The sequence below is a fragment of the Lactobacillus rizhaonensis genome (assembly GCF_036246345.1).
Lineage (GTDB): Bacteria > Bacillota > Bacilli > Lactobacillales > Lactobacillaceae > Lactobacillus > Lactobacillus rizhaonensis.
Genome location: NZ_BTTV01000003.1, coordinates 173,015 through 230,685 on the forward strand (window position 1 = coordinate 173,015; position 57,671 = coordinate 230,685).

Below are 57,671 nucleotides of genomic sequence, written 5' to 3' on the forward strand. Positions count from 1 at the left end.
ATTTAACCATTGGTTTAGTGATTAAAATCTGGGCCTTTTTTCCGCTAGTTGCAACTTGGTGACCAACTTTCAGGTCGTAATTGATTCCTTCCGTTATTTGCGCAATTATAAGATATTTAGTTTTATTAGGGCCTTGGACATAGTCAACATCACAGTCCTTTAACGCTTTAAAATCTTTTAAGCCTTTAACTGATTTGATTTTTTTAATGTCGTTTTTGTCCATCATACCATCAGCGTTTTGACTGCTCTTCTTGGTATTATATTTTTGAGGTTCATTCGTATCTTGACTGGAACTCCCAGGCAAAATAGACATTTGCTCAGTTTTACCAACATTGCCGACTTGCTTTTTCAAATAATCATTAACACCATTATTAATACCCATAGTAATGGCAATAGTTAGGGAACCAATGAAAACAGCAATAATGGTTAGGAATGTCCTTCCTTTATTATGCCATAAGTTTGTAGCCGCCGAGTTAAGGATATCATGAAATCTCATTGCTGTGTTCCTCCTACCACTTGACCATCTTTAATCTGAATCTGACGTTCACACTTTTTGGCTAAATCCGGATCGTGGGTAACAATTATTAAAGTGATATTTTTTTCTTGATGTAATTTAAATAAAATATTTTCAATATTCTCGCTGGTAGCTGAATCCAAATTTCCTGTCGGCTCATCAGCAAAAATGATTTGGGGATCATTGACTAAAGCACGTGCAATACAGACCCGTTGCTTTTGTCCCCCTGATAAAGCACTGGCTTTATTTTTGACTTTGCTTTCTAATCCAACTGCCTTGATTGCTGCTAGAGCTTTTGTATGGCGCTCTCTGCCTGTGACTCCAGCTATTTTTAGAGGGAGCATGACATTTTCCAATACGCTGTCTTGAGCGTTTAAGAAAAACTGTTGAAAAACAAAACCAAATGTTTGATTGCGTAGCTTATTTAATGCTTTATTCTTAATTTTACTTGTGGGTTCATTATTTAAAAAGACGCTGCCAGTAGTGGGGTGGTCAAGAAGTGCCAGAATGTGCATTAAGGTAGACTTGCCCGAACCACTTTTGCCAATGATAGCCACCGAATCACCTTTGTTAATCTGTAAATTTATTCCTCGTAAGGCATCAAACTTAGTTGCACCTTTGCCATAGGTGCGAGTCACACCACGAGTTTCAAGTAAACTCATAGATTTTCCTTCTTTCTTTGTATCACTGTAATACATATATAATACACCATGACTAAAAAAAGGCAAATATTTTTTTAAAATAATTTCAGATTAGGCAAACCAGGGTTCCATAACTTTTATCTCTGGTTTTTCAAAATCAATTTGTGTTAGCGCGCCGTAGGGCAGAGCAGCACGGGGATAAGCATGTCCAATATTTACATTATATAAAATTGGTGTATTAAAGGTAGCAGTCTCTTCCAGTAAGACTTTTTTATACTCAGAAAAATATTTTTTATTCTGCGGTTTACCAACTAAAATAGCCCGCACATTGCCTAAAATACCCACTTCAGCCAGTTTAGCTACTTCTTTACGATAAAATTCAGGAGCTGGTTTTTCTTCGCATGTTTCTATAAATAATATTTTATCTTGAGCTTCTTCCTCTGTAAGCATGAGATGATATTGACTGACGATAGGCGGTTCGTCTTCATAACGATTAGGGACTAAGTTATCGTAAAGGCTATCAATACAACCACCCCATAGTCTTCCCAGAATTTTTCCGTGACCGCGTAGCACCTCATAACCAGTATCTTGGTGGTTTATCCTTTTTTTGCCAACTTGGCTGATTGAATAATCAGTTCTTTCTTCATACCAGGTTTCACTAGCAGGAATGATGGTTGCAGGAGAATTCTCAAAATAATGATTTAAAGTTTTTTTGGTGTAAGGTAAAAGTTCGTTTTCTAGCTCTGCAAAATCAGTTAAAAAGCTTGCATTCCTAACCTGTAAAACATTAAATGGTTATTCGTGGTATCAGAAAAACCACTAAACAACTTGGGATGCTCAAAAACAGCAGTTTTAAATACCTGATCTGCCATTAAATAAGGCAGTGTCTTGTAGGTATCATCCCCACCAATTGCGGCAATGATTCCTTTGATATCTGGTTCTAAAAATGCTGCTTTTAAATCGGCAGCGCGTTTAGCAGGATGACTTTTGATGTATTTAATACCGCTGAGAGCATGGGGCATAAAAACAGGCTGTAAACCAAGTTGCTTCATGTGCTTAATTCCTTGTTTAAGTTCATGAGAAGCAAAATTCTCTCCCAGAGTACCAGCTGATAAACTGACTATTGCTATCTTATCTCCAACCTGTAAATGTTGTGGTTTCATTAACATAGATTGAACCTCCATTATTAAAAATAGTTATTAGTTTTTAATCTTACTATAAAAACTTAGCCTAGAAAACCTTAGTGAATGTGTAAATTTAAGAAACAAGCAAAGGGATAAAGTTTCGCAAAATTTGAGAATGCAAAAATAATTCAGTGAAAGTTCCATTAATTGCTTGAAAGCATTTTGATTAAGCTTTACAATATTATATATAATATAATAATGGAGGAAATAATTATGACGATAGTAATTCCAAATCGTCTTCTGGATGGAGTTGTCTTAGCTTTTATTAAAGAAAACAGTGGTTATAGTCGTGGAATAACAAACTGGGCTAAAGCAACTTTTGGTATTTCTGAGTCTGCCATCTATCCTATCTTGAAAAGATTAAGGGAAAACAAATTCTTATTAGTTGGTACCAGGCTTTTTCAGGGAAGAAGCAGGAATTACTATCAAATTACTGCTTCAGGTAAAGCAGAATTAAAAACAATTAAAAAAGAGTGGTACAGTTTTAGCACTAAGATAAATCAAATTATGGGAGAAGAAAATGAATAAAGTTATTGATAATTATATTTTGCAGTTAAAGCAAAATCTTTTTAATTTGCCCAATTCTGATATGCAAGATGTTGTGGAATTTTATCAGGAGTTTTTACTTGACGGCAATTACCATAATGAATCAGAGATAATTGCTGAGTTAGGTACTCCCAAGCAATTAGCACGCAAAATTATGGCGGACTATTCAGTTTCAATACCTGAAAGAGAAGAGACACACAAAACCAGCTCCAAGTCTAACTTAAAAACCATTTGGGTTATTTTATTGGGAGTTCTGGCTGCACCCATCGGCATACCATTAGCATTAGCAGCAGTAATAGTTATGGTAGCAGTATTGATTGCATTGGCCGCAATCTTTATTGCTTTAGCTATCATTATTACCTCTTTATTCATCGCTGGTGCTTTTATATTGATTAGATCGTTTGGACTGCTTTTTGGTGGCTACTGGGCTTCAGGCTTTTTCTATGTTGGAGGAGGTTTAGTTTTAACATGTGTTAGCTTAATGCTATTCCCAGTAATTATGAAATTTATTCGCTTCCTAACTGCAGAATGTGCTGCTTTTTTTCAACACATTGGTCGGAAAATTTTCAAGCAGCGTTACTATAAAACCAATGTTTAGATGAGCGAGGAGGATTGGATTAATTATGAAAAAGTTTTATCGCATATGTGGATTGGCCATAATTGTTGGTATTGTTATGATGCTCGTTGGCTGGTCTAATAACGGTGTAAGACCAATAATTGCTAATCATAACCACTTTACTTTGACCGCTATTGATGATTCTAAGCTCACACGTACATATACTTCAAACCACAAATTTAATAAAGTTTTTATTCAAACTGATTCCTCTGATGTTTTTCTTCATTCGGGCAAAAAATACCAAGTTAATGTTACTGGAGTTAATCCAGATGCAGTACAAGTAAAATTAGCAAATAACCGTTTGGATATTTATGAGCCCAGACCTATTGCAATCAATTGGCGTAAAATTGGTTCCAGAATTGACGTAACTGTTCCTCAAAATGTTCACTATACTGAATTTGATAGCGACAGTGATCACGGAAACATCAGATTAAAAGACCTGAAAGCTAATGCAAATTTTGTGAGTTGTATGGATGGTTATTTAGATATTGATAATATTGACACGAAAAATACAAGTTTAATAACTGGTGGCAACCATAGATTAACACTCAATAACTCTGATCTGGGTAATTCAGAAGTTAAAATAGATGGAGGTTGGTGCAGACTTTTAAATTGTTGTTCAACAATGACTCTGGATGCTTCTAACGCTAATATTACAATTAACAATTCACAACTTAGCAATAGAAATTCTTTTACTTTACAAAGTAGCAATTTAGTAATTAAAAATACGCCTAACCTAAGTTACCAGTTGACAGCAGATGGCAAAGCAATTAGGTATAAGGGTTCAAAGCCCTATGAAAACTTCATCAAAAAGAACTCCAAGAAAAATTTTCTTTTGGTTGATTCAACAGAAGGAACTATTACTATTAAGTAAAAATTATAGTAGGCTCTTTTATCATCAAACTAAGTCCTGAAAGTCAAATAACTTTCAGGGCTATTTTTTTAGTTAAACTTTTAGAAAAAACTTAGATTATAAAACAGCTTGTATTAAACAAACCTAGTTAAACAGGATTATGACTACATTAAATATGATTTTTCCAATTTAAATGGAAAATACTGGTACTTACAAATTAATTATTAAAAGATAATATATTTATTGAAAAGGTTTTCAAACAAGAAAAGAAGTGAAGACATAAATGAAATTTTCTAACGAGGATGTTTTTTTAGACGTCAACGAGACTAGTGTAAATTCCTTTTTAAAGTATGCTGCAAAAGCGGCATATGATGCGGGCTATACCAATGACATAGAAAAATTAGATCAAAGTTTTTTGGCAAGAGAGCAAGAATTTTCAACAGGACTTGAAGATGGCTTTGCAATTCCGCATGCTAAAACAACAGCGGTCAAAAAACCGGGTTTTCTTTATTTTAGATTAAGTCAGCCTTTAAACTGGAAGACATATGATAAAAAGCCAGTCACTGATGTTTTTGCATTGATGGTCCCACCCGAAAATGCGGGTGACAAGCATTTACAGATGCTGGCGAATTTATCAACTGCACTGTTGGAAAAAGATTTTAAAGAAAAATTACGCAGCCTTTCTTCTAAAGAAATGATTGCACAATTTATTAATGAAAAGATTGGAGAATAAAAAATGAATGTAGTAGGAGTTTCTGCTTGTCCAGCAGGCTTGGCCCATACACCAATGGCAGCTAAGGCTTTAGAAAAAGCTGGTAAGGAATTAAATTGGAATGTCAAAATTGAGCAACAAGGAATGATGGGACCAGTTAACGCTATTTCTCAGAAAGAAGCAGATGCAGCTGATTTTGTATTAATTGCTTCTGATCAAAAAATTACTAGTATGGACAGATTTAAGGGCAAGCCAGTTATTCGAGTAGATATTAACACTTGCATTAAGGCACCTAAAGCTGTTTTGAAGAAATGTGCTGCTGCAATTAAGAAGGAGAATTAGTATGAAAAGAATTTTGAAAGAGTGGGAAGGAGCAATCATGAGTGGGATCTCATACATGATCCCAACTGTTATCGGTGGTGCACTTGTTGTTGGTGTACCGCAATTGATTGGTATGTGTTTTGGCTATGGTAATTTATCTAAGTTTGCTAAAACCGGCGGCTTTTTCCATATTCTTTATCAAATAAACTCAGTAGGTTGGATTGGCATTGGCTTAGTTAATTTGGTAATTGGTGGCTATATTGCTTACGCTCTCGGTGACAAACCGGCGTTAGGTGCTGGCTTTATCGGTGGTCAGTTAGCTACTAATAATCAGCTTGGCTTTATTGGAGCAATAGCGGCTGGACTCATTGCCGGCTATGTAGCACGCTGGTGCCGCAAGATTAAAGTTCCGGATAAGTGGAATTCAGCAATTGAACTTATCGTTATGCCGCTTTTAACTGTTGGTTCAGTGGCGCTCTTTGTAGGTGTCGTTTTAACGCCACCTCTAGCCTGGATTAATAATGGCTTAACATCCTGGGTTAAGTACATGGTCGAACAAAAGACTAATGCGGTTTTATTAGCCGCAATTATGGGCGGCATGATCGGTGTTGACCTGGGTGGACCTGTTAATAAAGCTGCCTGGGGAGTAGGAAACTTCTTCTTTATAGAAGGCATTTATCAGCCATGTTTGTATACCAACATTGCTATTTGTGCTATTCCGATGGGATATGCACTTATGAGTTTCATTTGGCCTAAAAAACGGTTTTCTCCAGAATTATTGGAAATGGGACACAATAACTTAATTATGGGAACTTTTGGTATTACTGAAGGTGCGATCCCGTTCATGATGAAGGCCCCACAACTGATAATTGTTAATGTACTTGGTGGAGCTCTAGGCTCGGCTACAGGTGCATTTTTGGGAGTGAAATCCCATATTCCTCCTTTAGGCGGGTTACCTGGGATTTTGACTGCAGATAATATTTTTGCTTATCTTGCTGGTATCTTTGTTTGTGCTTTATTTATAGCTATAGTTGCACCATTAATTGCCGACTTCACAGATAAAGATTCATCAGGCGAAGAATCAGTGAGTGACGACGACATCGAGTTAAATATTCAGTAGAAAATAAAAACTATGGTTTAAGAAAATATTGCTTTTAAGCTATAGTTTTTTATTTAGGAGATAGAATGATAAAAAAAGTTTTTGTAGTTCCGCATACTCACTGGGATAGAGAATGGTTTTTTACCTCAGATCGTGCTAAAGCATATTTAATTAAAGACGTAAAAGACGTAATTGATCATTTAGAAAAAAACGAAAAGTACGGTAGTTTTTTATTAGATGGTCAAACTTCTTTAATTGAAGATTATTTGTCTTGGCGTCCGCAAGATATTGATCGTGTAAAAAAATTAGTTAAAGAAAAAAAGCTTTTTCTAGGACCATGGTATACCCAAACTGATCAATTCATGGCATCTGGTGAAAGTATCATTAATAACCTCAGAATCGGGATAAGTTCGGCATCTGATTTAGGCAGATACATGAATGTAGCTTATGTACCAGACTCGTTTGGTCAAGAGTCAAGTTTGCCGCAAATATACTCTAGTTTTGGCATTAAAGATGCAGTTTTATATCGTGGCTTTTCAATCGCAGACACCAAAAACTCTGAATTTATTTGGCAGGGTGAAGATGGTTCCCGAATCAATGTGTTTCGCATGGCTTGTGGTTATTTTATCGGAGGCGTGATTGATGAAAATAAGTTGTCAGCATTAATGAAAACTGAACCCTTCAAAACTGTAGTCCAACAAGCAACAACAAATAACATTTTGTTTCCGAATGGTTCAGATATGGCTCCATTAAGAGATGACTTGCCAGATTTAATTACTAAGTTAAATGATGCTAATGAGAAAGAATACCAATTTAAGGTAGCATCGTTGCCAGAATATATTGACGCAGTGAAAAAAGATAAGCCTGACATGGCACTTGTTAAAGGTGAGCAGGATTGTGGCAAAGATATGCGTGTTCACAAGTCGATCTATTCTTCTCGAGCAGATATCAAAAAATTAAATACGGAATTACAAAATTATCTCACTAACGTTGTGCAGCCTGTTTTGTCTATGGGCAGTTATTTTGGTCTAGATTATCCTTTTGCAGCAATAAAAAGCTTGTGGCAAAAAATGGGTAAAAATGCGGCACACGATTCAATGGGTAATTGTGTATCTGATAGAGTTAACAATGCGATAAAAATGCGGTATCTGGAAGTGAAAGATACTGCTAAAAGCCTAGTTGATTCTACTTTACGCTTCATTTCTACACATATTAAAAGTAAAAAGCATCCGATTACTTTGACAGTATTTAATACATTGCCCTTTGTAAGAGATGAAGTAATTAATAAGACTCTGTATATTCCAAGTCGCAATTTTAAGATTGTCGATTATGAAAACAATGAGATAGCATACGAAATTAATTCCATCAAAGATAACACTAATTTGATAAAGGGTGCCACTATCCAACTAAATCCAGGAGAAAATATTTATATTCCGAAAAAAGTTTACCGTATCAACTTGAATATTGATTTTGGTGAAATTCCGCCTTATGGTTATAAGCAATTTTACCTAATACCACTTGTGGAAAAGGAAATAGAGTTAAACGAATTAGCAATTGCTGATACGAAAATTGAAAATGAGTATTATCAAATTTCTGTTAACACAGATGGCAGTTTGAATATTTTAGATAAACTGAATAAAAAACTTTATTCAAATCAAGCAATTTTAGAAGAAAACGGTGACGGGGGAGATTCATATAATTATTCACCTGCAAAAAAAGATTTAATAATCTATTCGACTAGTCAAAAACATCAGGTGCAGGTATCGCATGGCAAATTGCAAGATAAATTAATTATCTTGTTTAATTACATGGTTCCTAAAAATTTGGAAATGAGAAGTCAGGGAATAACCGACACTGAAATGCCTGTAAAAATGGTTGTTAAATTAACCAAGTCCGATAAAATGATTAAGTTTAAAGTTCAAGTTGATAATACTAAGCCGTTGAGTCACAGACTCTGCGTTGATTTTGCTAGTCAACTTGATACTAATTTTAGTATTGCGGATATTCAATTTGGCACAATCAAACGTCCTCTTGCAAAAAAGGAAGACTTAGCCGATTGGGAGCAAAATCAAGAAAAATGGCAAGAAAAACCAATTTCTATCAATACAATGCAAAGTTTTGTGTGTCTTTCAAATGCTAAAAGAAATATAGCTGTTATTCCTCAAGCAGTCAGAGAATATGAGTGTACTAGTAAAAAAGATTCTGTTATAAGGCTAACTCTTTTCCGCACTTTTAGTATGCTAGGCAAAAGTGATTTATTATATCGTCCTGGTCGCGCCTCTGGAGATGATACAGTCCCGACGCCTGACGCGCAATTAAATCATAAATTGGAATTTAAATTTGCACTGACTACAGGACAATCCAGTTATGATCAGTCAAATTTAGCTAATGAAGTTAAAGACTACGAAACTCCTTTGCAAGTCTATGAATATGCAGAATTTTTAAATGGTAGGTTAACTTTCCCGCTTAATCCCAGTAGGCAGTTTTTAAAACATGATTTTAGTTTATTTAAAACTGAAAATAAGTTGACAATAAGTACAATTGAAAGATCAAGGTCTGGTCTGGGATATTGTTTACGACTTTATAACCCCAAATTTCACCAAGTGAGTGAACAAATCACTTTTGTCAAACAGCCTAAGATAGTTCAACTAGTTGATTTAAGGGAGCATATTTTACAAGATTTAAAAATTAAGAATAAGCAAGTAATCATACCAAAAATTGGACACGCTAAGTTTATCACAATTTATTTTGAGTTTTAGGAGATATTATGGTTAAAGCATATTTTGTTAATCACACTCATTGGGATCGTGAATGGTACTTTACTACGCAAGATGCACAGGTATTGAGCGATCAATTATTTACAGAAGTATTGAACGAACTTGAAAAACATCCGGAGGCTAATTTTACTCTTGATGGTCAGATGTCTATTGTAGATGAATATGTTGAGATTCATCCTGAAGCCAAAAGTAGAATTCATAAATTAGTTAATCGTGGACAACTCTTCATTGGGCCTTGGTATACTCAAACAGACGCTCTTGTCCCTAACGCTGAATCTCTATTAAGAAATCTGATTATCGGAATTTTGGATGCCAGACAAAATTACGGTGAACCGATGCTATTAGGTTATTTACCAGATACCTTTGGCTTCAACGCTAATTTACCGATGATTTTAAATCAAGTGGGAATTCATGACTTTCTATCATGGCGCGGTACGAATTTTAAAAGACAAACTGAATCCGTCTATTTTAAATGGAAAGCGTTAGGTGGAAAAGCAGTATTTGCTGCCAACTTCCCTTTAGGTTATTTTACTGGGCAAATTGATCTGGAGTCAAAGCGCAATTTAAAGGATTTTGTCAAAAACCGGTTGGATAAAGGGATAGATTTTGAAGCATTGCACGGCAACAATTCTGAAGTCCTTGTACCTTCTGGCATAGATCAGATGAATATTATTCATGATATTTCTAAAACAATTGCTCAAGTAAATCAGTATTCTAAACATGATGTTTTAATTAGTTCATATCCAGAATTTATGCAAAAACTACGGCAGAGAACATTACCTGAATTTCAAGGAGAACTGAGATATCCAACTTATTCCAGAGTTCATAGAACCATTTGCTCTGTCAGATCTAGAAATAAACGTAAAAACTTTAAACTTGAACAAGTTATAACTCGGCGTTTGGAACCTTTAATGGTAATTGCCCAATATGCAGGTATTCCAATTTCAAATGGCATAGTTGTTAAGTTATGGAAATTGTTGTTCAAAGCGCAACCACACGATACGATGGGTGGCAGTGTTACTGATAACGTGGCGTTAGACATCAATGAGCGCTACAAACAGGCTTTTGAAATAGCAGATGGTTTAGAAAATTACATTAAGAAAAGGTTGGCTCAACGGCTTTCATTATCAGATCATGACGTTTTGGTTTTTAATACTGATCCTTATAGCTTTAAGGGACGGAAAGTCGTAGAAATTATTTCCAGTTCGTCTAATGTTAAGTTTCCAACTCAAAATAAAGCAGTCATTGTGGACTGTAAAGAAGTCAAGTCTAGACCTCATATTATGCAGTTAACTCCTAATGGTTATGAATTTAAAGATGAATCTGGCTATTTCAAATTAAAAGTTAGTTTATATATCGAAATGAAGGGATTAGGATATCAGGTTATTCATTTTGAGAATATTGAGAGCGTAGTGCCTAAGCTTAGGCTACAAAAGGGCAGTTCAATCGCAAATAAGGAAGCCACAGTTAATTATCTGGATGGCAAATTTAATTTGGTTACTAAAAATAAAACTTTTACGGATGTCATCAGTGTTTATGATCAAGCAAATGATGGTGACACATATGACTTTTCGCCACTGAAAAATGATCACGAAATGCGCCTTCCGTGGCAGGGAAAGATTCAGGTTGCTAAGGCAAAAGACATCGAGACACTGCAATTAAGTGGTTCCTGGTCAGTACCATACGATTTAGAAGACAGAACTAACAGTCAAAATGCGAAAAAAGTAGCGGTAAATTTCCAGCTAACTTTGACTATTTTTGCTAATTCTCCAGTGATATCAGCTAAGTTGATAGTTGATAATCAGGCTCTTTCTCACCGCTTAAGACTTAGATTGAAAACTGGTCTTGAAACAGAAAATGTTCATGCACAAATCCAGGGTGGATTCAGAAAAACAACTAATGAAAAAATTGCTGATAACTGGAACGATGAATTTGTTGAAAAACCGGTGAATATTTATATTTTTGATCGTTGTGTCGGTATGAATAATTCAAAGGTAGGATTGTACTTTTTAGGAAAAGGACAAAAAGAATATGAAAAAAAGGATGATTCACTTTTTATTACTTTAATGGCTACAACTGGTCAGTTGGGAAAACCAAACTTATTATGGCGACCAGGCAGAGCTTCAGGTGACACTACTTCCGTTGGTCATGTGATGATGCCTACTCCAATGGCACAAGAATTAGGTGTTAATGAGTTTAATTTTGGCTTATATGTTCCAAGTGGAAGTCAATTAAAAGAAGAAAAACTGTCTCAAGTTATTTCTAAATGGTATTCTCCTTCAGTCAGCTACCAATTGCAGAAACATAATCTGTTCGTAAATAGGCTAGATAACAAATTGTGGGATGTGGAATTTGTACAAAATTTGCCTCAACTTAAGAAAACCGAAAATTGGCTGAATATTAGTAGTGACATTGAAGTTTCTGCACTTTATTTGTCTTATACAATAAAGAAACATTTGGTACTGCGTCTGTCTAATATGACTAACACAGAAAAAGATGTTTCATATCTTAAAGATAAAAATTTTATTGAAGTTGATGGCTTAGAAAAAATTATTGCACAAAGTTTTAAAATTGCGCCTTATGACATGATTACTTTAGTAAAAAAGATTTAGGTTAAGCGCAAGTATTTACTGAAAGAAGTGCAAATGAAAATGAGGTGATAATTTGAAACTATCTTATAAACGATTAGGACAAATTCTTGAACTTTTGTTGAATGATTCTGCCAATCGCTACGTTTCAACCTCCTTTTTAGCACAAAAGTGTCATGTAAGCACTAGAACTATAAGATCCGATATTCAAGCTTTAAATAAAGAATTAACTATTTTTAAGGTGACTATCAAAAATAAACGAGGTGCTGGTTTTTATTTAACAAATATGGATACAGCAACTAGAGCTAAGTTACTCAAAGCTGCTAAAAGTGACTTGCCAGTTACTAGATCTGAGGAGCGTATCGCTGCAGTTGAGCAATATTTGCTGGTAAATGATAGAGTAAAACTATCAGATATAGTGGAAAAGTTTTTCATTAGTGATAATACCTTTTTTTCATACCTTGTAACTATCAAAAAAGAATTTAGCAAATTTAATCTTAAGGTTAATAAATCAAATGATTATTATAGAGTAAAAGGTTCTGAAGCAGATAAACGAAACTTTATTATTGCAAAGTTAATTAATAAAAAATCAGATAATTATATTATTGATTTCACGGAAAAAGAAAGAACTATTTTAGCTAATGTCGATCTAGATAAGTTAAAAAAACTTATCCATGCATTTTTAAGACATTATAGTTATCATATTTCTGACATTAACACTAAAAATATTATTTTACATTTCGCACTAACTATTTCACGAATCAAATTAAACTTTCACTTGGAAGCAAGTACACATGCAAATATCAAAAAGGATGTACTGAAAAATTTAAAAGAATTATTTTTAAAAATTGAAAGAGAATTTGGAATCAAACTAAATCAAAAAGAAAAAGATGATTTGATATATCATTTTGCATTAAACTTTCCTGAATGTGTTATTTATACCAATAAGTCTAATTCTAATGAAAGTATTGCAAAAGCTGTCACTTTTTTCCTGCAAAATATTAAGAGTGAATTTGCTATCAACCTATTAAACGATCAAGAATTGCGGGTGAATTTAATTCAGCATTTGACGAATTTAGTTAAGATTAAAAAAGTAAATGGTAAGCGTAAAAACCCATTATTAAATGTGATCTTGTCGACCTTTCCGTATGCTTATGAAATAACTGCCTATTCTGCTCCTATTTTGGAACACATGCTAGATCTTAAATTAGATGACGATGAGCTTTCCTTTATAACTCTTCATATTGGTGCTTCAATTGAAAGACAAGGTAGTCGTTTTTCAAAAAAGAATGCTGCATTGATCTGTGGTTCTGGAGTATCAACTGCAGTTTTGGTAAGGGCAAAATTGGAAACACAGTTTGCCTCGTTTTTGAACATTACCGGTACTTATACTTATGATGAATACTTAGAAGGCAAAGCAAATAATAACGATTTTTTGATTTCAATGGTACCTATTAACAATGCTACCGTTCCAGTAATACAAATAGATTTAGCAAATTTTCATAATGATATTTTACAATTATCAGATTATTTAAAGTCTCTCAATAATCCATATCGAGCAATTGATAAATTGTTTGATGAAGAGAATATTTACTTATTAAAAGAAAAATTGTCTAAAAATGAACTCCTAAATATGTTAATTAAAAAATTAGAGCAAAAAAAGATAGTTAATAAAGACTTTAAAGCAAAAGTATATGAAAGAGAAAAAATGTATTCAACTGCAGTTGGTGGCAAAATTGCAATACCTCACTCTTTAGGCTATGCTACTAATAAATCCAAGGTTTGTTTTGCACGTCTTTCACAGCCGATTATGTGGGATGAAAAAAATGAAGTGAAATACGTTTTTTTATTAGCAATTGCTCGACAGGACTATTTAAGTATTCAAAAATTATTTGATTTTATTGTCGATTTACAGACTAATTCTACATTTAGAGATATTATTGATAAAAGCTCTTCTCCTAAAGATGTTAAAATAGCAATCAGTAAATTGATTCAAAGTAGTTATTGAAATGATATGGTATTAAATAATTAACAAAAAATAAATGATTTCTGTCAACAGGTATTACTACATTTTTTATGATTTATTTTAAAGAATCGTAATACTCCTTGGTTGATGAGAATACATAAGTAAAAAATTTTTATTTGTATATTACTAAAATTTAAACCTGATTTAAAGTTAATTCGCCTTGATCATATCTATTTCTAATTATAGTACTAAAGGTAGTACCTAATTGAATTTATATAATTTTTAAAACTCTAAAACATTTTTTAAGTTATGCTAAAGTACCTTCTGTTAGCTCATCATCAAAGAAATTGTTTTAAGCTCTATGATTTTTAATCACAAAAACACCCCCAAAGTCTATGACAAATTTGGGGGTTCATATCAAGATTTATTGGTTTTTATTTATATATGAGTTTCAATTTTTAATCATTCAATATCGGCATGGTTCTGTATCATTTGTTCTTCTGTAATATTAAGTTCTTTCATTAATCTCAAAACGATGCTGTCAAATAAAAGTAGTGAAAACTGTTCAAACAAAGCTCCCATTGGTTGAATAGATTTATTGTGCTCAAATTTTGATTGGGCATTAATTTGCACAACTATTTCACAAAATTGCGCTAATGGACTATTGTTATCAACAGTAAAGAGAATTTCTTTTAAACCGTTATTTTTTGCTATCTTCGCCTGGGCTATTAGTTTCTCTGATTTTCCCGAAGCAGAATTAAATATTAATAAGTCATTTGAATGTGTATGAGGAGAAGAAATTTCTCCAACAACGCTAACTTCTAGTCCCAATTGCAGTAACCTGTTAGCAAAGGATTTTATCATTAAGCCTGAACGACCTGAACCTGAAAAATAGATATGATTACTATTTATTATTAATTGACAGATTCTATTTAAAGTTTTTTCATCTACTGGATCATCAACATTATTGATTTCTTCGCATATTTTTTTTAATTCAAATGCCATATATTTTCCTAATTCAATTTTTGATAAAGATATTCTTCTAACTCTTTATCTTTCTTATTTTTAACACTTTGTAGAAAATCTTTATTTTGAAATAGTTTCATAAGGGTACGCAACATGGTTAAATGTTCATCACCTTTTGCTAAAGCTAAATTAAAAATAAAACTACATTTCACATCTTTTGATTTATCATCCATGCGGCCAAATTTTACTGGATGAGAAAATCGAACAAAGCTAACACTACTTGTGTTTACAAAGTTTTGATTTCCATGTGGAATCGCAATGCCTAAATCAGAATTAACTTGTAATCCTGTAGGAAAGTCTTTTTCCCTTGCAATACATGCCTTAGTAAATTCTTCAGTTATTAAATTCTTAGCCAATAGCGGTTTCCCAGCAATTTTGATAGCTTTTTGATAGTCTGGAATAATATCATTATTTGATTGTACAAAGATTTTCATTATTTGATCAGCTCGTCTTTTATTTCTTCTAAAACTGAGTCCTCATTTATACCCGTTAAAAGGGCAGTGCCTACAATTATTGGTGTTGTAACATTTGGCTTATCCAATTTAGTGGATGAAACGATTAAATCATAGCCATTGAAAACATCATCTGTGCAGTCCATCAATGATTTTTTATCTAAATTCACGTCAGAAACGCTTTGGTCATTTAAATAATCTTGTAGTTCTGCCAACATAACAGAAGATGATGCAATTCCATTTCCACAAACTACTAACACTTTTTTCATGATATATCTCCTTAATTTCTATTTAGCTAAAGAATTTTGTCTACGTTCGTACTTTTTAAGCCAATAACCAAAAACAACTATTATCAAGGCAATCACAACATATGACCACAAGCCAAGACGAGAAGCTTCAGCAAACAAACCTGTAAATGGATTAGCTGATGGATTTAATGATGAATACATAACGCCATTTTTAGCACCACTGCCAAATTCTCTGAATACCTGAGTTGTTGGTTTGGCCATCCAAGAAGCTATATATAATCCTGGTGTAAACATTAAAATTGAAGTAATCCAAGTTCTAATAATGTTGCCATGAAAAATAGGAACCATACATGCAATAAAGAATACAAATTGGGATAAGTCACCCATCGGCATGACTTTATTGCCAGGAAGAAAGACTGCAATAATTTCGATGACTGGAATTAAAAGCAAGGCTGGTGCAATTACGTCAGGATTTCCTATTACTAATGCAGTATCCATACCTACTGTAATATCACGGCCTTTGAAGGCTTTAGTCATTTTCTTTCGAACAGCATTTGATAAAGGCACAAGACCTTCCATCATGATGGAAGTCATTTTTGGTAACAAGAGCATAACGGCTGCTAGGTACATACCTAAATGTAAACTTTGAATTATTGTATCGCCAGGATTTGACCAGCTATAACCTGCAAATCCCAAGAGAACACCAATTATAAAACCTACAATAGTAGGGTCACCAAAAACGCCAAACTTTTTCTGAATTGTTTCAGCGGTTACATTCCATTTTCTGACTCTTGGAATATGATCAAAGATCCAATTCATAGGGTAGGCAAAAATCATATATGTATTTGCAACGGGGTGTGAAATAGAAACTCCTTCAGGTAAATTAAAGAATTTTTCATTCTGCTTAGCTCCTAAATCGGCCATAAATAATGCCCACATATGAAAAATACCAGCGGTAAGTAAACCATACCAGAAATTACCAGAGTAAGCATATACAATCGCGCCCATTGAGGCGTTTTGGTGTAGGTTGAAAACATCAACATTAATACAGTCTGTCAATTTTAACAGTAATAGAATAATATTAATACCTACGCATAAAGGAATTATAACTGCTCCGACTTTTGAGCCGAAACCCATAACTGCTGTCGCTGCACCACCAACGTCAATTGCTTGCAATGAAGAGCCAGTTCTTTTAGCTAAGCCAGTAATTGCTGGTTGCATTTTATCAAGCATGAAAGAAGTGACCATGGTCAAAGCTATAAAACCAATACCAACTTTCATGGCAGAAGAAATTGATTCCGCCCATGACCGACCTACAGCTTTCATTAACACTAAAAATATTAAAGGAATAAAAATAAAGTTACCAAGATTATTAATAAATTGAGTAATTATTTCCATTTTTAACTCCTATTCTTCTGTGAAGCCCATGTTCCAAGCTACATAATCAGGCTTTTTCAGATTACGGTCATCATCTTTTTTGGCTTCCAATAAGTTTGCTCTAGAATTTGGTCTGGAATTTTTAAAATCAAATGGTTCATCTAAGAAAGCATCAAGTACCATTTCCATGTAAGGTAAACCATTTACTCTCGCTCCCAAGCCTATGATTTGGACATTGTTGCTTAACCTTGCCCTTTTAGCAGAGTACGGATTAGTTACTGCTGTTGCTCTTATACCCCAGTGTTTATTAGCCTGCATAGTAAAACCAATTCCTGTGCCACATATATATACACCTAATCTGCACTCATCTTTTTGAATAACTTCTGCCATCTTATCAGCTAATTTAGCAAAAGTATTCTTGCCATCTTCAGGCTTTTTAACGGGATCCCAAACGACTCTGTAATTCTTTTCTTCCTCCAAGTATTTCTTGATGGCTTCTTTCCGCTCGAAACCAATATCATCACATGCTATTGCTATTTTTTTCATACAATTTCCTTTCTGTAAACGCTTAATGTTATTACAAAACCAATTATAAAATTTGTTTTAATTGGTGTCAACCGCAAAAATATACTTTTTTAGTAATTAAAAGCAATTAAAACCAATTTTTATAGCATAGAAGTAACAAAAATTATAATCTATGATATTCTTGAGTAAAAAGTTTAAAAGGTGAGTAAATAAATGAAATTAATGAATAAAAGAAGAAATGATATTTTAACTGAAATCATAAAAAAAGGTAGTGTTACAGTTCATCACCTTTCAAACGAATTTTCAGTTAGCTACGAGACTATCCGTAAAGATTTAACTTTCCTAGACCAAAAAGGTTACATTATTAAAGAACATGGTGGAGCGACAGCCTTAAATAGTCTTATCGAAAACTCGTTTACTGTGAGACAAGAAAAGCAAATCAAATTAAAAAAATTAATAGCAATTGCAGCATTCAAACTTGTATTAGATAATTCGTCAATTATTCTTGGGTCAGGTAGCACAGTTTTAGAGTTGGCAAAATTATTAGTAGCTAAAAAGAATTTAAAAATTTATACTGATTCTTTTCCTGTAGCAACTGCGTTAGCAAATTCAGACAATGAACTTTATTTTTTTGGTGGAAAAATTAGAGCTAAATCATCCTCGGTTTATGGAGGGTGGACAAATGAAGCAATTAATAGTATAAAAGCTAATATGTGTTTTATAGGTTCAGATAATTTTGCTGGTCATAACGGTCCAACGACACCTTCGTATTCTGATTATGGTGTTGATAAGCTTTTATTAGAGCATTCAAATAAAAAATATGTTCTAGCTGATTCTACTAAATTTGAAGGATCAAGTCTTTATCAAATAACAAATTGGGAAAATATAACTGCCTTAATAACTAATGTAATTTCGAAAGCTCAAGTAGATAGTTTGGCTTCCTTAACTAATATTATTCAAGCAAAAAATTCTTAAGTAAAAAAGATAATTAGCAATTAAGAACATAAAAAATAACCAGTCAATGCAAAAGTGACTGGTTATTTTAATAAACTGAGTTTTTAATCAACTCAATCATGCGGTAAAAATTTTTGTACATAATCACTGTTAACTGCTTATAAATGAAGTAAGAATTTTTGCTTTAGTTGCGTTGAAAATATAGTGGGTTAACTATTGGTCAGATTGTAAAAATAATTTGTAAATATTTTAAATAACAAAATTTATTATTGAGCAAAAGATGAAGCTTTTTCTACCTTATAATGCTAATAGTATAAGCATAAAAATAGCCAAAAAATAACAAATCATGTAAAATAATAATAAGCTTGTATAGGAAAGAGGATGCTTAGTTTAGAAATTAAATTTTTAAGCTAAAGACGATTTTTGAAAAACGTTGTTAATTAACAATTACTTTTTAAATACTAAATGAGCAGAAAACTTCGGATAACTATCAGAGGCTTTCTGCTTTTTTAAAAGTAAATGGAGTAATTGTCTTTGATACATAAAATTGAATTAAGGCCTTTAAAGAGCCATATAACTTCAATAAATTAACTTATCTATACAAACAGCTTAACCGTAATTTATCTTATAGGCGAATAATGGAGGAGATAGCATGTCCCAAAAATCAGAACTACTATTCACGAAAACCCCCAAGTCCGGTTTAACTGCTGCTGAAGTGGAACAAATGCGCAGTGAATTTGGCACTAATGAATTGCTTGAAAAACGCCCGGTTCCACTGTATAGAAAAATATGGCATCATCTTAAAGATATTTCGTCACTTGTTCTTTTATTAGCGATAATTCTAGCAACATATATGGCTGTTTTTCAAAACGGCGGTTGGACCAAAACTATCGTTATCAGTTTGATTTTAGTTATTAATGTGGTAATTGGACTATACCAGGAAGCTTCTGCGGAAAGATCTCTTGCAGCTCTAAAAGAAATGAGTTTGCCGACAGCTAATGGCCGACGTGATGGGCGTGATATGACAATTGCTGCTGCAGAATTGGTGCCTGGAGATTTGATTTATCTAAATACTGGAGATCAGGTTCCAGCAGATGCTGTGATTTTAGATGAAACTAATTTGGCGGTTGATGAAGCAATTTTAACTGGTGAAAGTTTACCTGTTTCTAAAAAAAGTTTTCAACCAAAAAATAATTTGACTAGTGATGAGCGTGTGTACTCAGGAACCTCAGTTGTTAGTGGCCGGGCATTTGTTCAAGTTAATGCAATTGGTATGGCAACTGAACTTGGCAAAATTGCTAATCTTTTAAATGAAACTCATAAACGGGAAACTCCTTTGCAGGGCAAACTGGATCATTTGTCAAAATGGATGACATTTTTTGCTGGTTTAGGTGGACTTATAATTTTTGCCTTAAGCATGGGACTGCAAAATAATAGTTTAACTGATAGCTTAATGATTGGGCTATCTTTAGCGGTTGCGGCTGTACCTGAAACCTTGCCAATTATTGTTACTATCAGTTTATCCCGCGGTGTCAAAAGAATGGCTGATCGCAATGCTATTATCAGACAGATTGGTGCCGTGGAAACAATTGGCAATGTTGACGTTATTGCGACTGATAAAACAGGCACATTAACTCAAAATAAAATGACTGTTACTAAGTATTGGACTCTAGAAACAGGTATTAAAAAAGCCGCTGATTTACCTGACGCTGGTCAAAATTTGTTAAAGATGTTGGGTTTAGCTAATAATGTACAAATCATGGAAAAAGATGGTTCAGAAGAAGTTGTTGGTGATGCTACCGAAGTTGCAATTGTAAACTGGTTACACGCGCAGGGAAGTTCTCGCCAGCAGTTACAAGAAAAAGCCCCTCGCCTAGCGGAAGATCCGTTTGATTCTGATAAGAAAATGATGTCTACTGTCCATCGTCTTGATAATGGCAGCCAATTGGTAATTGTTAAAGGTGCCTGGGACAGATTACCTTTAGATGAAAAAGAACCAATTAAAGCAGGCCAAAAGGCTCATGATGATCTGGCTAGAGCAGCACTGAGGGTGCTAGCAGTAGGATATAAAATAATTCCTGCAGATGCAGATCCAACCAATTGGAATGAAAACAACTCTAGCTTGAAGCTCGCAGGTATGATTGGCTTAATTGACCCACCTAGGCCGCAAGCAAAAGTAGCTGTTGATAGAGCAAAACAAGCAGGTATCAAGACCGTAATGATAACTGGCGACCATCTTGTGACTGCTAAAGCAATTGCTAAAGAAATTGGCATTTTGGAGTCAGGTAAAAAAGCAATTACAGGAATCGAATTACAGAAGATGTCAGACGCTGAATTAAAAAATTGTATTAAAGATATCAGTGTTTATGCTCGTGTTTCTCCCAGTGATAAAATCCGCATAGTTCAAGCTTGGCAGGAACTTAATAAAACTGTTGCCATGACAGGTGATGGAGTGAACGATGCACCAGCATTGAAAGCTGCAGATGTTGGCATTGCTATGGGTATCACAGGTACAGAAGTGGCAAAAGAATCTGCGGATATGGTTCTGACTGATGATAACTTTGCTACAATTATTAAAGCTGTAGCGGAGGGTAGAACAGTCTACCAAAATATTATTAAAGCGGTAGAGTTCTTAATTGGTGTTAATTTTGCTCAAATGTTCTTAATGGTTATCAGTACAATTTTGGGTTGGGGTGCACCATTATTAGCTGAACAATTATTAATTATCAATGTGCTTGCTGATGGGATACCAGGATTCTTTATTAGTAAAGAACCGGGTGAACCAAATATAATGGATCAAGATCCACTAGGTAATGAGGAGAGTCTTCTCGGACGGGGATTAATGCAAAGAATGATTGTTAGAGCGACAACCTTCACAGTTTTAACTCTGGGAGTTTACGCCTATGGCAGATTTATTATTTCTGCTAATGACACACAAATGGGTATGACTTTAGTCTTTTTAGTTTTAGCCCTTGGCTCCATGATTGATATTTACGCCATTAAAGATTCACAACCAATTAGTATGCAAACTTTTAGATCAAATAAAATGCTTAATTGGGGATTACTATTAAGTATGACCTTTGTTGTATCACTGACGCTTTTACCGCACCTGAGACGATTTTTACATTTTACTTTATTACCAGTTCAAGGTTGGCTGATGGCTTTATTGGGAAGTTTGGTACCAATTTTTATTTTAGAAATTAATAAACGTTTGACTAACAATGTTCAAGTGGAAGTAGAAAAAAATAGTTGCTAGAGAAGTAAAGTGTTTTGTTTTAAAAAATTGATTTCAAAATAAGTCTTGAAAGTTGTCTTACTTTTAAAGCTTATTTATTTTACCGAAATTGATTAGCTTTTTTCTTTTATAGTGCTCGCCAGTTCAACTGTAGTTAAAGCTGAGAAAGTCGGCAGCAGTCAGTCGGACAGCTGAACCCGATATGACCATTACACCTGCTAAAAGCCTATCTAAAGATGGTTATGTATTTAAATTATCTCGCAATGCTGTTGTTTACCCCGCAGTTAATGATGCTTCTAATTCGTTCAGTAAAAGCTGGATTAAAAAAATGGCAGAAAAAATGTCAAATTTAAGATTATTGAATTTGGTACCAATAAGGTGAAATTACTCGCTCACCTAGTTGATCAAAGTGGCAAAAATCATGGCTGTGTTAGCTTCTTTAATGGCGATTTTTATAATAAAAATGTTAAGAAAAAAGCTTTACAGCCATTGATCAAAGCAGAATTAAAAGTCATGGATTTACAATTTGAAGGCAAAAACCATCACTGATTCCTGTTAAAAATGAGGCTCGAAAGCTATAAGGTCAAAACAAAAAGATTGCCAATAAATCAATAAAGGAAATAAAAGGCTGGATTGCTTATAAAGGAGATTTGGCTTATACACATTATCCGTCATTATTGGTTGGTAAATAGTGATTATTTATAAAAATGCGTGTAAAAGTATCAAACTTTTACACGCATTTTGCTTCGAGTAAAACAATCCTATTAGATAATAAATCAATCGGTAATAAATTTTAGACTAAAGCTTTTTGTTTTTTTGTTTCCAAAACTTTAAAGTCGTGTTGAATAGGCTGAGTAATTTTAGTAGTAGTAGTGGAATCTAACACAAACTTAGTCATTGTTGGGCAGTCTTCGGGTTGAATATATAAACTTCTGTTGGAAACGTCATATCCTGCCCAGTAACCAGAATAATCACACTTGTCCTCACCTTCGTGAAGATGTTCTAGTCCCCGTGGAATCATGACGGATTTAAAAACATTATATAATTGTGGAATTCCTTGATCAGAATGAAATGGTGCTAGGAATTTAGAAATAAATGTTCCCCTAACAAAGCGTGATGGTGCAGTGTAATCACCGGGTAATCCCAGTAGACCTGAACCACTTTCAATTTGTTTAATATCTAGTTGATCAGCAATTTGGTGATGGCCTAAGTTATGGTTAGTTAACTGCAAATAATTACGCAAATTATCAAGATGCCATGGATATTCCGGACTATTCGTCATCACACCAATGCCATCATAAATTTTGAAGGCACCATTGTTAACTGGTTCTAAGATTACGCTTTTACCGCTAGGATCACTAAAGGTATAATGCATTGGAATTGGGGTAGGGATGCCCGTGTCAGCATCTTCCCAATCAGGATAATTTGTCTTTTCCTGACCCAAATGTGTGAACGCTTCTTTAATTTCTGCGATGGAGCCAAAGTTACTTAAAACATAGGCGACGACTTCTTCACCAATTATTGGCTTTAATCCCCGCTTCTTAAGGTTTTCCACTGTATCCCACGAAGCCTCTTCCAAAAATTGTGCGTCGCCTACGATACCAGCACTATTAATACCATCGTTAAAGAAAAGTGAATCGTTAACATTAATACCCATAAACGGATATTTAGTCGTCCAACTTTGGTGCAAACCTTGTAATTTATAGTTTGCAGGAAAAGTGGTCATTTTGCTATCCGCACTCGGTTTAAAGGGGTCGAAGGTAAAATCCATTGTCCGTCCCCAAAATACGTCCCCACTATCTGACTTGATTGCAATAGTTGTACACATTTTAATACCTCCTGTAGTTATATTTTAAGTGTAATTTAATTTTATCATCCTTTTAACATACCTCTGATAAAAATGACTTTTTATTTTTGGAAAAGTTGTAAAAATAGTGTTTATGGCAAGAAATAATTTAGCGAGTTCGAAGTTTAACTGGAAATAAAATGCTAAAATAATAGCAATTTTGTTATTTAAATAGCAATTTTTAATAAAAATTCTTTGGCAAGTCTAATCTATTATTAAAACCGCTTGCAAAAATATTAGTTATTTTAATAAAAAATAGATGAATTTTGTCATTTTAAAAGATGAAGAAGTTTATATGATAAGAATTAAAGACTTGTCTATTGCTGCTCGTAAATTAATTTTGCACGATTTTAGCTATCTGTTTGCACCCAGACAATGAAGTGAGTTGCTTCGAGTTTTGACTGAAATTGTTAGTAAAGTATTGAATAATGATAATGGCAAAATAAAAAGGTGAAGCAGTTAAGCTTCACCTTTATTATTGATGTTAAATTATAAACTATCTTGAATATTTTCAGCAAGATAATTATAAAGCATTCCTGCTTTCAGATCCTTGGTGGCAATTCCGAGAGCTTCCGCAATTGCATATGCAAATGCCCAGGCAGTTGCAGGACCACGACTGGTAATTACTTTGTGAACATTATCAGTAACAGTAATAGTTTCCTTGAAGTGTCCGCTTGGGGCATCTTTTTTAGTTTGTTCTTCAAAACCAGGGTAGCAAGTATAATCAGCATCAGCTATAACGCCGTAACGAGCCAGAGCAATGGGAGCAGCGCACATTGCCGCATCCCATTTGCCAGCGTTATGCCGTTTTATCATTAAATCTGCTAATTTCTTATTGTCACGCAGATTCTCTGCCCCTATTGTGCCGCCGGGAAGGGCAACTAAATCATAGTCAAATAAACTATCATCGACAATTTTATCACAGGTAAGTTTTATTTTATGAGCACCATTTACCATAACACTAGATAAGCCGACCATATCCGCTTGTACACCTAAACGGCGCAACACATCGATAATGCTTAAGCCTTCTACTTCTTCACAACCATCGGCAAAAACTACAGCTACTTTATTCATTTGTTTTACCTCACAATCCTTTTTCTTTATTATAAACTAGCTCAATTCCAGGTAAAATAATAAATCACTTAATTTATTTAAATGTAAGGTTGGGTGAGGGCTAATTGGTATTTTTACTTTTTTAGGGGCAAGCCAGAGTGATTCCAAGTTGGCATTTTCGGCACCTTGTATTTCATCGGCTAAGTCAGTTCCTATTACCAAGCTGGTTGCGGGAGTCAACTTTTGTTCATGTATTATTGACAACAGAATTTTTTTATTAGGTAATTTTGTGTCAAAATCATCGCTAAAATAAACTGCGGAAAAATAATTTATTAGTTCTGTATCTTGCATGCGGGATGAGGCCACATCTTTTTTCTCTTTTGTCAGCAAAATCATGTTAACTTTATTTTGCACTTCATCTAAAAAAGGCAGTACATCTTTATTTAACTGATTTTGTTTTTGCAACTGGTTATCAAGAGTCAGTTTCGCAGATTTCCAATCATTTTTAAAGAATTCCTGCAAAGTTAATTTGATGCGTGCATCAAATCCTAGTAATTTAGTCTTTTCTTGTAATGAATTATATTTTATGCGTTCATCTGGACCAAAATCTCTGCCTGCCAATTTCAAAGTCTCCCTAAGTGCCATTTGTTCTGCAACTTTTTCGTTTAATAGGCTTCCCTCAAGAATAAAAATCAATGTTTCAAATTTTGCCAAGTGTATTTTTCCTTTCATTAACCAACTCTCTGCATTATAACGATTAGCTAAACCAAATTAAAGACAAATATTTATGAACAAGTTTTATTCATAATTTTTTTGAATTTTCAAACAGCCACGTAAATAGTTTTATTATTTTTACTATAGTTCAAGGATTTTTAATTATTATGTTTAAAATTATTGTTTTTTGTGAAAAATGTGATACTATTTAGATAAACATCTAATTAGATGTTTATCTAAATAGAAAGGAAAAGGAACTAATGTGAGCTTTGAAACTAGTTTTAAAGCATTGTCCGATCCAGTGCGTCGCAAAATATTGCAGCTTTTAAAAAATGGACCAATGTCGGCAGGAGACATTGCTAATCATTTTAATATGACTAAAGCTACTATTTCCTACCATCTTAATATGCTGAAAAAGGCTAATTTAATTGAAGAAGAACATGAAAAAAACTTTATTTATTATTCGCTAAACACTTCTATTATAGAAGAAATTATGAGTTGGCTGGTTGATCTGAAAGGAGATCATGATGAAAAAGAATAGTATTCGTCAAACTGAACTAATCTCGCTTCTGCTAATTTTATTTCCAGTTTTGACCGGAATATTTTTATATAATCGTTTGCCGCAAAAAATGGCCACACACTTTGGGATGACTGATATGCCAAATGCTTATAGCAATAAATTATGGGTCGTTATTGGTCTGCCTTTTTTGGGAATTGTGCTTCAAGTAATGGTATTTTTGATCTTACGCAATCAAAAAGAAGCTAAAAATCTTGATTTTAAGATAGTTAATATTACGCTTTGGCTTGTTCCTGTTATTATTAATATCGTAGATCTGTCACTTTATGCCTATGCACTGGGTCATAGAGTAAAAGGTTCCTTCATATTTAGTGCTTTTTTGGGACTGTTTTTTATTATTTTTGGTAATTATCTGCCTAAAGTTAGTCCCAATCATGTCGTTGGCATTAAATTACCATGGACTTTGAATAATACGGGAAATTGGCGTAAAACACACAGATTTGCCGGATGGATCTTTTTTATCAGCGGCATTGTTCTGCTTCTAACTTCTTATTGGGAAATGTATTGGACGGTTATATCCGTCACTATTATAGTTATTTTGATTCCAACTTGTTACTCGTATCTGTTGAGTAAGAAAGGATATTAAGTAACTTAAGAAACTGAGAGATGAATTTAAAACAAAATATTTATTTTAGAGAAGAATTGACTTTATTAGCGACTAAAGTTAATTCTTTTTGCGTGCAAAACTGTAATGCTTCAGTAATTATTAGTTAGAGACTAATTTGTTAAATTCAACTTCATTATTAAATAGACAATTGGTCAGAATTAAAATACCTGCTTAAATTATTTTTCAAGAGCATTATAATAGAAATTAACGTTAAAGAGGGAGTTTAATTTAATGGCAGCTATTTTTTCAGTAATTTTTATTTTAATAGGAGGCGTAGCCAGTGGATTATTGTCTTCAGTAGCTTCAATGGCTTCTCTTGCTTCATATCCAGTACTATTAGCGGTTGGAATCCCACCAGTTTATGCAAATGTCACAAATGATGCTGCCTTAATTTGGACTAGTATAGGATCTACGATTTCTTCGACGAAAGAACTCAAAGGCCATTGGCGTCAAGTTGCTTTTTATGCTATATTCACTGTTGCTGGCTCCTTAATTGGTTGTCGCTTACTACTGGCTTTTCCCTCAAGTGTTTTTGAAAAAGTTGTACCCATTTTTATTGCTGGTTCTGGTGTTTTGGTAATTGTTTCGGGCAAACATCATAGTCTTGAACCACACAAGAGACCACTGTGGCAGGAGATTTTTTATATTGTTGCATTATTAGGGATGGGCATCTACACTGGGTATTTTGGAGCAGCTGGTGGAGTAATTGTGCTAGTTTTATTAACATATATAACTGATGAAAAGTTTATCGTCGTTAATGCAATTAAAAATGTGATCTGCGGTCTGGCAAATCTGGTAGCACTAATAGTCTTTATTTTTACCTCGCGAATATATTGGCTGCAGGCCATTCCTCTTGCTATCGGCATGTTCATTGGTGGTTATTTGGGGATGGACATTTTGCGCAAGGTTCCAGCCAAATATATCCGCATCTTTATTGCAACTTTAGCTTTTATTCAAGCTGGGTATTTCTTTTACAAAGCATATATGTTATAGTTTAAAACACGTTATAAAGGAAGGAGAATGCAAATTGGCAACAGAAATTTATTTTGTCCGCCACGGCGAAACAATGTTTAATCAGTTAAACAAGGTTCAAGGATGGTGTGATTCTCCTTTAACGGTTAAAGGAATTAATGATCTGAAGATTACTGCGCGAGCTTTAAGTCAAGTTCGTTTTGACAATATGTATTCTTCTGATTTAAAACGTGCAATTGATACAGTTCACTTGATGAAAGATGCGAATCAAGTTTCAGAAATCGGTAAAATTAAAAAATTACCCGAATTTCGAGAAGTATTTTTTGGCTCCTTTGAAGGTGATGATATTGAGGACACATGGAGACAGGTTGCACTAGCAGCAGGTGTTGGACCACAGACAGATGTAACTAAAATTATCAATCAAGTTGGTATTTATGAGTTTCGCGAAGCAACCAAAAAGGCCGATCCACGTCATTTAGCTGAAAATAAAAAAGAGCTGGACGAACGAATGGTGCGAGCTATCAATGTTCTTCATGAATTAACTAAAAATGAGAAGAGGGTTTTGTTAGTCTCCCATGGTGATTTTTTAAAAACCTTGGCGATTAAGTATTGGAATCAGAGTGACGGTCTTCACGATATTAATTTTCCCAATAATGGTAGTGTAACTCGGGGAATACTTCGTGAAGATGGCAATTTTGAAATTGTAGATTATAATGTAAATGCTGAAGATATGTAAAGTCCTGCTTAAAAGTAGGACTTTTTTCGCCCTTAAGTATTGAAAGGAAAATTATGAAGGATCACACTACAAAAAAATTTGCGTATGTAACTGGGTTGAATGTTGTTATTACGGTTGCTGAATTTATTGGCGGGTTTGTTTCGGGGTCTTTATCCTTATTATCAGACGCAGTTCATAATCTCAGTGATGTTGGTGCAATAATCATTTCATTCGTGGCTCACATCATCAGCAACAGGCGCAACAATAAGAATAAAACTTTTGGTTATGAGCGAGCTGAAACTTTGGCTGCCTTTACTAATGGAATTATCTTGATATTAATCAGTATCGTCCTATTTATTGAAGCGATTGAAAGATTTTGGACACCAACCAAAATTAGTGGTGGCGTTATGCTTATCGTTTCCATTATTGGACTCGTGTCAAATGTAATTTCAATGCTCGTGATGAATCAAGGTGGCGAAAAAAACTTAAATGTGCGCTCTACATTTATGCATATGTTGAGTGATGCTCTTTCAAGCGTAGCAGTGGTAATAGGTGCTATTTTTATTTACTACTGGCATATTAGTTGGATTGATCCGTTAATGACCTTATTGGTTTCAGTTTTTGTGTTTCATGAAGCTTGTGAAATAACCGCCAAAGCAGCAAATGTCTTAATGGAATCCAATCCCGATATTGATTTGGAAGAAGTTAATAGAATTGTTTTATCGTTTCCAGAAATAAAAAACATTCATCATGTACATTTGTGGCGTTATAGCGATCGTTATATCATGCTTGATGCGCACGTTAATGTGGACCCTGATTTGACTGCTAGAAAGTTTGAATTACTGACTCAAAAAATTAGTGCAAAATTGCAAAAATTAGGCATTAATCATATTAATTTTCAAGTTGAATGTGAACGAGGAAAAAATGATAAAATGATTGTAACTGATCGTGAGTAAGTAGGAGAAAGATAATTTTGAAAATCAGTATTTTTACTGCTGTTATCGTTTTGATAGTCGGCTTATATGATATTGCCTATGCTTATAACAGACGGTATCGCAATCATAATCGTGGTGTAACTCCTTTTATGATACTAGGAATCATTTTTACTATTAGCGGTTTAGCTTTAATCATAATGCACTGGGTAAAGTAAAATGGTTAAGTTAGTATTGCTAAGACATGGTGAAAGTACAGCCAATAAGTCTAATGTGTATACTGGCTGGAATGATGTTGGTTTAACTGCTAAAGGACGAGAGCAAGCTGAATCTGCAGGCAATTTAATTAAAGAAATTACCGATTTTAAGCCCACCCACATTCATACTTCTGTTTTAACTCGAGCAATTGTAACAGCAAATATAGTAGCCGATATTTGTCATTTTTTATATTTACCTCTTACTAAGACTTGGCATTTAAACGAAAGGCATTATGGTAAATTACGTGGAATAAATAAAGATGAGTCACGCCAAATATTTGGTAAACAGCAAGTTTTAGAATGGCGGCGTGGCTTTTACGCTGTTCCCCCTTTCGGTGAAAAAGTTACTTCAAGACGTTATGCAAGTTGTGACATTCACCTCTTGCCAAGAGCTGAAAGTCTTTATCAAACGCAAAAGAGAGTATTACCTTATTATCAAGACAATATTGCCAGTAGGTTAAAAATGGGTGAGGATCAATTAATTGTAGCTCATGGCTCAAGTTTGCGCGCATTAATTAAAAAATTAGAGAATATCAATGATCACGATATTATCAAGCTTGAAGTGCCAAATGCAGAGCCAATAGTTTATACTTTTGATCAGCAATTAAGAATTATTGATAAAAAGATTTTACGCAGCTTTTAGTTCAATAGTAAGGAATTCTGCAATTATATGTTAAAATTTAATACGATATCATTTAAATTTTACATTTTTAGTTTGGAGTAGAGGCATGCGTAAAATATTTTTATTACGAGGCGCACCCGGCTCTGGTAAATCTTCATTTATTTCTCGTCATCACTTACAGCCATATGCAATTAGTCGTGATCAGATAAGATTGTTATTGGCGAATCTAACCTATTTTTATGAAGAAGAAACAGATTGCTTACATCAAGTTATTCCCCGTTATGCAAATGAGCAAACGGAAAAAGTGGTGGATTACCTCGTGGAAGAAAAAATGAAACGCGGCGAAACGGTTATTGTAGATAGTACTCATATTTTTACGGAAAATATTGAACATTATCAACCCTGGGTCGAGCGTTATCATTATGAGTTATTTGTCGTTGATTTAATGTATCATAAAACTTTGCGGAATTTATTAAATCGTAACGAAATTCGCAGACAATATGATTGGGTTAAGCCAAATGTGATTAAGGAAATGTTTTTATCATATCAAGATAACTTCGATGTGCCTGAGTGGGCGCATGTGATAAGCCCTAATCAGTTAGGAAAAGCACTATCACAAAAGGAAAGTAATTTGGATCATTTTGCTCACGTCATTGCAATTCCTGATAAAGTTACGGAAGAAAACTTTCCTCATGTACACATTTCCAATTTTTATTTTTCTTTTAACGATTTATTTACAGAAAAGTATGGCACATATCGTAATGTAGTTACGATTGGTAAAACCAAGGATGAAGTTGTTAATCAGTTTCGCTTACCGTTTTTTGTATTTAAATTTCATCACAAACATTTTTTGATTTCTGCGTATCCGGTTAGAAATGAAATGCTTGATCCTATTAAAAAGGTTAAGAGTGTTTGGTCATATTCTACGGGGCTAGCTAATCCGGCTGATTTTTTGGAACAATTTCCCCAAAGTCGGCCGCAGCATGTGCATCAATTTAATTTATGTAAATTGCATCCAGATAGATTATTACATATTTGGTAATATCCTTGAAAAGAGTTTCGACAAAACGAAACTTTTTTTAATATTGAGAATTTATTTTCAAGCCTTGCTGGTAAATTATAATGAAGTATAATTTAATTGTCAGTATGTTGATAGCGCTTTTAAAAGGAAATGGATACAAATGAAAATTAAAGAACTCAAGCAAGAATTTAGTAATATTTATCATCAAGAACCAACCGGCTGTTATTTTTCGCCTGGTAGAATTAACTTAATTGGTGAGCACACAGATTATAATGGAGGTCATGTATTCCCTTGTGCAATATCTTTAGGGATTTATGGTGCAGCCAGTCCCCGGACTGATGAAAGATTTTGTTTTTATTCTGCTAATTTTGCCGATATGGGAGTAGTAGAAACTGATATGCACCAGCTGCAGTTTGCCAAAGAAGATTCATGGGCAAACTATGCAAAAGGGATGCTTCATTTTATGCTCGAAAATGGTGCCAAGATTGATCATGGACTTAATATCTATATTAATGGCAATATTCCTGATGGTGCTGGATTGTCTTCGTCTGCAGCCTTAGAAATGTTAATTGGTATTTTATTACAGGACCAGTTTAAATTAACTTTTTCTAAGTTAGAAATCGTCAAACTGGGAGTTAAAACTGAAAACGAATTTATTGGCGTCAATTCTGGCATTATGGATCAATATGCAGTTGCTATGAGTGAAAAAGATCACGCCATTCTGCTTGATACTAAAAAGGTGGAGTCTGAGCTAGTACCCCTTGATTTGAAGGATAATGTCATTGTTATTATGAATACTAACAAGAAAAGGACCTTAGCAGACTCAAAATATAATGAGCGTAGAGCAGAATGCGAAAAGGGTCTGCACTTTTTACAGGAGAAACTGTCAATTCAGTCGCTGGGTGAATTGGATAGTTTAGTTTTTGATGAAAATAGTTACCTTTTACCAACAGAAAACCTGCTGAAACGCTGTCGTCACGCAGTCTGGGAAAATGAACGGACATTAAATGCTGAAAAAGCACTGCAAAAGGGTGATTTAAATGAATTTGGTCAATTAATGAATGCTTCACATGTATCTTTAGAGTATGACTATGAAGTGACGGGTAAAGAACTTGATACATTGGTACATACTGCCTGGAAGCAACCTGGAGTTTTGGGTGCAAGAATGACTGGTGCCGGTTTTGGTGGCTGTGCGATAGCTTTGGTTGCCAAAAATAAAGTTGAAGCTTTTGAAAAAAATGTCGCTGATATTTACCAAGAAAAGATTGGCTACTTACCTTCATTTTATATTGCAGAAACTGCTGATGGTACAAAAGTTTTATAATATTGGAAAGTTGAGATGGATAAAACGAATCTAATTGATAAATTTATTACGCAAGTTATTGCTCACAGCGATTTTACGGAACTTGATCGTATTTATTTGAGAAATAGAATTTTGGCCCTTGTTGGGGATGAGGCAAGAAAAGCAACAACCAGTAAGGAAGGCCTACTGGATTTTAAAGACGAGCTGATTCAGGTTGCCCAAATTTCAGGGAAGTGCTCAGCCAATAATTCCTCTAGGGATGTCCTTGATGCACAATTAATGAATTTGATTGTCCCTAGACCAAGTATTGTTAACCGCAATTTCTGGCAAACTTATGAGAGCTCACCACAAAAAGCAATTGCTGATTTTTACCAAATGGGTAAAGATAGTGATTATATTAAAACTAGAGCTATTGCAAAAAATATTTATTTTACAGCTGCAAGTAAATACGGCGACCTAGAAATTACGATTAATCTTTCCAAACCGGAAAAAGATCCCAAAGAGATTGCTGCAGCTAAAAATGCCAAAGTAAAATCATATCCAAAGTGCCAATTATGTATGGAGAATGAGGGTTACCTTGGTCATATAAATTATCCTGCGCGCACCAATCACCGTATCATTCGCTTTCATTTAGGAGATGAAACCTGGGGCTTTCAATATTCTCCTTATGCATATTTTAATGAGCACTGCATTTTCTTAGCGCCAAAGCATGAACCAATGGTAATAAATGAACAAACTTTTGCTAATTTACTGGAAATTGTGGCTAAATTTCCGGGCTATTTTGTTGGTAGCAATGCGGATTTGCCGATCGTAGGCGGTTCGATTTTAGCGCACGAACATTATCAGGGCGGCAAGCATCGCTTTCCGATGGAAAAAGCACCAATTGATAAAAAACTTAATTTTAAGGGATTTGATGATGTCGAAGCAGGTATTGTCAAGTGGCCTATGTCTGTGATCCGTTTACGTGGTCTAAATAAAAATAGCTTAATTAAATTAGCAAATAAAATTTTAATAAACTGGCGTGATTATAATGATGAGAAAGTAACAGTTCGGGCATTTACAGACAATACCCCTCACCATACTATTACCCCAATTGCTCGTTTACATGGACAAACTTATGAACTTGATTTAGTCCTAAGAGACAATCAGACTTCAGATAAATATCCTGATGGAATTTTTCATCCTCATGCTGATGTACAACACATTAAAAAGGAAAATATTGGCTTAATTGAAGTAATGGGATTAGCAATTTTTCCGCCACGATTGAAGCCCGAGTTGCTTGAGGTAAAAAAGTTTTTGCTTGACCAGCCTAACAGTATTGCACCTATGCATCTTGATTGGGCTAAGGAAATTAGCAGTAAGTATGAAATAACAAATACAAATGTGGATCAAATTTTGCAAAAAGAATTAGGTCTTGTTTTTGCTCGCGTTTTAGAAGACGCAGGAGTTTTCAAACAAACTTTAGAGGGTAAAGCCGCTTTTATGCGTTTTGTTAAGAAAGTAGGTCTATGTTAAGTTTTTAATTTTATTTAAGTAATCATATGAATAAAGGCAACAATAAGAGCATTTTTTAATAGGGGAAAATTAGTTTTTTCTTAACTTTTTTGGCATACTATTTTAGTTTATAATTAATATTATACATGATATAGTATTCAAAGATATATTTGTTAAGAGGACTTCTGCTAATGCTAAAACGAACCCAAAAATTTGTTCTTATTTTTCTAATTATTTATTTTCTTATGATTACCTGGCAGTTTTTTATAGCCGCTAATTCTGAAGCAGGATTAATACCATTAAAGGGCAAAGCAGTTGACATTTCTGTTATGCTTTTCTTTTCAATTCAGCCTAATGGTTGGAACGAAAATATTATAAATTTAGTTATTTTGTTGGCCTTGGTATCTATCTTTGGAGCTGGTCTCTTAATCTATTTTAAAAATAATAATATGTTTAGCGCTGTCCAGCAAAGAATTGGATATCATGGTTTTATCAAAGCAGGGATTATTCGCTCGTTTGTTATTGGTGTAGTATTTTCTTTAATAACTAATCTTTACCAGTTAGCATTAATTAACTTATTTTATTATCCCTTTTTCTTTAAAACCAGACCTATCAAATTATACATTGGTGCAAGACCAGGATATTTTTCCACTAACCAACTAATTGACTTATGTTCGTATGTTATATTATCTGCTACTGGCTGGGGTATTTTTGCTGTTTTAATTTTCAGTATTGGTCTGTTTGTATCAAAAAATAGTATTTATCTAGTTTTGGGCCCGTGTGTAGGGATGGGTTTAACCTTATTGTCATTCATAATATCACTGGGCAATGAATTTTTGCTCTTTCTCTCGTATTTGTGGTTTCCATTTGCTGTACTTGCACCGGGACAGTTTGCGCTAGGATCTCGCTTGCCACCGATTAATTCATATTTGCTTTTTGTTTTGGTTGCATTGCTTTATCTGTTATTTGCTGCTTACTTAATCAAAATGTGGCAGCAGAAAAGAAAGCTGGGCTAATTATGCGCTTAAAGCGAATATCCTGCAGACTTGTTTTAAATTGTTTTATCGTATTTTTGATAGGACTAATGGGAAGCATTATACTTATAAAAACAGGTTCACCGGAAACCATGGAATTGCCAAACGAATACCTCAATTTTCACATGGTATCACTGTATTTGCAGCCAGCGGTCCTCTTGCTGTTTTATAAGCAGATACTTACTTTTCGCAACATCAACGTGTTTGTGACGGTGCGAAAAAAGAGTAAGTCGATGATCATGCACTTATTGGTACTGGCTACAATTTATTGTTTAATTTTTGTATTAGGTCTTTTTGTTCCTTATTTTTTTACTGATTACCCTTTATTTAAATTTGGTAACCCAATTGTAGGCATTGAACTCATACTACTACATGTTCTGGCTTTTTTGCTTCTACTTTGGCTGTTAGTTGGTGGCTATAACTGGCATAGGCCTTATTTATTATTGCTAATGGCGATAATCATAGATTTAATTTATCACTACTATATAGAAAAAAATATTTTAATAAATTATAGTCCCGTGTATGACGAGTTATATCGGGCTATCCATGAAATTTATGGTGGCTTTTAAGGAGAAATAATGTTAGAGCTTAAGCAGATAAAAAAGTCATTTGGTCAGAAGCTGGTTTTAAAAAGCGTATCTTTGACAGCTAAGCCAGGAGAACTAATTCATATTTCAGGTATTAACGGTTCTGGAAAGTCTACCATTTTTAAGATTATTACCGGCTTGTTAAAGGCTGACAGCGGTGAAATTAAGCTGGATGAAAATGATATTGTTGGGGCATTAATTGAAAATCCCAATTTTTTGGAATATGAGTCAGCCATGTCTAACCTTCATTTTCTGGCTAATCTTAACAAGCGCTTTAATGAGAAAGAAGTTAGGGACTTACTACAGTACTTTATGCTTGATCCTGACGATCCGAAACCCATAGTCAAGTATTCTATTGGTATGAGGCAAAAGGTGGGCATCATCCAGGCTGTGATGGAAAACCAAAATATTATTTTGCTTGATGAGCCGACACGTGGAATTGATCAAGAGAGCATTGGCTTATTTGTAGCTATGCTTAAAAAATTAAGACAGCAAAATAAAATTATAGTGGTTGCCAGCCATGACCAGGTCAATGGGCTTAAATATGATCGTCAATTCGTATTGAAGAAGGGAATACTGCAGGAAAAGCAAAAATAGCTTTAAGTACTTATTCAAAGCGTATAAAAAAGCATTGGGAAAATTTACTAGGCAATATAACCACTAAATTTCTCAATGCTTTTTAATATTTAACTTTTTGAATAGAAATAATGATCTTATTTAAAAGCCAAAGCGCCCATTGGGTCCCATGGTAGTAATTGAATCGGATCTTTAGCTCCTTCATCAAAGGCTGTTCTTAAATCATCAGGTAAGAATTTCTTGTTAATAACCGCTTGGTAGACAAATTGGTCAAACCATGAGTCACTCATTACAAAATAGCCCTTAAAGCCTGGCTTTTCTCCCCATGAATTTTCAATCTTCCACTTAGTTGGCTTATTATCTACTAAGTCGACACCGGTAATAACCATAGCATGATCCATCATGCTTTCGCTAGAATCAAGTTTATCACCCTTAGACATTGAAAAATCAACGTCAAATAATTCATCACGTTTGTAAATATTGGTATCAAGCAAGCCTAGCTGTCTTTCTGAATCCTTACCAACATTTGAACCAAACCAAACAACTTCTCCGGCTTTCAGTTGTTTAATAATCAAGTCTTTCATTTCAGAAATTTTGACGTTAAGGTGACGTACTTGTCTGCCTCCAACAACATTACCTAAGTATTCAACTGAAAAGACTTTGTGATATGGCTTGTCATCAGTAGGAGAGTTAATGATTGAAACATGATCTTCCAAGTTCATGCCTACAAATCTATCAAAGAATTCTTTAGGAGTAATACCGGCTTCACGGTGGTAATTACCATCATCATCTTTATATTCAAAGTCAAATTTCTTTGGTGGTACGCCCAATGAAATAGCTAAAATGCGGAAAACATCGTTTAAAAATTGATTTTTGCGTTGCTCAATCTCGTCTTCTGATTTACCTGCGTTGACTAAAGCACGTAGCTTTAAGCCATCTTTGCGCAACAGAGTGTTTAAAGTATCGTTTAAAGCGCCAGAATTGTTCGAATTGGCAGTTTCTGGGTAAACTGACTTAGGAACAATACCATACTTTTCAACTAATCCACATAACATGTCCCATTGACCACCATCTTGTTGCGGGGTTGCGAACAGGAAACTGACTTTACGGTCACCGAGCGGTTTCTTAGCTGAGGCAATAACATTTTCAAAGAAGAAGTTTGATTTTTCAAATTTATCCCAAAAATTAGTGTAATTTTGGGATAATTCAAAATCCTTAATCTTATATTCTTTTTGCAATGGGTGACGCATAGTATTTAATGCGGAAAACATCCAGCAACGACCAGATTGCTTTTGATCAGCTGGCTTACCGGTATCAATTTCTACGGAAAAAGTAGGTGTTAAATCAATTTTTGATTGTAAATTTTGACTTGCCTTAAAAATGCCGTTTTCTTGAGCAGCATGACTGGCAATATTAATTCCAGCATGATTTGATAAATCATTTGTAAATTTGTCAATGGCTGCACTTGTAATTTCTTTTGTCATCTATATTAAAATCCTCCTTAAACAAACTAATACTATTCTAGCCTAACTAAATAAAGTAGTCTATCTTTGAAAATTTAATTATTGTTAAAAATATATTTACTTTTGCTTTATCTATTTAATCTGCAAAGTTTATATATTTTTGTTTGCTGGATTTGGTTTATGATACCAGATCGAATGAAATTCTGAATGCCTCTCGAAGTATTTAATAACTAAAGGGTCAAGTGGCCAAACAGGTAAGTGAGATTCTTGAGCAATAAACATTACTGTTGCCATTTGTTTGTGTAAAATCTTTTTACTGTCTATTTTGGGGTTGATAAAGAAATGGTTCATTATCCAGACAGTAGCGTCTTTGCGCTTAATTTTGTCCATGGTCCAGCTGCATATAGTTTCGCCATTATCATCATCTTCGCGAAAAAACTGGTGAGGGTTATCTAAGTTAAACATTTATTCTTCCTTCAAACTTTAATATTTCAGCTAATTTTACCAAACTAATTATATAAGATTTTAAAACACAGCAGTAAATTAATGTAAAATAGTGTTTAAAGATTTTTAAAGGAGATAACATGGAGAAAATTCGGGGCTTTGAAATTGTATCTAAATATAAAAATAAAAATGTGGCGTTACCTAGAAGACAAACAATTGCCAGTGCAGGCTATGATTTAGCAGCAGCAAAAGACGTTTTAATTCCCAGTATTTGGCGGCTTAATTTTGTGCGTATTTTTCGGTTAATTAGAAATGGTCATCAGCTATACGAACAAGACTATGAAATGGCCGAACATGTACTCAAGCCGTTTTTGATTCCGACAGGTGTAAAGGCATATATGCCTGAAGATGAAGTGTTAATATTGGCTAACCGCTCTTCAAATACTTTTAAAAAAAATCTTTCTTTGCCAAATGGCGTGGGCGTCATCGATGCGGATTATTACAATAACGATGACAATGAAGGTGAAATTTTCGTGCAGTTAATTAATTATGGTGTTAGACCAATTCAGATTCACAAGGGGGATCGTATTGGTCAGGGAATTTTTTTGCATTATTTAAAAACCGACAATGACTTGCCTATTGACAGGCAAAGGGTAAGCGGTTTTGGCTCAACTAATAAGAAGGAAAGCTAAATGGCAAAACTTAAAACAAAATATAAGTGTCGTTCTTGCGGCTATATTTCTGCCAGCTATTTAGGACGCTGTCCTAATTGCGGTGCCTGGAATCAGTTTGAAAAGGAAACTGAAGCGGTGCAAAATCGTTCAACTAAAGGAAGTCCTAGTCGCTTAATCAAGAAAACTGGAATTAGTGAACCGGTTAAGCTGGAAAATGTTAAGGCTGAAAAAGAAGAACGCATTCAGACTAGTATGGAAGAATTGAACAGGGTTTTAGGTGGAGGAATTGTACCAGGATCCCTAGTCTTAATTGGTGGTGATCCAGGAATTGGCAAGTCGACTTTAATGTTGCAAATCATGAGTGAACTAGCCGGTAAATATAAGGTGCTGTACGTTTCCGGTGAAGAATCAGCTAATCAAATTAAGTTAAGAGCTGATCGCTTAGGGCTGCCGGCAAATGATATGATGCTTTATCCAGAAACAGATATGGAAGATATTCGCCAGCAAATTGCTGATTTAGAACCTGACTTTGTTGTCATTGACTCAATTCAAACTATGAATGAGCCTAGTTTAGACTCAATGACAGGTTCAGCATCACAAGTAAGAGAAGTCACTAGTGAGTTAATGAAAATAGCAAAAATGGATGCTATTACCGTTTTTGTTATCGGGCATGTTACAAAAGAAGGAGCAATTGCTGGCCCTAAAATTTTGGAACACATGGTTGACACTGTTCTTTATTTTGAAGGTGATGAACACCATGCCTACCGCATTTTGCATTCCGTTAAGAACAGATTTGGCGCAGCTAATGAAATTGGCATGTTTGAAATGGTTAATAATGGATTGAAAGAAGTTACTAATCCATCTGCCATTTTTTTGGATGAACGTTTACCCCAGTCAACCGGTTCTGCTATTGTTGTTTCACTTGAGGGAACTCGTCCCATTTTGGCTGAAATTCAGGCATTGGTAACCCCTACTGCTTTTGGCTATGCTAAAAGAACCACGTCAGGTATTGATTATAACCGTGCTGGACTGCTTTTAGCGGTTTTGGAAAAACGGGGTAACTTAATGTTACAAAATCAGGATGTTTATTTAACTGCTACTGGTGGAATACGTCTTAATGAACCGGCTGTAGATTTAGCTGTTGTCATGGCTATCGCGTCAAGCTATAAAAATCAGGAAATTTTGCCCACAGATTGTTTTGTAGGCGAAGTCGGTTTAACTGGTGAAGTAAGGCGAGTTAATCAAATAGATGCGCGAATTAAGGAGGCAGCAAAAACAGGGTTTAAGCGTATTTTTATTCCCAAACATAATATGCATACCAGTCTGAAAAACGCAGATATTGAAATTATTCCGGTTTCAAGTATTCCGCAAGCTTTAAAACTGGTTTTAGGCTAACGAATATTGAACTTTTTGACTATTACGCGTAAACTTAAATTGTTTATATTTACTTTTTGAAAGAGGCATGAATTTTGGCTAAACAAAAAATTCGGGTAAGGTATGCCCCAAGTCCAACGGGGCACTTACATATTGGTAATGCACGGACTGCGCTATTTAATTACTTGTTTGCGCGGCATAATAAGGGAACTTTCGTTTTAAGAATTGAGGATACGGACCAGAAACGTAATGTTGCAGGCGGTTCGCAGTCTCAAATGGAAAATTTACACTGGCTCGGCATCGACTGGGATGAGGGTCCTGATAAAGGTGGCGCTTATGGCCCTTACCGCCAATCTGAGCGTAAAGATATTTACAATAAATATATTAAACAGCTCATTGATGAGGGTAAAGCCTATTATTCTTATAAAACTGAAGAAGAATTGGAAGAGCAGCGTGAAGAACAACGGGCAATGGGCATTGCCCCACACTATACCTACGAGTATGAGGGCATGACAGCTGCTGAAATTGCTCAAAAGCAAGAAGAAGCAGAGAAGAAGGGCTTAAAGCCGGTTGTTCGTATCCACATCCCAGAAATGGAAACTTATTCTTGGGATGATATTGTTAAGGGACATCTAAGTTTCGAATCTGATACTATTGGCGGCGATTTTGTCATCCAAAAGCGCGATGGCATGCCAACTTATAACTTCGCTGTTGTTATTGATGATCATCTTATGGAAATCACCCATGTTTTGCGTGGAGATGATCACGTTTCAAACACACCAAAACAATTAGCAGTTTATGAGGCGTTAGGCTGGCAGCCACCAAAGTTTGGTCATATGACTTTGATTATTAATTCTGAAACTGGTAAGAAACTTTCTAAGCGTGATGAATCTGTTTTACAATTCATTGAGCAATATAGAGATCTAGGCTATCTTCCTGATGCAATGTTTAACTTTATTACTTTATTGGGCTGGTCTCCTGTGGGCGAAAGTGAAATTTTCAGTCAGCGAGAATTAATTAAGCAATTTGATCCTACACGTTTGTCAAATTCTCCTGCTGCTTTTGACCAGAAAAAACTGGAGTGGATTAACAACCAGTATATTAAAAAAGCTGATCGGGACACGCTTTTGGATTTGGCGCTTAACAACTTGCAGGAAGCTGGTTTAGTTGAAAAAGATCCTAATCCAGAGAAGATGGAATGGGTAAGACAATTAGTCAATATTTATTCTGTACAAATGTCTTATACAAAACAAATTGTGGATCTGGCTAAGATTTTCTTTAACGCACCTAAAGATTTAAGTGAAAAAGAAATTACAGAAATTCGTCAAGATGAAGCTAGACCAGTAATTGAGGAATTTAAAAAGCAAATTGATTTAATTCCACGTTTTACTGCACCGCAAATTATGAATGCGGTACAGGCGACCCGGCGAGCAACTGGAATTAAGGGCAGACGTTTGTTTATGCCAATTAGAATTGCTACCACGAGATCAATGGTAGGACCAGGAATTGGCGAAGCGATGGAGCTCTTAGGTAAAAAACGCGTGTTAGATCATCTGGACTTAACATTAAAACAAATGAGCGAAAACGGCTTGTAAATAAAAGCAGCGTATTATTCCTTTATTGAACGAGTAATACGCTGTTTTAGTTTATATTTGAAAGAAACTTGGTTACATTAAGATTAAATCTTTTGCTTGTTAGGATTTGTCACGGTTTCTGGTAAAATGAGAATATAAGATTTTAGAAAGGCAAGTCAGCCGCTGTGAAAATTTATAATACTTTAACTAATACAAAGGAAGAATTTAAGCCGATAGTCCCGGGGCAAGTGACAATGTATGTTTGTGGACCAACGGTATATAATTACATTCATATTGGTAATGCCAGAAGCGTCATTGCTTTTGACACAATCAGACGTTATTTAGAATTTCGTGGGTTCAAAGTTAACTATGTGTCTAATTTTACGGATGTAGATGACAAGATGATCGCTGAAGCTCAGACTGAAGGCCTTACTGTACCCGATTTGGCTGCAAGATATATTAAAGCCTACCTTGCAGATATTGCTGCTTTAAATGTTGAACCAGCTACTAAAAACCCTCGTGCTACGCATGAAATCCCTGGAATTATCAAATTTATCCAAAAACTCATTGATAAAGGATATGCCTATGAATCAGACGGGGATGTCTATTATCATGCTAGAAAATTTAAGCACTATGGTCAACTTAGCAGTCAAAACATTTCCGAACTTGAAGAAGGCGCTTCTAAGCATATTAATGCTGCAGAGCAAGAGCGTAAAAAAGACCCTATTGATTTTGCCTTATGGAAAAAGCAAAAAAATTCAGATGAAATAGCTTGGAAATCGCCTTGGGGAATGGGCCGTCCTGGTTGGCACATAGAATGTTCAGTTATGGCCATTAAATATTTGGGTGAGACTATTGATATTCATGGGGGAGGGCAAGACTTGGAATTTCCCCATCACGAAAATGAAATTGCACAAAGTGAAGCTGCGACCGGTAAAACTTTTGTTCATTATTGGATGCACAATGGCTTTGTGACAGTCGGTGCGGATGCTGAAAAAATGTCCAAGTCACTGCACAATTTTGTGACTGTCCATGATTTGCTACAAGAAGTGGATCCCCAAGTATTGAGATTCTTTATGGCAAGTGTTCAATATCGCAGACAGATTAACTATTCAACGGAAAATCTAAAACAGGCACAAATTATTTTACAGCGATTCAAAAATACGTTTAATAACCTTGAATACCGACTAAAAGATGAATCAGATAGTGAAAAATCAGAATCTTTGGTCGCTAAAATTAAAGACACTGAGCAAAAATTTGTCACAGCTATGGATGATGACTTTAACGTGCAGAATGCTTTAACTGCCATTTATGATTTATTACCAGAAATTAATGCTAATATTAATGCTAAAAATGCTGATAAAGATGCTCTTAAAAAAGCTGCTAAGCTTTTGACAAACTGGCTGGCTGTTTTTGGGATAGATTTAAAGAGCTTAATTACCGTTGAAGATCAAAATGAGGATGAGCAAGTTCAGCGACTAATTAAAAAACGTGAAGAAGCTCGTAAAAATAAAGATTGGGCACAAAGCGATGCGCTACGTGATGAACTAAAGAAAATGGGCATTACTGTTGAAGATACACCGCAAGGAACAAGGTGGCTACGTGAATAAACCTAAAATAATGATAGAAAATGATGTTAATCCAGATACGTTAAATGGGCAAACTTTAGCTTATCTTGGGGATGCCGTATATGAAATTTTTATCAGACGCCATTTAATTAAATGCGGCATTGTTAAACCTCAATCTTTACAAAGACGGGCAACCCATTACGTTTCGGCTAAGGCCCAAGCGGCATTGATTACAAAACTGCAAGAAGATAATCTGCTGACAGAAGATGAGATTGCAACTTTTCATCGCGGAAGAAATTCAAAGACTTATACTAAAGCCAAAAACACCAGTTTAGCCACCTACCAATTATCTACAGGTTTTGAAGCAGTTTGGGGCTATTTGGAACTTTTAAACAAAAAAAGTCGTATTGAAGAATTAACAAAATGGTGTATTAAAACTGTTGAGAACGGAGGCATTGAAAATTATGACTTCAAATGATAAGGATTTTGTTTATGGCCGGCATGCTGGACTGGATTATTTAAGAACTCAAGATGCTGATCACATTAACAAGATTTTTTTGCAACAAGGAATAAAAGAAAACTTTGCTAATGAGGTTTTTGCCCTGTCTAAGCAAAAAGGATTGGTTGTACAAACTGTTCCTAAAAGTAAATTGGATAAGTTAGTCCAAGGTGAGAACCATCAAGGATTAGTTTTAACAGTTGCAAGTTTTGAGTATGCTGATTTGGAGCAGTTATTAGATCAATTTGCAAATACCAAAGAGGATCCATTTTTGTTAATGCTTGATTCAATTGAAGATCCACATAATTTAGGCTCTATTTTAAGAACAGCGGATGCAACTGGGGTGGATGCAGTTATCATTCCTAAAAGAAGAGCTACAGGTTTAACTTCTGTGGTTGCCAAAACCTCGACTGGTGCAATTGATTATGTCCCAGTGGCGCGAGTAAATAATCTTGTGCAAACTGCAAAGATGCTTAAAAAGCGAGGCTACTGGCTTTTTGGTACTGATATGAAAGGTACAGATTATCGTCAATGGAATAGTAATGGTAAAACAGTTTTGGTTATTGGCAATGAAGGCAAAGGAATATCACGACTTCTTAAAGAACAGATGGACCAGATGTTGACTTTACCAATGGTCGGCCATGTACAATCACTTAACGCCAGTGTCGCTACAGGTGTTTTGCTTTATCAAATGCTTAACAGTAGGAAACCGCTACCATAATTGTTTATAACACTCTGGCTTGACCGGAGTGTTTTTCTATTGCAAAAATTTAAACAATACTTTTTTAATTTAATGCTGTTTTAACAAATTTAACTTTTTGTCATGGCTAAGCTAACACAAAAAAGTAGTTGCCAAGTTTGAACCTAAGTTCGATATTTAGGATATTTTGGTTGTTGTATTCTTCAGGAAAATTTACCAAAAGGAGAAAGTAAATGAAGAATACTGAGGAAACAATTAAAAGTGAGGCGGAATTAATTCAGCAAATTAAAGAAGGCCATGATGAAGCGCTAATAAATTTGTGCCAGCTTTATAAACCTTTGATTAATAAAATTAAGAGCATATACCATGTTCGCTACTATGATAACCAGGATTGGGAGCAGGATGCACTGATTATTTGTCATGAGTCGGCAATTAGCTTTGACTTAAATAAAGGAAAATTTGGTAGCTATTATAAGACCCGACTTACCAACCATGCAAGATCTCTAGTTAGGTATGATAATGCTTATCGCAGACAAGCTTTGAAACAATCAATTTCTTTAGAAACGGCAAAGAAAAATCATATCCTGCCTTTAAATAAGTCTTTTGCCTCTATACCAGAAATACCTTTAAGTGAAAACATTGCTGTTTTAACGGAAAGGTTATCAGATTTAGAAATCAATGCGCTGTTAGTGGGATTAGGCATTAAGGAACAAAAAGATGTAATCAAGAACTTAAAAATCAGCCAGCTAACTTTAACAAGAGCACGCTCACGCCTTGTACAAAAAATGCGCCAAACATTGCTCAATTAGTATTTTTATAGTATACATTCAGAAAATGCGGTATAATTTTACTTGTAGAATTATTTTAGGAGGTAGTTAAGATGGCAGAAGAAGTTATGAAGACTGCATTGTTAGATCGTCACATGAAAGAAGTTTTTGACTGGAGTGATTCAGATCTTCCAGTTAGAGATGCTCTTTGGGATTATTTTATGGAAAAGAATGGTAGAGATACCATTAAGACAGAGGAAGCTATGCTCCCATTCCTGAAAGACTCTGACGATAAAATCGAATCCTTCGTAAACGAAAATCTTAAGAAGTAAATCCGACTAATACAATGTTCTACGCACAGTGGTCACGCAATTGTTTGGCCACTATAAAGCAGTTGCTTAATTGAGCAACTGCTTTTGTTATATTTTTAAAAACTTGAACTTAATCAGGTTTGTAAGTAATTATTAAATTAATTGCTTATGCTAATCATTTTTGCTAAAATACAATAGTTTGGAAGTGAGATTATGGCAGTGAAAAAAGCATCATTGGCCTGCAGTATTTGCGGCTCTCGTAATTACTCAATCACCGCAAGTAAAAATCGCACTCAGCGACTTGAATTAAAAAAGTTTTGTAAACATTGCGGTAAAATGACAGTACATAAGGAAACGAGGTAAGTTATGGTTAAATTTTTTAAAAGTGTAGTTGAAGAAATGCGTCTGGTTACTTGGCCAACAGCTAAACAAAATCGTCATGACACGGCAATCGTAATTGTATCCTCAATTTTGTTTGCGGCATATCTAGGTTTACTTGATCTATTGCTTACCAATATTACACAAATTGTTATGTAATAGCACAGTTTCTAAGTTTGTGGTATAATTAATTAAATTATAAAAGACCTCTGACGTAGAGGCTTTTTTGTTTGCCAAAAATCAAAGGAGAATTTCTAATAATGGTAGAAACAACTAAGAAGCAGTGGTATGTGCTTCATACATACTCAGGATATGAAGATAAGGTTAAATCGGATCTACTGTCACGTGCACAAAGTATGGGAATGCAAGACTATATTTTTCGCGTTATGGTTCCTGAGCAAGAAAAAATTGAAAAGGTAAATAATAAGAAAAAAGAAGTGGAAGAAAAAATCTTTCCGGGCTATGTTCTGGTAGAGATGGTAATGACGGATGAAAGTTGGTTTGTTGTCCGTAATACACCAAATGTTACCGGCTTTGTGGGGTCACATGGTGGTGGTTCAAAACCATCTCCTCTTTTAGAAGAAGAAGTAAACAGACTTTTACGCCAACAAGGTGAACCGGCGAAACGGCCACAGATTGATTTTGAAGTAGGGGAAACTGTTACTATTATTGATGGTGCATTTAACGGCGTTGAAGGCAAAATTACTGAAATTCAACCCGATAAATATAAATTATTTGTTTCGGTAGACATGTTTGGCCGCGCCACTACCACTGAGCTTGACTATGATCAAGTGAAGAAAATTAGCTAATAATAGGTCATTTATTGCAAAATTGCTAAATCGATGATACTATATTAAAGTACTTTTATTATTGTGGGAGGAAAAGTAGGTAACTTTTCCATTTTAACCACGCACGGAATCAAGGAGGTTTTGACCGTGGCAAAGAAAGTTGTAAATGTTGTTAAATTACAAATTCCAGCTGGTGCTGCAACACCCGCTCCACCAGTTGGTCCAGCTTTAGGTCAAGCAGGTATTAACATTGTTGGTTTTACTAAAGACTTCAATGCTAGAACAGCTGACCAAAAAGGCATGATAATTCCTGTAGTCATCACAGTATACGAAGATCGTTCATTCGATTTCGTAACTAAGACTCCACCAGCTCCAGTTCTTTTGAAACAAGCTGCTAAGATCGACAAGGCATCCGGTGAACCTAATACCAAGAAGGTTGGTAAGGTAACTAAGGATCAGGTTAAGGAAATTGCTGAAACAAAGATGAAGGACCTTAACGCTGCTGATGTCGAAGCTGCTATGCGGATGATCGAAGGCACTGCCAGAAGCATGGGTATCGAAGTCGAAGACTAATCCTGTTATTTATAACAATTTAGGTGGGAGAGCTTAAGCTCGCTTGACCACATATTAAGGAGGAAATCACATGCCAAAGCATGGTAAAAAATATTTAGAAGCTGCTAAAAAAGTAGATTCAAAGAAATTGTATTCAGTTGCTGAAGCCATGAAGTTAGTTAAAGAAACTTCATATGCTGGCTTTGATGCATCAGTAGAAGTTTCATACAACTTAAGTGTTGACCCAAAGCAAGCTGACCAACAAATTCGTGGTTCACTGGTATTGCCTAACGGTACTGGTAAGACCCAAAAGGTGATTGTTTTTGCTGATGGTCCACAAGCTGAACAAGCTAAGGCCGCTGGTGCTGACGAAGTTGGTTCTGACGACTTAGTTGAAAAAGTACAAAATGGTTACTTGGACTTTGATGTTGTTGTTGCTACGCCAACAATGATGGCTAAAGTTGGTCGCTTAGGTCGTATTTTAGGACCTAAAGGCTTGATGCCAAACCCTAAGACCGGTACTGTAACAATGGATATTGAAAAGGCCGTTAAGAATGTTAAGGCTGGTCAGGTTGAATACCGTGTTGATCGTCAAGCTGCTATTCATGCTGCTATCGGAAAGGTTTCATTTACTGATGAGCAATTAATTGAAAACTTTGATGCTTTACGTGACGTTATTTTACGTGCACGTCCATCAGCAGCTAAGGGTCAATACATTAAGAGCGTAGCTGTGGCTGCTACTTTTGGCCCTGGAATTAAACTTGATCCATTAAATTTGGACTAAAATTAAATAGTTAACTAAAGCAACTTTGCCAGTTTGGCAAGTTGCTTTTTTATCTCTTTGCAAGTATTTATGATTGGTCTACGGTAAAAGTTTTGATAAACTAGAGCTGAATTTATTTGTCTAATTGAGGGATTATTATGAAAAAAAGTAATTTAAGTGCACTGCTGGCATTAATCTTATTTATGCCCTTTTTTTTAACTGGTTGCAGTCAAAACCGGGAAAAAATTACTATAGTTGGCTCCAGTGCCTTACAACCTTTAATAGAACAAGCAGGCAATGATTATCACTTGGCTCACCTTAGCAGCAATATTGTTGTTCAGGGTGGAGGCTCAGGAACTGGTTTAAGTCAAGTACAAGCCGGAGCTGTACAAGTTGGAACTTCAGATGTTTTTGCGGAAACACAAAAAGGTATAGACGCCAAAAAACTAGAAGATTTTCCAGTAGCTGTAGTTGGCATTGTTCCAATTGCTAATAAGGGCGTTGGGGTTAAAAACTTATCTCCTGAGCAGCTTTCTGATATTTTTACCGGTAAAATTACAAACTGGCGTCAAGTAGGTGGCAAAAATCAGTCAATCATTGTGATTAATCGTTCACGTGGCAGTGGCACAAGAGCTACATTTGAAGATTTGATTTTAAAAGGAAAAGACGCGGTAAATTCGCAAGAGCAAGATTCTAATGGCACGGTTAAAAAGATTGTTAATTCAACACCTGGTACTATTTCTTATATTTCTTTTCCCTACGCAAATGACCAAAATATTCAAAAAATAAGTATAAATCATGTTCAGCCCGAAAATAAAAATATTCCTACAAATAAGTGGCCGCTTTGGTCCTATGAGCATATGTATACAAAAGGTAAGCCAAATAAGGCAACAGCAGCTTTTATCAAATATGTACTAAGCGAAAAAGTACAAAAAGATTTGGTTCCCAAAATTGGCTATATAAGTGTTCACGAAATGAGGGTAACGCGTAATAGTCAAAATAAGGTTACAAAGATAGGTAAATAAAATGGCAAAAAAAGAACAAGACTTACAGCAAGTTGTTGAAAATGCAATTGCCGAACAAAAAGTACCTCACGTTAAGTTTAAAGGCATTGATCCTAAAAATATTGATGTTGATCGTCTGACCAAGCCATCGAAAGAAACACGACAAGAATGGTGGGGCAGAGGATTAACATTTTTAGCAATTATATTAATTGGCATGTTAATAGTGGCAATTATTGGCTTTGTTGGGATGCATGGTTTGGCTACTTTTATTGATAATAAAGTAAATATTTTTCATTTTCTATTTTCTACTGACTGGAATCCCGGTGCTGGTAAGAATCATGTTGGTGCAGCTGCAATGATTGTAACTTCGTTTGCGGTAACATTACTAGCAGCGTTAATTGCGACACCTTTTTCCATTGCCGTAGCATTATTTATGACTGAATATGAGTCTGGCAAAAGGGTACAATTATTGCAATCAGTAATGGAATTACTAGTAGGAATACCATCCGTAGTTTATGGCTTTATAGGTTTAATGGTAGTTGTCCCAGCTGTCAGAACTATTTTTGGCGGGACAGGTTTTGGCATTTTAACAGCTACATTAATACTTTTTGTAATGGTTTTACCTACGATTACTTCTTTAACAGTTGATGCGTTTAAAGCTATTCCAAAGGATTTACGCAAATCTTCCTCCGCATTGGGTGCGACAAAATGGCAGACTATATACCATGTCGTTCTAAGAGCTGCACGTTCCCGAATTATGACAGCTATTATCTTTGGTATGGCTCGTGCTTTTGGGGAGGCCTTGGCCGTTCAAATGGCAATCGGAAATGCGGTCCTAATGCCTTATAACTTGGTAAGTCCGGCAGCTACCTTAACCAGTCAATTAACAAGTCAAATGGGTAATACTGTTATGGGAACTTTACCTAATAATGCGTTATGGTCATTGGCACTTTTGTTATTAATTATGTCATTGGTGTTCAATTTCTTAGTACATTTAATTGGAAAGAAGAGTTAGTAGTATTATGAATGCAAAAAAAACAAATCGAATTGCTACTGGCGTAATTTACTTTTTAGTGGGAATTGTTATACTGCTTTTGGTGGGAATTCTAGGTAATATTTTGGTTTCAGGGATACCACACTTATCTTGGCATTTCTTAAGTTCAGCTTCATCATCCTTTGAAGCAGGCGGAGGAATCAGAGACCAACTGTTTAATTCTCTCTACCTTTTACTTCTAACGTTGATTATTTCGCTGCCAATCGCCTTGGGAGCCGCTATTTATTTAGCAGAATATGCCCCAGACAACTGGTTTACGCAATTAATTAGAACTACTATTGAAATTTTGAGTTCATTACCATCAATTGTTGTCGGACTTTTTGGTTATCTTCTGTTTGTAGTTCAATTTGGTTTTGGCTTTTCCATCCTTGCTGGTGCTCTAGCATTAACCTTTTTCAATTTACCTACTTTGACCAGCAATATCGAAGAAGCAATTAAAGGTGTTCCTCAGACCCAAAGAGAAGCTGGCTGGGCTTTGGGGTTGTCAAATTGGAAAACCATTCATGGTATTGTCTTACCAGCTGCCCTACCCGGAATAATTACTGGTGTGATTTTAAGCGCTGGAAGAGTTTTTGGCGAGGCTGCTGCTTTAATTTACACTGCTGGGCAGAGTGGCTCTACCGTAGATTATTCAAACTGGAATATGTTTAGTCCTACTAGTTTTTTGAATATTATGCGTCCCGCTGAGACATTAGCTGTACACATTTGGAAAGTAAATACTGAAGGTATAATACCTGATGTAAATGTGGTGTCTGCTGCAACTTCAGCACTTTTAGTAATTGTGGTCATCATCTTTAACTTTGGTGCACGAGCACTTGGCAACTGGATCTATAAACGGCTAACCGCTGCAAAGATAAAGTAGGAGAGTTCTTATGGAAAATTGGCAAAATCAAAAAAGCTACATTAAGACCTTTGCTGAGGATGAATGTGCAATATCAACGAATAATTTGAGTGTTTTTTATGGTGGTACTGTCCAGAAGTTGTTTGATGTCAGTTTGGGCTTTAAGAAAAATACAATTACTGCTTTAATAGGAGCTTCCGGATCAGGGAAATCAACTTTTTTGCGATCACTTAACCGTATGAATGATCGGGTAGCCCGTGTTGATGGCAGCATTATGTTTCATAACCTTGATGTTAATCAAAGTAAAATTAATGTCTATGAATTACGTAAAGCAATTGGTATGGTCTTTCAAAAACCAAATCCTTTTCCTAAATCGATTAGAGAAAACATCACTTACGCGTTGAAAGCAAACGGGCAACAGAACAAAAAGAAACTAGATCAGATAGTTGAGGAGAGTCTTAGGGCTGCGGCTTTGTGGGATGAAGTCAAAGACAAACTTGACCAAAGTGCTTTAGCACTTTCAGGAGGTCAGCAGCAAAGATTGTGTATTGCCCGAGCCATTGCTTTAAAACCAGAAATTTTACTTTTGGATGAACCGGCCAGTGCCTTGGATCCGGTGTCTACTGCCAAGCTTGAAGATACGCTGAAGCAACTGCGTAAAAAATATACCATGGTTATGGTAACTCACAATATGCAGCAGGCTTCAAGAATTAGTGAGTATACAGCATTCTTTCATCTGGGACATGCGTTAGAATATGATACTACAACCAATATTTTTACTAATCCTCAAGGTGAAATCACTGAAAAGTATATTCAAGGTAGTTTTGGATAAAAGGTGGCGTTATTAATGACAAATGTAATGGAGGCAAAGAATGTTAAACTTAAATACGGCAATTTTGAAGCTTTACATGGAATTAGTTTAGCATTCCCTGCACAAAAATTGACCGCCTTGATTGGGCCTTCTGGTTGTGGTAAATCAACCTTCTTGCGTTGCCTAAATCGTATGAATGACGATATTGATGATATTAAAATTACCGGTGAAATTTTGTTAGAAGGCAAGGATATCTATCATTCTCATATCGACTTAGTTGCTTTGCGTAAGAAAGTGGGTATGGTATTCCAGCAACCAACGCCGTTTCCGTTTTCAGTTTTTGATAACGTTGCTTATGGCTTGCGTATAGCAGGGGTCAAAGATAAGGAACTGATTGAGCAGAGAGTTGAAGAAAGTTTGAAGCAAGCTGCAATTTGGAACGAAACAAAAGACAGCCTGCAGCGCAATGCCCTTGCTTTTTCAGGTGGACAACAACAACGTATCTGCATAGCCAGGGCGCTGGCAATCAGACCGGAGGTTGTTTTGCTTGATGAACCAACTTCTGCTTTAGACCCAATATCAAGTTCTGAAATTGAAGAAACGTTAATGGCATTAAAACAAAAATATACTTTCATTATGGTGACACATAACTTGCAACAAGCGAGTCGGGTTTCTGATCAGGTAGCTTTTCTGATGAATGGTGAGTTGATCGAGTCTGGTTCGACACAGGAAATGTTCTTGTCACCTAAGAAAGAAATGACAAACAATTATCTTAATGGCCGTTTTGGCTAAATTTGGAGGTGGATTATGCACGAAATATTTTTAGACGAATTGAAGAAATTAAATGCTCGGTTTATGGAGATGGGAGTTTTAGTTAATGACCTGATCGATAGAGGTACGCGTTCTTTCGTCGAACATGATAAAAAAGCAGCGCAACAAATGATTGCGGAAGATAAGGAAGTTGCCAAAGAGGCTGTTAAAATAGAAAAGAAGGCTTTGGAATTAATGGCCTTACAGCAGCCCGTTGCTACTGACTTCCGAGTTGTTATCAGCATTTTAAAAGCTACAACAGACTTAGAAAGAATAGGAGAAAATGCTAATAGCATTGCTATTGAAACTGTCAGAGTTAAAGGTAATCCACGTCTTCCAGATGTTGAAAAAGTAATCTCAAACATGACACATCAGGTGCGTGAAATGCTGGTACAAGTATTAACAGCTTATGTTCAGGAAAATGAAAAAGATGCCAGACAAATGGTACTTGGTCATGCCAAAGTTTATAAGGATTATAAAAACGCCAGACAAATGATTATAGACGGGGTTGAGCAGGAACCTGATGCTGCGGTGGCTTCTGCTAGTTATTTTGTGATCATTAGATTGCTTGAAAGAATTAGCGATCACATTGTGAATTTGGCAAGTTGGGTTATTTATAAAACTTCGGGTGAATTATTCGAATTAATTAAGCCTGATCCGAAAGAAAAATAATAACTTGCATTTAGAATATAATCCTGTTATATTTAATAAAGTAAATTCTACCTAAGACTCGGGTGGCATGACGCCTTAATTTCCCGCCGAGGCCAGAAGATAATGAAGAGTTTAAAGCTCCATGTCTTTCTTGGCATGGAGTTTTTATTTGGGCCTGATGGAATTTATTATTAATTTGATGGAGGTGAAATAGAGTGAGTAAAGCTGCTATTGCTGAAAAAGAGAAGTTCGTTGATGCGTTTGCTGAAGAACTTAAAGCTGCAAAAGCAATCTTGGTAATTGATTACCTTGGCTTAACTGTTGAAGAAGTTACTGACATGCGTAAGGAACTTCGTGAAAACGACGTTAAAATGAAGGTTGTTAAGAATACTTACTTAAGACGTGCTGCTGCTAAGGCTGGTATTGAAGGTCTTGAAGAGACTTTTGTTGGTCCTACTGCTGTAATTTATACTGATAATGCTGAAGATATTACTGAACCAGCACGTATTGTTTCTAAGTACGAAGATAATTATGATGTTATCGACATCAAGGGTGGTATGTTAGAAGGTAAATTGACTTCTAAAGAAGAAATCAAAGAGCTTGCTGCCATTCCTGGACGCGAAGGCTTACTGTCAATGCTTGTTTCTGTATTACAAGCTCCAGTACGCAATTTCGCATATGCTGTTAAAGCTGTTGCTGATTCAAAAGATGAATCTGCAGAATAATTAATGTAATTTATATCTAAAAATTTTGGAGGATAAAATAAGTATGGCTTTAGATACTGATAAGATTATTGAAGACTTAAAAGGTGCTTCAATTCTTGAATTAAATGACCTGGTAAAGGCTATTGAAGATGAATTTGGTGTTTCTGCTGCTGCTCCAGTTGCTGCTGCAGGTGCTGCTGGTGGCGAAGCTGCTGCTAAGACATCATTTGATGTTGAATTGACAGAAGCTGGTCAAGAAAAGGTTAAGGTTATTAAGGCTGTCCGTGATATTACTGGACTTGGCCTTAAGGACTCAAAAGATCTTGTTGATGGCGCTCCTAAGAACGTTAAGGAAGGCGTTTCTGAAGACGAAGCTAATGACATTAAATCTAAGCTTGAAGAAGTTGGCGCTACAGTAACAGTTAAATAATTGTAGTCTGGCTAGCCAAGCTAATAAAGGACGTATTTGCGATAAGCAGATACGTCCTTTTTATATTACTTATTACTATACTTTTAAGTATTATAACTACAAATATCATCTTATAGGATAATAAAAAAGATAGTTATTTATTTATAAAGTTGGTAGTGCTATTATTAAATTAATAATGTACCCAAATAAAAAACTGTAGAAAGAAATTTTTAAAAGGTAGTTAACAGCTATTTTGGAGCTAAAGCTATTTCACAGTGGTGTAATTATTTCAAAGTCAGTTTTTCTAAAAGGCACTAATAAACAAAAGGAGAAATAAATGAAAAAGACTAATTTTCATAAACTTGTGGCTGCGGTAGTAGCAATCACAAGTATTGCAAGTGGGTTATTTGTTGACTCAAGAGTTACTGAAGCTAAGTCAGTATCGGGCAGTATTGTTTTAAAGGCGCCAGCAGTAAAAAGGGTGAAGGTCAAAAAGAAAATACATCTATATAACAATAAAGGGCGCAAGTTAAAGAAAATAGTTTTGAAAAAAGGCAGAAAATTAACTGTTATCAAAAAAGCCCAAAAAATAAGAGGTAAGAAGTTTTATTTTGTGACTAAAAATAGGCTGATTTTGGCTAAAGATGTTACTACTTTAAAAACGAAAGCTAAAAAACCGCAGAACTTGCCAACAAATCCATCTAATACCCAAGATAAAGTAACACCACCAAACTCAACCAATGCAGGTACAACTCAGACTGCTAAAAAGAATGCAAAAATTGAAAGCTTTTCTCTTAGTGAATTTAGACAAGAATTTTTAAAAAAATTGAATGAAGAAAGAGCTCAACGTGGACTTAATGCTGTTAGTGAAGATGCTAATCTTGACGAAATAGTTCAGGAAAGGACAAAATTATTGCCTGATAATTTTGCACACGTAGATGCTGCTGGCAATTTCATTTTGAATGATTTCTTTAATAAAGCAGGAGTTAAGCGTCACAGTACAGCGGAATGTTTAGCAATGTTTCCTTGGGGTGTAGACGTGAATCACTCAGATAATAGTCTGCTTGATGCTACAAAAAATGCAAGTAGTGCGCTAGTTGCTGACAATATGATTTATGAATATATCTATAATGATGCTGAATCTAATTGGGGTCACCGTGACATTTTACTCGATCCTAGTGCTAAAACAATTGGTCTGGGTGCAATAGCAGAAAATGACAGTGAACAAATTTACTCATCAGTTGGCGTAATTTATTAATTACTTAACTCAAATAAAAGCTTTAATTATAAAAATGAAAAATCTAATTATGTTTTTGAATTAGTTTTCTGACATAGTTAGATTTTTATTTTGTTTGCAAAAATACTATTGTCCGCTAAAATTAGTTAGATAAGGTTTTAAGAAATGAGCAAATTATGACTGATAAAGAAAATCAAATGTATTTCACTGAAAATCCTACTTCTGAGCATAATGAACGTGTCATTGACTATCAAGTTAATGGAATTGATCTTAAATTTACTACTGATGCAGGGGTTTTTTCAAAAACGCGGGTAGATTACGGTTCAGGTGTATTAATTAAGGAAATGGCAAATATTGATTTCCCTCAAAATAATATTCTGGATATCGGAACTGGTTATGGTCCTATTGGACTTTTTGCAGCCAAATTTTGGCCCGATCAAACTGTAGATATGGTTGATATTAACCAGCGGGGACTGGTTCTTGCTAAAGAAAACGCTGCAGTTAATGGAATAAAGAATGTCAATATTTATAAGTCAAATGTTTACGATAAAGTTTCTGATGAACCAAAATTTGGTTTAATTGTGACTAATCCGCCTATTCGAGCCGGAAAGAGCGTCGTTTCAAATATCTTAAATGGTGCCAAGGGTCATCTTGTTCAAAATGGTGTTTTATTAGTCGTGATTCAGAAGAAGCAGGGAGAACCCAGTGCGCGCAAATTACTAATTAAAACTTTTGGTAACTGTGTGATATTAAAAAGGGATAAAGGCTACTATGTATTGCAGGCGGTGAATAATTAATGTCATTTTCAAGCGCTGACAAAAAGAATTTGATGCAACTAGCTTTTAAACAGGCCGAAAAAGCGCAAAGCTTGGGGGAAGTTCCAATTGGCGCAGTAATAGTTGCTCCAGATGGACAAGTTATAGGAGAAGGGTTTAACCGGCGCGAATTAGACCAAGACGCGACACAACATGCTGAAATGATTGCAATCAGGCAAGCTTGTTCAAAACTCGATACCTGGCGTTTAATTGACTGTAGCCTTTTTGTCACCTTAGAGCCTTGTCCGATGTGTGCGGGCGCAATTATTAATTGCCGCATTAAAAATGTCTTTTTTGGTGCACTTGATCCTAAAGCTGGTGCAGCTGGCAGCGTGGTTAACCTTTTTGAAATAGCTAAATTTAACCACCATCCCCATGTAATTCGTGGATTATACCGTGAAGAAGCCAGTCAAATGTTGAAAAATTTTTTCAAAGAGATTAGACAAAAGCAGAAAGAAGCAAAAGACTCTGGTAAAAATTTCGCAAATTAGTGGAAAAATACTGTAAAATAAGGTAATATATCTTATGGGCAATGTTTGACCTCCAAAGCGTGTCAGGACCGGAAGGTAGCAGCACTAAGGTTGCTCGGGCATGTGCCTTTTATTAGATAATTACAAACTCTTAACTCTTGCGAAAGAGTTAAGAGTTTTTTACTAGGGAAGACTGATCAATGGCTTATCAAGCGTTATACCGCAAATGGAGACCACGCACTTTTGACAGTGTAATTGGTCAAAATGATATTACGGATACTTTGAAAAATGCAATCAAGCGCGGTACAATCTCCCATGCCTTTTTATTTGCTGGGCCACGTGGAACTGGGAAAACTTCCTGTGCCAAGATCTTTGCCAAAGCTTTGAATTGTACCAACCTGCAAAACGGTGAGCCATGTAATAAGTGTGCTAATTGTCTGGCAGCTGATAAAGGTGCAATGGCTGATATTATGGAGATTGATGCGGCTTCCAATAATGGTGTTGATGAAATACGTGATATCAGAGATAAAGTCAAATATGCACCGACTCAGGGTAAATACAAAGTATATATCATTGATGAGGTTCATATGTTGTCAATGGGAGCATTTAATGCTTTGCTTAAAACCCTTGAAGAACCGCCAGAGCACGTCGTTTTCATTTTAGCAACAACCGAACTGCAAAAAGTACCAGCAACAATAATATCAAGAACTCAGCGTTATAATTTCAAGCGTATCTCGCAAGCTGACCTAGAAAAGCGGATGAAGTATATACTGGAGCAAGAAAAGATTAGTTATGAAGATAAAGCTTTGGCGGTAATTGCTCAGGTAGCTGATGGTGGTATGAGGGATGCTTTAAGTATCTTAGATCAACTGTTGAGTTTTGATAAAAACAAAGTTGAGTATGATTCTGCTCTTGAAATAACAGGATTTGCCGCTAAAGAAAAAATTGAACAGATTTTATTAGCAATATTGAATGAGGATGCAACTAAAGCTTTATCTTTAGCACAAACAGAACTTACAAATGGTGCCAGTTCGAAAAATATTTTGGATGAACTTATTGAAATGGC

The 57,671-nt window shown here is 35.2% G+C and carries 62 protein-coding genes, 1 other RNA gene, 1 pseudogene and 1 other annotated feature (2 of these 65 running past the window's edge); of the genes and pseudogenes, 51 read left to right on the plus strand and 13 right to left on the minus strand.

Translation table 11 applies throughout. The features are described from left to right. The 3 genes and pseudogenes from AAA915_RS05410 to AAA915_RS05420 form a co-directional block, all read right to left on the minus strand. Window positions 1-496: the 5' portion of an ABC transporter permease gene (locus tag AAA915_RS05410; RefSeq protein WP_338200770.1), read on the minus strand. Its footprint begins 770 nt before the window's first position; only the first 496 of its 1,266 coding nucleotides appear in the window; the start codon lies at window positions 494-496; its stop codon lies off the left edge, out of view. Beyond that, on the minus strand, window positions 493-1,176 hold the full coding sequence (locus tag AAA915_RS05415; protein ID WP_338200768.1) for an ABC transporter ATP-binding protein: 684 nt from the start codon (window positions 1,174-1,176) through the stop codon (window positions 493-495). Before AAA915_RS05415 ends, AAA915_RS05410 begins: the two co-directional genes overlap by 4 nt. A 90-nt stretch (window positions 1,177-1,266) precedes the next feature. Next, window positions 1,267-2,324 (minus strand): annotated as a pseudogene (locus tag AAA915_RS05420) (S66 family peptidase). A gap of 228 nt (window positions 2,325-2,552) precedes the next feature. Between AAA915_RS05420 and AAA915_RS05425 the strand changes: the two are divergent. The 9 genes from AAA915_RS05425 to AAA915_RS05465 all read left to right on the plus strand — a co-directional run bounded on the left by AAA915_RS05425 (window position 2,553) and on the right by AAA915_RS05465 (window position 13,859). Next, a complete protein-coding gene (locus AAA915_RS05425) occupies window positions 2,553-2,867 on the plus strand; it encodes a PadR family transcriptional regulator (RefSeq protein ID WP_338200766.1) in 315 nt (104 codons plus the stop codon). Then, window positions 2,860-3,483 carry a DUF1700 domain-containing protein gene (locus AAA915_RS05430; protein ID WP_338200764.1) on the plus strand — a complete coding sequence of 208 codons (624 nt, stop codon included), beginning with the start codon at window positions 2,860-2,862 and terminating at the stop codon, window positions 3,481-3,483. Before AAA915_RS05425 ends, AAA915_RS05430 begins: the two co-directional genes overlap by 8 nt. A 25-nt stretch (window positions 3,484-3,508) precedes the next feature. Further along, window positions 3,509-4,375, plus strand: coding sequence for a DUF4097 family beta strand repeat-containing protein (locus tag AAA915_RS05435; RefSeq protein WP_338200762.1), 867 nt, complete (start codon window positions 3,509-3,511; stop codon window positions 4,373-4,375). Window positions 4,376-4,637: 262 nt separating this feature from the next. Continuing rightward, window positions 4,638-5,087: a PTS sugar transporter subunit IIA gene (locus AAA915_RS05440; RefSeq protein ID WP_338200760.1), complete on the plus strand. Its 450-nt coding sequence runs from the start codon at window positions 4,638-4,640 to the stop codon at window positions 5,085-5,087. 3 nt (window positions 5,088-5,090) lie between these two features. Then, entirely contained in the window at window positions 5,091-5,408 is a 318-nt protein-coding gene (locus tag AAA915_RS05445) for a PTS fructose transporter subunit IIB (RefSeq protein ID WP_046325322.1), read from the plus strand. A 1-nt stretch (window position 5,409) separates the two neighbouring features. Continuing rightward, the gene (locus AAA915_RS05450; protein WP_294604566.1) at window positions 5,410-6,507 is read left to right on the plus strand and encodes a PTS fructose transporter subunit IIC; all 1,098 of its coding nucleotides are present in this window, start codon (window positions 5,410-5,412) and stop codon (window positions 6,505-6,507) included. 65 nt (window positions 6,508-6,572) lie between these two features. Next, complete coding sequence (locus tag AAA915_RS05455) at window positions 6,573-9,245, plus strand: glycoside hydrolase family 38 N-terminal domain-containing protein (RefSeq protein WP_338200749.1); 2,673 nt, start codon at window positions 6,573-6,575, stop codon at window positions 9,243-9,245. 8 nt (window positions 9,246-9,253) lie between these two features. Next, window positions 9,254-11,875, plus strand: a complete 2,622-nt coding sequence (locus AAA915_RS05460) for a glycoside hydrolase family 38 N-terminal domain-containing protein (RefSeq protein ID WP_338200747.1) — start codon at window positions 9,254-9,256, stop codon at window positions 11,873-11,875. A 52-nt stretch (window positions 11,876-11,927) separates the two neighbouring features. Continuing rightward, window positions 11,928-13,859: a BglG family transcription antiterminator gene (locus AAA915_RS05465; protein ID WP_338200745.1), complete on the plus strand. Its 1,932-nt coding sequence runs from the start codon at window positions 11,928-11,930 to the stop codon at window positions 13,857-13,859. Between the two features lie 420 nt (window positions 13,860-14,279). On the opposite strand, the gene hxlB is transcribed toward AAA915_RS05465, so the two are convergent. The 5 genes from hxlB to AAA915_RS05490 are packed head-to-tail and all read right to left on the minus strand — an operon-like array spanning window position 14,280 to window position 17,466. Next, on the minus strand, window positions 14,280-14,822 hold the full coding sequence (gene hxlB, locus AAA915_RS05470; RefSeq protein ID WP_046325317.1) for a 6-phospho-3-hexuloisomerase: 543 nt from the start codon (window positions 14,820-14,822) through the stop codon (window positions 14,280-14,282). An 8-nt stretch (window positions 14,823-14,830) separates the two neighbouring features. Further along, a complete protein-coding gene (locus AAA915_RS05475) occupies window positions 14,831-15,277 on the minus strand; it encodes a PTS sugar transporter subunit IIA (RefSeq protein ID WP_338200742.1) in 447 nt (148 codons plus the stop codon). Continuing rightward, window positions 15,277-15,564 carry a PTS sugar transporter subunit IIB gene (locus AAA915_RS05480; RefSeq protein WP_110446404.1) on the minus strand — a complete coding sequence of 96 codons (288 nt, stop codon included), beginning with the start codon at window positions 15,562-15,564 and terminating at the stop codon, window positions 15,277-15,279. Before AAA915_RS05480 ends, AAA915_RS05475 begins: the two co-directional genes overlap by 1 nt. Before the next feature lie 18 nt (window positions 15,565-15,582). After that, a complete protein-coding gene (locus AAA915_RS05485) occupies window positions 15,583-16,941 on the minus strand; it encodes a PTS galactitol transporter subunit IIC (protein ID WP_338200737.1) in 1,359 nt (452 codons plus the stop codon). Between the two features lie 9 nt (window positions 16,942-16,950). After that, complete coding sequence (locus tag AAA915_RS05490) at window positions 16,951-17,466, minus strand: RpiB/LacA/LacB family sugar-phosphate isomerase (RefSeq protein WP_046325313.1); 516 nt, start codon at window positions 17,464-17,466, stop codon at window positions 16,951-16,953. Between the two features lie 192 nt (window positions 17,467-17,658). Here AAA915_RS05490 and AAA915_RS05495 point away from each other — a divergent pair, with 192 nt between their 5' ends. The 4 genes from AAA915_RS05495 to AAA915_RS05510 all read left to right on the plus strand — a co-directional run bounded on the left by AAA915_RS05495 (window position 17,659) and on the right by AAA915_RS05510 (window position 22,183). Next, the gene (locus AAA915_RS05495) at window positions 17,659-18,420 is read left to right on the plus strand and encodes a DeoR/GlpR family DNA-binding transcription regulator (RefSeq protein ID WP_338200732.1); all 762 of its coding nucleotides are present in this window, start codon (window positions 17,659-17,661) and stop codon (window positions 18,418-18,420) included. Between the two features lie 631 nt (window positions 18,421-19,051). Continuing rightward, window positions 19,052-21,655, plus strand: a complete 2,604-nt coding sequence (locus AAA915_RS05500) for a cation-translocating P-type ATPase (protein WP_338200730.1) — start codon at window positions 19,052-19,054, stop codon at window positions 21,653-21,655. A 181-nt stretch (window positions 21,656-21,836) separates the two neighbouring features. Then, window positions 21,837-22,016, plus strand: a complete 180-nt coding sequence (locus AAA915_RS05505; protein ID WP_338200729.1) for a hypothetical protein — start codon at window positions 21,837-21,839, stop codon at window positions 22,014-22,016. Then, entirely contained in the window at window positions 22,013-22,183 is a 171-nt protein-coding gene (locus AAA915_RS05510) for a hypothetical protein (RefSeq protein ID WP_338200728.1), read from the plus strand. The genes AAA915_RS05505 and AAA915_RS05510 overlap by 4 nt, the downstream gene beginning before the upstream one ends. A gap of 244 nt (window positions 22,184-22,427) precedes the next feature. Here the strand turns inward: AAA915_RS05510 and AAA915_RS05515 are convergent, their stop codons facing one another. The 3 genes from AAA915_RS05515 to AAA915_RS05525 form a co-directional block, all read right to left on the minus strand. Beyond that, window positions 22,428-23,462: a linear amide C-N hydrolase gene (locus tag AAA915_RS05515; RefSeq protein WP_338200726.1), complete on the minus strand. Its 1,035-nt coding sequence runs from the start codon at window positions 23,460-23,462 to the stop codon at window positions 22,428-22,430. 507 nt (window positions 23,463-23,969) lie between these two features. Continuing rightward, entirely contained in the window at window positions 23,970-24,554 is a 585-nt protein-coding gene (locus tag AAA915_RS05520) for a DJ-1 family glyoxalase III (RefSeq protein WP_338200724.1), read from the minus strand. A gap of 36 nt (window positions 24,555-24,590) precedes the next feature. Continuing rightward, entirely contained in the window at window positions 24,591-25,247 is a 657-nt protein-coding gene (locus tag AAA915_RS05525) for an HAD family hydrolase (RefSeq protein ID WP_338200935.1), read from the minus strand. Between the two features lie 262 nt (window positions 25,248-25,509). Here AAA915_RS05525 and AAA915_RS05530 point away from each other — a divergent pair, with 262 nt between their 5' ends. The 12 genes from AAA915_RS05530 (at window position 25,510) to AAA915_RS05585 (ending at window position 35,965) form a co-directional block, all read left to right on the plus strand. Continuing rightward, complete coding sequence (locus tag AAA915_RS05530; protein WP_338200722.1) at window positions 25,510-25,788, plus strand: autorepressor SdpR family transcription factor; 279 nt, start codon at window positions 25,510-25,512, stop codon at window positions 25,786-25,788. Further along, a complete protein-coding gene (locus AAA915_RS05535; RefSeq protein ID WP_338207480.1) occupies window positions 25,775-26,410 on the plus strand; it encodes an SdpI family protein in 636 nt (211 codons plus the stop codon). The genes AAA915_RS05530 and AAA915_RS05535 overlap by 14 nt, the downstream gene beginning before the upstream one ends. 252 nt (window positions 26,411-26,662) lie before the next feature. Beyond that, complete coding sequence (locus AAA915_RS05540) at window positions 26,663-27,424, plus strand: sulfite exporter TauE/SafE family protein (protein ID WP_294603808.1); 762 nt, start codon at window positions 26,663-26,665, stop codon at window positions 27,422-27,424. Between the two features lie 34 nt (window positions 27,425-27,458). Continuing rightward, window positions 27,459-28,139 (plus strand): histidine phosphatase family protein, encoded by a 681-nt coding sequence (locus AAA915_RS05545; protein WP_122037859.1) that lies wholly within the window; start codon window positions 27,459-27,461, stop codon window positions 28,137-28,139. A gap of 50 nt (window positions 28,140-28,189) precedes the next feature. Then, complete coding sequence (locus AAA915_RS05550) at window positions 28,190-29,074, plus strand: cation diffusion facilitator family transporter (RefSeq protein ID WP_338200933.1); 885 nt, start codon at window positions 28,190-28,192, stop codon at window positions 29,072-29,074. Window positions 29,075-29,088: 14 nt separating this feature from the next. Continuing rightward, entirely contained in the window at window positions 29,089-29,268 is a 180-nt protein-coding gene (locus AAA915_RS05555; protein ID WP_420915116.1) for a hypothetical protein, read from the plus strand. Window position 29,269: 1 nt separating this feature from the next. Further along, complete coding sequence (locus AAA915_RS05560) at window positions 29,270-29,950, plus strand: 2,3-bisphosphoglycerate-dependent phosphoglycerate mutase (RefSeq protein WP_338200714.1); 681 nt, start codon at window positions 29,270-29,272, stop codon at window positions 29,948-29,950. An 85-nt stretch (window positions 29,951-30,035) separates the two neighbouring features. After that, window positions 30,036-30,971, plus strand: coding sequence for an AAA family ATPase (locus tag AAA915_RS05565; RefSeq protein WP_338200712.1), 936 nt, complete (start codon window positions 30,036-30,038; stop codon window positions 30,969-30,971). A gap of 139 nt (window positions 30,972-31,110) precedes the next feature. Next, on the plus strand, window positions 31,111-32,274 hold the full coding sequence (locus AAA915_RS05570; RefSeq protein ID WP_338200708.1) for a galactokinase: 1,164 nt from the start codon (window positions 31,111-31,113) through the stop codon (window positions 32,272-32,274). A gap of 15 nt (window positions 32,275-32,289) precedes the next feature. Beyond that, window positions 32,290-33,768, plus strand: a complete 1,479-nt coding sequence (locus AAA915_RS05575) for a UDP-glucose--hexose-1-phosphate uridylyltransferase (protein WP_338200706.1) — start codon at window positions 32,290-32,292, stop codon at window positions 33,766-33,768. A gap of 170 nt (window positions 33,769-33,938) precedes the next feature. Next, complete coding sequence (locus AAA915_RS05580) at window positions 33,939-34,763, plus strand: hypothetical protein (protein ID WP_338200704.1); 825 nt, start codon at window positions 33,939-33,941, stop codon at window positions 34,761-34,763. A gap of 596 nt (window positions 34,764-35,359) precedes the next feature. Beyond that, window positions 35,360-35,965 carry an ATP-binding cassette domain-containing protein gene (locus AAA915_RS05585; protein WP_338200702.1) on the plus strand — a complete coding sequence of 202 codons (606 nt, stop codon included), beginning with the start codon at window positions 35,360-35,362 and terminating at the stop codon, window positions 35,963-35,965. A gap of 116 nt (window positions 35,966-36,081) precedes the next feature. Here AAA915_RS05585 and pepC read toward each other — a convergent pair whose 3' ends face one another. Both pepC and AAA915_RS05595 read right to left on the minus strand, forming a co-directional pair. After that, entirely contained in the window at window positions 36,082-37,428 is a 1,347-nt protein-coding gene (pepC, locus tag AAA915_RS05590; RefSeq protein ID WP_338200700.1) for an aminopeptidase C, read from the minus strand. A 129-nt stretch (window positions 37,429-37,557) separates the two neighbouring features. Beyond that, complete coding sequence (locus tag AAA915_RS05595) at window positions 37,558-37,872, minus strand: hypothetical protein (RefSeq protein WP_338200698.1); 315 nt, start codon at window positions 37,870-37,872, stop codon at window positions 37,558-37,560. Window positions 37,873-37,991: 119 nt separating this feature from the next. Here AAA915_RS05595 and AAA915_RS05600 point away from each other — a divergent pair, with 119 nt between their 5' ends. The 26 genes from AAA915_RS05600 to dnaX form a co-directional block, all read left to right on the plus strand. Continuing rightward, entirely contained in the window at window positions 37,992-38,543 is a 552-nt protein-coding gene (locus AAA915_RS05600; protein WP_338200696.1) for a dCTP deaminase/dUTPase family protein, read from the plus strand. Next, window positions 38,544-39,920, plus strand: coding sequence for a DNA repair protein RadA (gene radA, locus AAA915_RS05605; protein ID WP_338200694.1), 1,377 nt, complete (start codon window positions 38,544-38,546; stop codon window positions 39,918-39,920). 74 nt (window positions 39,921-39,994) lie between these two features. Then, a complete protein-coding gene (gene gltX, locus AAA915_RS05610) occupies window positions 39,995-41,494 on the plus strand; it encodes a glutamate--tRNA ligase (RefSeq protein ID WP_338200693.1) in 1,500 nt (499 codons plus the stop codon). Window positions 41,495-41,658: 164 nt separating this feature from the next. Next, window positions 41,659-43,083 (plus strand): cysteine--tRNA ligase, encoded by a 1,425-nt coding sequence (gene cysS / locus AAA915_RS05615; protein ID WP_338200691.1) that lies wholly within the window; start codon window positions 41,659-41,661, stop codon window positions 43,081-43,083. Window positions 43,084-43,093: 10 nt separating this feature from the next. Then, window positions 43,094-43,519 carry a Mini-ribonuclease 3 gene (locus AAA915_RS05620; protein WP_420915115.1) on the plus strand — a complete coding sequence of 142 codons (426 nt, stop codon included), beginning with the start codon at window positions 43,094-43,096 and terminating at the stop codon, window positions 43,517-43,519. After that, the gene (gene rlmB / locus AAA915_RS05625; protein WP_338200687.1) at window positions 43,506-44,261 is read left to right on the plus strand and encodes a 23S rRNA (guanosine(2251)-2'-O)-methyltransferase RlmB; all 756 of its coding nucleotides are present in this window, start codon (window positions 43,506-43,508) and stop codon (window positions 44,259-44,261) included. The genes AAA915_RS05620 and rlmB overlap by 14 nt, the downstream gene beginning before the upstream one ends. A gap of 212 nt (window positions 44,262-44,473) precedes the next feature. Next, window positions 44,474-45,049, plus strand: coding sequence for a sigma-70 RNA polymerase sigma factor region 4 domain-containing protein (locus tag AAA915_RS05630; protein ID WP_338200685.1), 576 nt, complete (start codon window positions 44,474-44,476; stop codon window positions 45,047-45,049). Between the two features lie 71 nt (window positions 45,050-45,120). After that, a complete protein-coding gene (locus tag AAA915_RS05635; RefSeq protein ID WP_338200683.1) occupies window positions 45,121-45,339 on the plus strand; it encodes a P8 family protein in 219 nt (72 codons plus the stop codon). Between the two features lie 192 nt (window positions 45,340-45,531). Next, the gene (rpmG, locus tag AAA915_RS05640) at window positions 45,532-45,681 is read left to right on the plus strand and encodes a 50S ribosomal protein L33 (RefSeq protein WP_103752448.1); all 150 of its coding nucleotides are present in this window, start codon (window positions 45,532-45,534) and stop codon (window positions 45,679-45,681) included. A 3-nt stretch (window positions 45,682-45,684) separates the two neighbouring features. Beyond that, entirely contained in the window at window positions 45,685-45,855 is a 171-nt protein-coding gene (secE, locus tag AAA915_RS05645) for a preprotein translocase subunit SecE (RefSeq protein WP_110446374.1), read from the plus strand. A gap of 101 nt (window positions 45,856-45,956) precedes the next feature. Then, window positions 45,957-46,505, plus strand: coding sequence for a transcription termination/antitermination protein NusG (nusG, locus tag AAA915_RS05650; RefSeq protein WP_038523578.1), 549 nt, complete (start codon window positions 45,957-45,959; stop codon window positions 46,503-46,505). A 126-nt stretch (window positions 46,506-46,631) separates the two neighbouring features. Beyond that, window positions 46,632-47,057, plus strand: a complete 426-nt coding sequence (gene rplK, locus AAA915_RS05655) for a 50S ribosomal protein L11 (protein WP_046325284.1) — start codon at window positions 46,632-46,634, stop codon at window positions 47,055-47,057. 70 nt (window positions 47,058-47,127) lie between these two features. Then, a complete protein-coding gene (rplA, locus tag AAA915_RS05660) occupies window positions 47,128-47,820 on the plus strand; it encodes a 50S ribosomal protein L1 (RefSeq protein ID WP_338200677.1) in 693 nt (230 codons plus the stop codon). Between the two features lie 137 nt (window positions 47,821-47,957). After that, window positions 47,958-48,824 (plus strand): phosphate ABC transporter substrate-binding protein, encoded by an 867-nt coding sequence (locus AAA915_RS05665; RefSeq protein ID WP_338200675.1) that lies wholly within the window; start codon window positions 47,958-47,960, stop codon window positions 48,822-48,824. 1 nt (window position 48,825) lies between these two features. Beyond that, window positions 48,826-49,818 carry a phosphate ABC transporter permease subunit PstC gene (gene pstC / locus AAA915_RS05670; protein ID WP_338200673.1) on the plus strand — a complete coding sequence of 331 codons (993 nt, stop codon included), beginning with the start codon at window positions 48,826-48,828 and terminating at the stop codon, window positions 49,816-49,818. 7 nt (window positions 49,819-49,825) lie between these two features. Beyond that, window positions 49,826-50,719: a phosphate ABC transporter permease PstA gene (gene pstA / locus AAA915_RS05675; protein ID WP_338200671.1), complete on the plus strand. Its 894-nt coding sequence runs from the start codon at window positions 49,826-49,828 to the stop codon at window positions 50,717-50,719. A 10-nt stretch (window positions 50,720-50,729) separates the two neighbouring features. Next, a complete protein-coding gene (gene pstB / locus AAA915_RS05680; protein WP_294604468.1) occupies window positions 50,730-51,530 on the plus strand; it encodes a phosphate ABC transporter ATP-binding protein PstB in 801 nt (266 codons plus the stop codon). A gap of 15 nt (window positions 51,531-51,545) precedes the next feature. After that, a complete protein-coding gene (gene pstB / locus AAA915_RS05685; protein WP_046325279.1) occupies window positions 51,546-52,301 on the plus strand; it encodes a phosphate ABC transporter ATP-binding protein PstB in 756 nt (251 codons plus the stop codon). A 15-nt stretch (window positions 52,302-52,316) separates the two neighbouring features. Further along, window positions 52,317-52,991, plus strand: a complete 675-nt coding sequence (gene phoU / locus AAA915_RS05690; RefSeq protein WP_122037838.1) for a phosphate signaling complex protein PhoU — start codon at window positions 52,317-52,319, stop codon at window positions 52,989-52,991. A 32-nt stretch (window positions 52,992-53,023) separates the two neighbouring features. Beyond that, window positions 53,024-53,147: a sequence feature (ribosomal protein L10 leader region), on the plus strand. A 38-nt stretch (window positions 53,148-53,185) separates the two neighbouring features. Beyond that, window positions 53,186-53,695, plus strand: coding sequence for a 50S ribosomal protein L10 (rplJ, locus tag AAA915_RS05695; protein ID WP_338200668.1), 510 nt, complete (start codon window positions 53,186-53,188; stop codon window positions 53,693-53,695). 43 nt (window positions 53,696-53,738) lie between these two features. Further along, window positions 53,739-54,104 (plus strand): 50S ribosomal protein L7/L12, encoded by a 366-nt coding sequence (gene rplL / locus AAA915_RS05700; RefSeq protein WP_046325276.1) that lies wholly within the window; start codon window positions 53,739-53,741, stop codon window positions 54,102-54,104. 316 nt (window positions 54,105-54,420) lie between these two features. Then, window positions 54,421-55,341 (plus strand): SLAP domain-containing protein, encoded by a 921-nt coding sequence (locus AAA915_RS05705; RefSeq protein ID WP_338200665.1) that lies wholly within the window; start codon window positions 54,421-54,423, stop codon window positions 55,339-55,341. A gap of 155 nt (window positions 55,342-55,496) precedes the next feature. Beyond that, a complete protein-coding gene (locus AAA915_RS05710; RefSeq protein WP_338200663.1) occupies window positions 55,497-56,117 on the plus strand; it encodes a class I SAM-dependent methyltransferase in 621 nt (206 codons plus the stop codon). Further along, the gene (tadA, locus tag AAA915_RS05715; RefSeq protein WP_338200661.1) at window positions 56,117-56,626 is read left to right on the plus strand and encodes a tRNA adenosine(34) deaminase TadA; all 510 of its coding nucleotides are present in this window, start codon (window positions 56,117-56,119) and stop codon (window positions 56,624-56,626) included. The genes AAA915_RS05710 and tadA overlap by 1 nt, the downstream gene beginning before the upstream one ends. 26 nt (window positions 56,627-56,652) lie before the next feature. Continuing rightward, window positions 56,653-56,750, plus strand: an RNA gene (gene ffs, locus AAA915_RS05720) — signal recognition particle sRNA small type. A 55-nt stretch (window positions 56,751-56,805) separates the two neighbouring features. Then, window positions 56,806-57,671, plus strand: partial view of a DNA polymerase III subunit gamma/tau gene (gene dnaX, locus AAA915_RS05725; protein WP_338200660.1) — the 5' portion only. The gene runs 940 nt beyond the window's last position; only the first 866 of its 1,806 coding nucleotides appear in the window; its start codon is at window positions 56,806-56,808; its stop codon lies beyond the right edge, outside the window.

Coding starts and splice junctions, on each gene's coding strand:
- AAA915_RS05480 (WP_110446404.1), bottom strand. CDS start 15,564: ATGAAAAAAGTGTTAGTAGTTTGTGGAAATGGAATTGCATCATCTTCT.
- rpmG (WP_103752448.1), top strand. CDS start 45,532: ATGGCAGTGAAAAAAGCATCATTGGCCTGCAGTATTTGCGGCTCTCGT.
- rplA (WP_338200677.1), top strand. CDS start 47,128: ATGCCAAAGCATGGTAAAAAATATTTAGAAGCTGCTAAAAAAGTAGAT.
- pstB (WP_046325279.1), top strand. CDS start 51,546: ATGACAAATGTAATGGAGGCAAAGAATGTTAAACTTAAATACGGCAAT.
- pepC (WP_338200700.1), bottom strand. CDS start 37,428: ATGACAAAAGAAATTACAAGTGCAGCCATTGACAAATTTACAAATGAT.
- AAA915_RS05560 (WP_338200714.1), top strand. CDS start 29,270: ATGGTTAAGTTAGTATTGCTAAGACATGGTGAAAGTACAGCCAATAAG.
- AAA915_RS05495 (WP_338200732.1), top strand. CDS start 17,659: ATGAAATTAATGAATAAAAGAAGAAATGATATTTTAACTGAAATCATA.
- AAA915_RS05435 (WP_338200762.1), top strand. CDS start 3,509: ATGAAAAAGTTTTATCGCATATGTGGATTGGCCATAATTGTTGGTATT.
- AAA915_RS05710 (WP_338200663.1), top strand. CDS start 55,497: ATGACTGATAAAGAAAATCAAATGTATTTCACTGAAAATCCTACTTCT.
- AAA915_RS05445 (WP_046325322.1), top strand. CDS start 5,091: ATGAATGTAGTAGGAGTTTCTGCTTGTCCAGCAGGCTTGGCCCATACA.
- pstC (WP_338200673.1), top strand. CDS start 48,826: ATGGCAAAAAAAGAACAAGACTTACAGCAAGTTGTTGAAAATGCAATT.
- AAA915_RS05515 (WP_338200726.1), bottom strand. CDS start 23,462: ATGTGTACAACTATTGCAATCAAGTCAGATAGTGGGGACGTATTTTGG.
- AAA915_RS05580 (WP_338200704.1), top strand. CDS start 33,939: ATGCTAAAACGAACCCAAAAATTTGTTCTTATTTTTCTAATTATTTAT.
- AAA915_RS05485 (WP_338200737.1), bottom strand. CDS start 16,941: ATGGAAATAATTACTCAATTTATTAATAATCTTGGTAACTTTATTTTT.
- phoU (WP_122037838.1), top strand. CDS start 52,317: ATGCACGAAATATTTTTAGACGAATTGAAGAAATTAAATGCTCGGTTT.
- rlmB (WP_338200687.1), top strand. CDS start 43,506: ATGACTTCAAATGATAAGGATTTTGTTTATGGCCGGCATGCTGGACTG.
- AAA915_RS05575 (WP_338200706.1), top strand. CDS start 32,290: ATGGATAAAACGAATCTAATTGATAAATTTATTACGCAAGTTATTGCT.
- AAA915_RS05460 (WP_338200747.1), top strand. CDS start 9,254: ATGGTTAAAGCATATTTTGTTAATCACACTCATTGGGATCGTGAATGG.
- AAA915_RS05540 (WP_294603808.1), top strand. CDS start 26,663: ATGGCAGCTATTTTTTCAGTAATTTTTATTTTAATAGGAGGCGTAGCC.
- pstB (WP_294604468.1), top strand. CDS start 50,730: ATGGAAAATTGGCAAAATCAAAAAAGCTACATTAAGACCTTTGCTGAG.
- AAA915_RS05500 (WP_338200730.1), top strand. CDS start 19,052: ATGTCCCAAAAATCAGAACTACTATTCACGAAAACCCCCAAGTCCGGT.
- AAA915_RS05520 (WP_338200724.1), bottom strand. CDS start 24,554: ATGAATAAAGTAGCTGTAGTTTTTGCCGATGGTTGTGAAGAAGTAGAA.
- AAA915_RS05425 (WP_338200766.1), top strand. CDS start 2,553: ATGACGATAGTAATTCCAAATCGTCTTCTGGATGGAGTTGTCTTAGCT.
- rplL (WP_046325276.1), top strand. CDS start 53,739: ATGGCTTTAGATACTGATAAGATTATTGAAGACTTAAAAGGTGCTTCA.
- AAA915_RS05535 (WP_338207480.1), top strand. CDS start 25,775: ATGAAAAAGAATAGTATTCGTCAAACTGAACTAATCTCGCTTCTGCTA.
- AAA915_RS05570 (WP_338200708.1), top strand. CDS start 31,111: ATGAAAATTAAAGAACTCAAGCAAGAATTTAGTAATATTTATCATCAA.
- AAA915_RS05630 (WP_338200685.1), top strand. CDS start 44,474: ATGAAGAATACTGAGGAAACAATTAAAAGTGAGGCGGAATTAATTCAG.
- AAA915_RS05705 (WP_338200665.1), top strand. CDS start 54,421: ATGAAAAAGACTAATTTTCATAAACTTGTGGCTGCGGTAGTAGCAATC.
- AAA915_RS05440 (WP_338200760.1), top strand. CDS start 4,638: ATGAAATTTTCTAACGAGGATGTTTTTTTAGACGTCAACGAGACTAGT.
- AAA915_RS05585 (WP_338200702.1), top strand. CDS start 35,360: ATGTTAGAGCTTAAGCAGATAAAAAAGTCATTTGGTCAGAAGCTGGTT.
- AAA915_RS05595 (WP_338200698.1), bottom strand. CDS start 37,872: ATGTTTAACTTAGATAACCCTCACCAGTTTTTTCGCGAAGATGATGAT.
- AAA915_RS05565 (WP_338200712.1), top strand. CDS start 30,036: ATGCGTAAAATATTTTTATTACGAGGCGCACCCGGCTCTGGTAAATCT.
- AAA915_RS05635 (WP_338200683.1), top strand. CDS start 45,121: ATGGCAGAAGAAGTTATGAAGACTGCATTGTTAGATCGTCACATGAAA.
- AAA915_RS05665 (WP_338200675.1), top strand. CDS start 47,958: ATGAAAAAAAGTAATTTAAGTGCACTGCTGGCATTAATCTTATTTATG.
- AAA915_RS05430 (WP_338200764.1), top strand. CDS start 2,860: ATGAATAAAGTTATTGATAATTATATTTTGCAGTTAAAGCAAAATCTT.
- secE (WP_110446374.1), top strand. CDS start 45,685: ATGGTTAAATTTTTTAAAAGTGTAGTTGAAGAAATGCGTCTGGTTACT.
- hxlB (WP_046325317.1), bottom strand. CDS start 14,822: ATGGCATTTGAATTAAAAAAAATATGCGAAGAAATCAATAATGTTGAT.
- AAA915_RS05600 (WP_338200696.1), top strand. CDS start 37,992: ATGGAGAAAATTCGGGGCTTTGAAATTGTATCTAAATATAAAAATAAA.
- AAA915_RS05450 (WP_294604566.1), top strand. CDS start 5,410: ATGAAAAGAATTTTGAAAGAGTGGGAAGGAGCAATCATGAGTGGGATC.
- AAA915_RS05415 (WP_338200768.1), bottom strand. CDS start 1,176: ATGAGTTTACTTGAAACTCGTGGTGTGACTCGCACCTATGGCAAAGGT.
- tadA (WP_338200661.1), top strand. CDS start 56,117: ATGTCATTTTCAAGCGCTGACAAAAAGAATTTGATGCAACTAGCTTTT.
- AAA915_RS05505 (WP_338200729.1), top strand. CDS start 21,837: ATGACCATTACACCTGCTAAAAGCCTATCTAAAGATGGTTATGTATTT.
- AAA915_RS05620 (WP_420915115.1), top strand. CDS start 43,094: ATGATAGAAAATGATGTTAATCCAGATACGTTAAATGGGCAAACTTTA.
- AAA915_RS05490 (WP_046325313.1), bottom strand. CDS start 17,466: ATGAAAAAAATAGCAATAGCATGTGATGATATTGGTTTCGAGCGGAAA.
- radA (WP_338200694.1), top strand. CDS start 38,544: ATGGCAAAACTTAAAACAAAATATAAGTGTCGTTCTTGCGGCTATATT.
- pstA (WP_338200671.1), top strand. CDS start 49,826: ATGAATGCAAAAAAAACAAATCGAATTGCTACTGGCGTAATTTACTTT.
- nusG (WP_038523578.1), top strand. CDS start 45,957: ATGGTAGAAACAACTAAGAAGCAGTGGTATGTGCTTCATACATACTCA.
- AAA915_RS05455 (WP_338200749.1), top strand. CDS start 6,573: ATGATAAAAAAAGTTTTTGTAGTTCCGCATACTCACTGGGATAGAGAA.
- AAA915_RS05475 (WP_338200742.1), bottom strand. CDS start 15,277: ATGAAAATCTTTGTACAATCAAATAATGATATTATTCCAGACTATCAA.